Here is a 57671-nt window from a genome sequence, read left to right as displayed (position 1 = left end):
GCCTGGCGGTCAACTGGAACGCCATGGCGACCGAGCTGGACCAGACCGCCCAGCACCTCGACCTCCAGGTCGGCTCCGTGGTCGGCCCGCACTGGTCGGGCGTGGCGGCGGACGCGTTCCAGCAGCACTGGAAGCTGCAACACGACGCCATGGTCAAGAGCGTCGGCAGCTTCCAGCAGGTCGCGAAGGAGCTGGACGCCTACGCCGACCAGGCCGAGTCGATCATCGAGGCGATCGTCGACATCGCGCTCCAGATCGCCGAGTTCGAACTGGCGGGGGCGCTGCTCACCGTCTTCACGGCGGGCATCTCGGACGCGGTCTCCGCCGCGGCCTCCGGCGAGCGGGCGCTGAAGATCGTCCAACTCATCGACAAGTTCATCAAGATGGCCGAGAAGGCGGAGAAGGTCATCACCGAGCTCATCGAGGACATCCGCAAGCTCGGCATGCTGCCGCGCATCGCGATGGACGCCCTGAAGAACACGGTCTCCAACCTGGGCAGCACCGAGCTCGGCAACGCGATGTCCGGCAAGAGCCTGGGGCTGAGCGGTTCGGACCTGGAAGGTGCTGCCCTGAGCGGTGCCGGCGCGGCCGGACTGTCCGGCGGCGCCGCGGCCCTGGGCACCAAGATCATGAAGGGGGCCGACGAGGACGGGGCCGCGAGCAAGATCGGCACCTTCCTGAACGGTGACTCCGCCTTCTCGAACGTCGCCATGGGCGGCCTCACCAATGCGGGCGGCGGCGCCATCGCCGACGGCCTGCAGGGCAAGGGCGGGCGGGACATCGCCGCCGACGCGGTCACCAACCTCGCCAGCGGCGCTGCGGCTTCGGACGCGACCGCCAACCACAAGGTCGACCCGCTGCCGAGCGAAGGCCGGCACGCCGCGCCCGGCGATCCCTATACGCCGATCGGCTTCGACCTGGGTGCCAACGCCGAGACGTCCTGGGCGGGTGGGGGGTTGGAGAACGCCGTGAACCAGAACCCCACCCTCCCGCAGCAGGGGAAGAACGCCGACGGCGCCATGCAGGAAGTCGGCTGATGAGTCGACCCGTGATGCTGGAAACCGCCACGGTGCTGTCGGGGACGGCGCACCGCTCCGTCTCGGCGCTGGACGTCGTGCTCCTCGTCGTCGTGGTGATCGGCGTCGCCCTCGTGTGGAGCGGCGGCGAGGCACTGGTCGTCATGCTCCGGGTGCGTGCCGCGTTGGCAGAGCGCCCGGGCTGGACGTGGAAGCGTGACGCCTCCGCGATGCGTTCGGGCTGGCCGCGGTTGACGGAAGGGCACGTCGGCCGGGCCCGGTGGCGGTGGCTGATGTCGGGTCAGGTGCCCGGAGCAGTCAGCGCCGACGTGTTCCGCATCGACAGTTCGAAGCCCACCGGGAAGAACAGCAACACGAGCGTCCACACGACGACCGCGATCGTCGTCTTCCCGTTCCCCCTGCCTCGGGTCTCGTTGGCCTATGACGCCAAGGCCGTTCACCCGGAGCAGCTCGCCTGGGACAAGCTCCGCGCCGAGGTCGACGATCCGGAGGCCGCCGCCGCGCTCTTCACCATGGACGTGCTGGACGCCGCGCGCGCCGAGCGCTACCGGTGGGAGATGGCGGGCGACGCCGTGGTGTTCACGGCCCGCCGTTCGCTCGCGCCCGCGCGGATGCTGCAGTTGGTGGACCACGCCGTGGCGCTCGTCCAGCGCCTGCCCGCGCCCGTCCTGGACCGCGCCAGGGCCGGGGCCGTGGCGGCCGGCGAAGCCTTCCCGATGGACAGGGCTGCCCCGCGCGACCACCGCAGACCGCACCAGGCCTGAGCACCGGCGCGATGAGAGACTGTCCGCCATGACTGAGGACGTCCGGATGACCGCCTGGGTGCGCGGTGCGGTGCAGCAGGTCGGCTTCCGTTGGTGGACCCGGTCGAGGGCGCTGGAGATCGGGCTGCTGGGCTACGCGTCCAACCTCGGCGACGGCCGCGTCCAGGTCGTCGCCGAGGGCAGCCGTGAGCAGTGCGAAGCGCTGCTGCAGCTGCTGCGCCACGGTGACACTCCCGGCCGCGTGGACGGTGTGACGGAAATCTGGGGCAAGCCGGAGGGCGGCTACGAGGGGTTCGCGATCCGCTGACCCCGCGTCGGCGACGGCCGCGGTCGACGCCGGGCGACCCATTGAACCGTCAACTGTGAGCCTCGCTCTATCGGTCAGCGTCATGACGCTGACCTGCAGCTCCAGGGAAACGACTGGTTGCGTTTCCGGGAAGTCCGTGGTTGACTGCGCACCAGCAATATCGCCGAGGAACGCAGCGTGACGACTCCGCTGCACGGGCCGCCCGGCGGTTGTAGCACGCTGTGATCGTGTTGACCGCCTGCGCGTTTGGTGAGACGCTGGAAACCCGCGCACCCGTACGTCCAATCAAGGCTTATCGGCCCCGTACAGCCTTGCGAGGGCGTCACTCAGGTGCGGCCCACTTCACACGACCCCACATCTGCGGTCGGTCACTCAGCGTGGAGGACCATCCATCATGGCAAAGGCGCTTCTCGGTTACGTCGGCGGACCCGACCCCCGACTGCTCGCCGAGATGCGACGTCTCCAGCAGCGTGTCCAGGACCTGGAATCCGAGCTTGTACGGATGCAGGCCGAGAACGACTCGCTGCAGGCCGTCGCGGACCACGAGCAGTTGCTCCGCATTGACGCAGCCCAGGCGGTACCGGCTTTCTCCTGACCTTTCCGCAAAGGTCAGCAGCGCGACGGCATCGTCAGCTGGATTGTGCAAGGGACGCCTACCCGGCGTCCCTTCGTCGTTCCCGGACACCGCCACCGACCGTCCCCGCTGTGTCACACCCCGTTGTCAATCCCTCGTGGGAGAGATGCCCCTTACACACTCGGATGAAACCGAGCCGTCACCCGGCTCGTGGCCTGGTGACGACTAGGGTGTCCCCGAAAGGGACGTAGGAGGTCGGCGCCGGTGCATCTGAAGAGCCTCACGCTGCGCGGTTTCAAGTCGTTCGCCTCCGCGACCACCCTGCGCTTCGAGCCCGGCATCACCTGCGTGGTCGGCCCCAACGGCTCCGGCAAGTCGAACGTGGTGGACGCGCTGAGCTGGGTGATGGGCGAGCAGGGCGCCAAGTCGCTGCGCGGCGGCAAGATGGAGGACGTCATCTTCGCCGGCACGACCGGCCGTCCGCCGCTGGGACGCGCCGAGGTCGCGCTCACCATCGACAACACCGACGGCGCGCTGCCGATCGAGTACTCCGAGGTCACCATCTCGCGGACGATGTTCCGGAACGGCGGCAGCGAGTACGCGATCAACGGCGACACCTGCCGGCTGCTCGACATCCAGGAGCTGCTCTCCGACTCCGGCATCGGCCGGGAGATGCACGTCATCGTCGGCCAGGGTCAGCTCGACTCGGTCCTGCACGCCGACCCGATGGGCCGCCGCGCGTTCATCGAGGAGGCTGCCGGCGTCCTCAAGCACCGCAAGCGCAAGGAGAAGGCGCTGCGGAAACTCGACGCGATGCAGGCCAATCTGACGCGCGTTCAGGACCTGGTCGGCGAACTGCGGCGGCAGCTCAAACCGCTGGGCCGCCAGGCGCAGATCGCCCGCCGCGCGGCCGTGATCCAGGCCGACCTGCGGGACGCGCGGCTGCGGCTGCTCGCCGACGACATGGTGACGCTGCGCAAGGCCGTCGAGGAGGAGATCGCCGACGAGATGGCGCTGCGGCTGCGACGCAGCGGCGTGGAGCAGGAGCTGGCGCAGCTGCAGCAACGCGAGGCGGTGCTGGAGGCGCAGGTCGCGCAGCTCGGCCCGGCCGTGGAGCAGGCGCAGCAGTCCTGGTTCGCCCTCTCGTCGCTGGCCGAGCGGGTGCGCGGGACGATCGGTCTGGCCGAGGCCAAGGTCCGCCACGCCCGCTCCCCGCAGGCGGAGGAGCGGCGCGGTCGCGACCCCGAGGACATGGAGCGCGAGGCCGCCCGGATCCGCGCCGAGGAGGCGGAGCTGGCCGAGGCGCTGGAGCAGGCCCAGTACGCGCTGGCCGAGACCGTCGAGCGCCGGGCCGAGCTGGAGCGCGAACTGGCGGCCGAGGAGCAGGCGCTGCGTGCGGCGGCCCGCGCCCTGGCCGACCGCCGCGAGGGGTTGGCCCGGCTCCAGGGCAAGGTGGCAGCGGCGCGCTCGCGTGCCGCGGGCGCGGGGGAGGAGATCGGTCGCCTGGCCGAGGCCCGCGACGCCGCGCTCGAACGCGCGGAAGCGGCACAAATCGAGTACGAAGCGCTGCAGGAGCAGGCCGACTCCCTCGACACGGCCGACGACGCCCGCGACGCCGAACTCGCCGAGCTGCGTGACGCCTTGTCAGCCGCTGAGGAGACCCAGTCGCGGGCCCGCGACGCGCTCTCCGCGGCCGATCGGGAGCATGCCGCGCTCACGGCAAGGCGCGACGCGCTGGCGCTCGCGCTCCGGCGCAAGGACGGCAGCGGCGCGCTGCTCGCCGCCACCGACCGGCTGACCGGCCTGCTCGGTCCGGCCGCCGGGCACCTCACCATCGCCCCGGGCGCGGAGACCGCCGTGGCCGCCGCGCTCGACCGCGCCGCCGATGCGATCGCCGTCACCACGGTCGCCGCTGCCGCGGACGCGCTCCGCCTCTTGCGCAAGGACGACGCGGGCCGCGCGGCGCTGCTCATCGGTGGAGCACCCGTTGAGGCCCCTGCACACGAGAGCCCTGCACACGAGAGCCCCGCGTACCAGAGCCCGGCGTCCGGGACTGCCGACCTGCCCGCCGGAGCGACCCGGGCCGCCACGCTGGTCTCCGGCCCGGACGAACTGCTGTCCGCCGTGCGGACGTTGCTGCACGGCTACGTCGTCGTCGAGACGCTCGACGAGGCCGAGGCACTGGTCGCGACTCGCCCCTCGCTGACGGCGGTCACCGGCGAGGGCGACGTGCTGGGCGCCGCCTACGCCTACGGCGGGTCCGCCGGCGCGCCGAGCGGGCTGGAGACGCAGGCCGCCGTCGACGAGGCCGAGACCGGGCTCACCGTGCTCGTCACCCGTCGGGAGACGCTGCGTGAGGAGGTCGACGCCGCCACCGCGCGCCGCAAGGAGCTGGCCGTGCAGGTCGAGGAGATCTCCGTGGTGCGCCGCGCCGCCGAGAAGGAGAAGGCGGCCATAGCGCAGCAGGTCGGCCGGCTGGCCGGGCAGGCGCGCGGCGCGGCGGGGGAGGCGGAGCGGCTCGCCGCCGCAGCCGCGAAGGCCACCGAGGCGCAGGAGCAGGCCGCGATGGACCTGGCCGAGCTGGAGGAGCGGCTGCTGGTCGCCGAGGAGCTCCCGGCCGCCGAGGAGCCGGACACCGGCCGCCGGGAGCAGCTCGACGCTGAGGCCGCCCGCGCCCGTGCGGGCGAGATGGAGGCCCGGCTGGCCGTCCGCACGCACGAGGAGCGCGTCCGCGGGCTCGCCGGGCGCGCCGACTCGCTCGACCGGGGCGCACGCGCCGAGCGCGAGGCCAGGGCACGCGCCGCCGCCCGTGCTGCCCGCGCCCGGCACGAGGCGCAGGTCGCCACCGCGGTCGCCGAGGGTGCCCGTCAGCTGCTGGCCCACGTCGAGCACGCGCTCACCGCCGCAGCTGCCGACAAGGCCACCGCCGAGCAGCAGCGCGCCGCCCGCGACGCGGAGTTGGGCCGCGAACGCGTCCGCAGTCGCGAACTGAAGGCGGAGCTCGACAGGCTGACCGACACGGTCCACCGCGACGAGGTGCTCCGCGCCGAGAAGCGGCTCCGGATCGAGCAGTTGGAGGCCAAGGCGCTGGAGGAGCACGGCATCGAGTCCGCCGCGCTGCTCGCCGAGTACGGCCCGGACCAGCCGGTTCCGCCGTCCCTCCCCGCCGCGGATGAGGAGCCCGAGGGTGAGGAGCCCGAGGCGAGAACATCTGCGGCTGACGTCGCGGGCTCACAGCCGCGTCCCTTCCGCCGCGCCGAGCAGGAGAAGCGGCTCAAGGCGGCGGAGAAGGCCTATGCCCAGCTCGGCAAGGTCAACCCGCTGGCGCTGGAGGAGTTCGCCGCGCTGGAGGAGCGCCACCAGTTCCTCTCCGAGCAGTTGGAGGACCTCAGGACCACCCGCCGTGACCTGCTGACCGTGGTCAAGGAGGTCGACGAGCGGGTCGAGCAGGTCTTCACCGCCGCGTACCACGACACGGCACGCGAGTTCGAGGGCGTCTTCTCCCGGCTCTTCCCGGGCGGCGAGGGACGGCTGGTGCTGACCGACCCGGACAACATGCTGACCACGGGCATCGAGGTCGAGGCCCGGCCGCCGGGCAAGAAGGTCAAGCGGCTCTCGCTGCTCTCCGGCGGCGAGCGCTCGCTGACCGCCGTCGCCCTGCTGGTCTCGATCTTCAAGGCGCGCCCCAGCCCGTTCTACGTGATGGACGAGGTCGAGGCGGCACTGGACGAGACCAACCTGCGCCGACTGATCGCGATCATGGAGGAGCTGCGGGACAACTCGCAGCTGATCGTGATCACCCACCAGAAGCTGACCATGGAGTGCGCCGACGCGCTCTACGGCGTCTCCATGCGCGGCGACGGCATCTCCCAGGTGATCAGCCAGCGCCTGCGCGACGAGCCTCGCAAGGCCCCGCGCCGGATCCGCCGCCCGGACGCCGAGCCGGAGGCCGATCCCGAAGCCGAGCCGACCGTGACTGAGCCGACTGCGACCGAGCCGGTCGGGGCGGCCGTCGAATAGCGCAAGCAGCGCGACAAACGGGTGACTTGTTGGACAAACGTCACACAGCGGCAAGTCGCCGATGGCTGTGCCCGATACTGGGGTGGCCATGGAATACGTCATTCTTGCTGTAGTCATCGCTGTGGTCGCCATCGGGGCGACCACCGGTCTCGTCGTCAACGGCCGACGGCGCAAGCAGCTGCCGCCCGCACCTCCGGCGCAGCCGCAGATCACCAAGCCCGCTCCCGCCGCCACGGCCGAGCCGACGGCGGAGCCACAGGTCGGCGAGGATGCCGCGGTCACGGCACCCGAGCAGGGCCGCACCGTCGAGGAGGTCGAGCTCCCGACCGAGGCCGCGCAGGCCCAGGCCGCCGAGGCTCCGGCCCTGGAGGTCCCGGAGCCGACCGCCGGTCGGCTCACCCGGCTGCGGTCGCGCCTGTCGCGCTCGCAGAACTCCCTGGGCAAGGGCCTGCTCACCCTGCTCTCCCGGGACCGCCTCGACGAGGACACCTGGGAGGAGATCGAGGAGCTGCTGCTCACCGCCGACGTCGGCGTCCAGCCGACCCAGGAGCTGGTCGAGCGGCTGCGTACCCGCGTCAAGGTGCTCGGCACCCGCACCCCGGAGGAGCTCCGCAACCTGTTGCGCGAGGAGCTGATCACCCTCATCGAACCGAGCCTCGACCGCACCCTGCACGTCGCCCGCCACGACGAGGAGACCCCGGCCCGCCCGGCCGTCCTCCTGGTCGTCGGCGTCAACGGCGTCGGCAAGACCACCACCAGCGGCAAGCTGGCCCGTGTGCTGGTCGCCGACGGCCACACGGTGGTCCTCGGCGCGGCCGACACCTTCCGCGCCGCCGCCGCCGACCAACTGCAGACCTGGGGCGAGCGCGTCGGTGCCCGCACGGTGCGCGGCCCGGAGGCAGGCGACCCGGCCTCGGTGGCCTTCGACGCGGTCAAGGAGGGCATCGCCGAGGGCGCGGACACCGTCCTGGTCGACACCGCCGGCCGTCTGCACACCAAGACCGGCCTGATGGACGAGCTCGGCAAGGTCAAGCGCGTCGTCGAGAAGCACGGCCCGGTCGACGAGGTGCTCCTGGTCCTGGACGCCACCACCGGTCAGAACGGCCTGGTCCAGGCGAAGGTCTTCGCCGAGGTGGTCGACATCACCGGCATCGTGCTGACCAAGCTGGACGGGACCGCCAAGGGTGGCATCGTCATCTCCGTCCAGCGCCAGCTGGGTGTCCCGGTCAAGCTGATCGGTCTCGGCGAGGGCGCCGACGACCTTGCTCCCTTCGACCCCGCGGCCTTCGTCGACGCACTCCTCGGCTGAGTCCACGTCGCCTTCCCCGGCCCGTGTCGTCCTCCCGGACGGCGCGGGCCGCCGTCTTTCGCGCGACGACCTCTCCCCGCGCCTTCTCGTGCGGTTGTCACACTCCCGGGCCGGTCGGGGTCATCGCTGTGTGAGCCATGGTGGAGAGAGATTCACGACCCTGGAGAGCGACATGACCTCACCCATCCTGGTCACCGGCGGCACCGGAACCCTGGGCAGCCTGGTCGTCCCGAAGCTGCGCGCCGCCGGGCGCGACGTGCGGATCGTCTCGCGTCATGCCCACCCGGACGAGCCGGGGATCGCCTTCGCGGTCGGCGACCTGCTGACCGGCGACGGCCTCGACGCCGCGCTGGCGGGCGTGGAGACCGTGGTGCACATCGCGGGCGCGGCCAAGGGGGACGAGACCGTGGCCCGCAACCTGGTCGCGGCGGCGAGGAAGGCCGGCGTCCGGCACCTCGTCCACGTCTCCGCGATCGGTGTGGACACCGTCCCGCTCGCCTGGTTCCGGATGAAGCTGGCGGCGGAGCGGGCGATCGTCGACTCGGGCATCCCGTACACGGTGCTGCGCCCGGCCCAGTTCCACAGCCTGACGCTGCTGGTGATGGAGAAGATGACGAAGATGCCGGTGGTCCCGGCGCCCGGCGGGATGCGGTGGCAGCCGGTCGACCCGCGTGATGTCGCCGACCGTCTGGCCGAGTTGGCGCTCGGCGAGCCCGCCGGACTCGTCCCGGACCTGGCCGGTCCGACCGTCTACTCGATGGGGGAGCTGGCGCGCAGCTACCTCGCCGCGCGGGGGAAGCGCCGGCCGTTGCTCCCGCTCCACCTGCCGGGCAAGGTCGGCCGTGCCTACCGGGGCGGCGACAACCTCGCGCTGGGGGAGCGGACCACGGTCGGCCACCGCAGCTGGGAGGTCTACCTCGCCGAGCACACGGGCGCGCACACGGCGGGCTCGCGAACAGCCACCTGACGTATCGTCAGGTCAGCTCAGCGTCGCCCGACCAGCTCCGGCACGCCGCGGTGGCTGGCGTAGGCGAGCGTGCCGAGCAGCAGCTTGGCGTGCGGCGGGCGGGTGGCGTTCTCCGGGGTCGGCGGGCGCAGCCAGCGTGTGCCGGGGGAGGGCGGCGCGGGGACGGAGCCGCCGGGGCCGTGGCAGACGAGGTCGAGCTCGGCGTCGTCCCAGCCCGTGCGGTAGAGCAGCTCGGGCAGGTGCCGGGCGGTGTCGGGGCTGACCAGGAAGAGCGCGCGCGAGCCCGCGGCCAGCACCGGACCGGGGCGGACGCCGATCCGTTCGAGCCGGACCAGGGACTCGCGTCCGGCGGACTCCGGGACGTCGAGGACGTCGAAGCCGCGGCCGGTGAGCAGGCGGACCCACGGTCCGTCGAAGGCGACGGACCAGCCCCAGCGCGTGGCGTACTCCGCCGCGGCCTCGCCCTGGTGGGCACGGGCGCGTCGGCGCTGACTCCGGAGCCGGACGTCGCCGAAGCGTTCGTTGAAGAGGGTGTCGGTGCTCATCAAGTCCACTCACCTCCAACCGATCGGGGGATGCCTTGGTTACGGCAGCCGGCGGAACTGCGGCGGAACTGCGGCGGATTCCTGGCGGAGCCCTGCCGGTGGGGCGCGCTGTCCGTGGAGCGGGAACCGGGGCGCGTCGGCGCCTGATGCACGCCGGGACAATTCGGACTGGACCGCGGGGGTGGCGGCCGGCCGTGCTATCCAGGAACCCTGCTGTGCTGCAGGGGTCCTGAACACCAGTGAAGCGTGGGACCAGCGCCGGAAGTTCACTCGTAGGGGTGGCGAAAGGTGGCGTTTTCGTGCACTCGCTCCCCCGGACGGCGCAAATCGCGCTACGTTCCTGCTGCAGGGTCGAGGACTCTCGCAGACATGAGCACGTCAGCGGGTATGCCAGTGGCATTGATGCCAACCTTTCGCGCTGACACGGAATCTGACGGCCAGACAGAGCCCGGGATGGGGGCGTTCCGGTGGGCGACAAGCAACCCAACGAGAAGCTGACGGCGTGGTTCGTCAGGAGTGGCTGGTCCAAGGGCGAGTTGGCCAGACAGGTCAACCGCAGGGCCCGGCAGATGGGCGCCGCGCACATCAGCACGGACACCTCGCGGGTGCGCCGTTGGCTGGACGGTGAACAGCCGCGTGAGCCGATCCCGAAGATCCTCTCCGAGCTCTTCTCCGATCGCTTCGGCTCGCCGGTCCCGATCGAGGACCTCGGCCTCAAGGCGGTCGCCCCGCTCACCGCCGGGTCGGGCATCGATTTGCCCTGGAACGGCGAGCAGACCGTCCAGTTGATCTCCGAGTACTCCCGCAGCGACCTGATGCTCAACCGCCGGGGCTTCCTCGGCACCTCCCTCGCCCTGACCGCGGGCTCCGCCCTGATCGAGCCGATGCAGCGCTGGCTGAGCCCCGCAGCCAACGGCATGCCGACCACCGCGCTGACCGCCGCCCGCGAGGGCGCCCCGGTGACCGGCCGCCTTTCCGCCCCCGAGCTGGACCTGCTCGAGTCCACCGTGGTGATGTTCCGTCAGTGGGACGCCCAGAACGGCGGCGGCCTGCGCCGCAAGGCCGTCGTCGGCCAGCTGCACGAGGTCTGCGACCTGCTCCAGGAGAGCTACAGCCCGCAGACCACCAAGCGCCTCTTCCAGACCACCGCCCAACTCGCCCATCTCGCGGGCTGGATGTCCTACGACGTGGGCATGCACCCGAGCGCCCAGAAGTACTACGTGCTCGCGCTGCACGCCGCCAAGGAGGCCGGTGACCGGCCCTTCGGCGGGCTGGTGCTGACCGACATGTGCCGGCAGATGATCCACCTCAACCGGCCCAACGACGCCCTGGAACTGATCCACCTGGCCCAGTACGGCTCCCGTGACACGGCGACTTCGCGCCAACTCGCGCTGATGCACGCCATGGAGGCGCGCGCCTACGCCAATCTCGGCGAGCCCAACAAGTGCTACCGGGCCGCCCGTCACGCCGAGGACGCCTTCGACGACGCCGGTGCCAAGGACGTCGCGCCCGACTGGCTGAACTTCTTCTCCGAGGCCGAACTCCACGCCGAGAACGGCCACTCGTACCGCGACCTCTGCTACCACACCGGCCGCAGCCAGGTGTACGCACTGCAGGCCGAGCCCGAGATCTCGCAGGCTGTCGAGCTCTTCGCGGAGGACGCGGACCACAAGCGCTCGTACGCGCTCAACCTGATCGGCATGGCCAGCGTCCACCTGCTCCAGCGGCAGCCGGACGCCGCGGCGGACTCTGCCGAGCAGGCCATGGAGATAGCCGCGCAGATCCGCTCCGAGCGTGTCAACACGCGCCTGCGCAAGACGACCGAGGCGGCCGTCCGCGAGTTCAAGGGCGTCGAGCGGGTGCGGGAGCTGCGCGAGCAGATCGACCAGACTCTCCCTGACTCCCTGGCCCAGCGGAATTCCGCCTGATCAGCGCGAACTCCGGAAAGTCTCCGGCCGTGAGGCCCGTCCCCCTTCACCCGACTCGGCACCCCCACGCCAGGTCATTCGGACGGTTCTCGCGGCCGGTTTTCGGTGAGCTGGGGTTCACCGGTGCGTAACACCGGCGTCAGCTTCGTCACGCCCGTGAAACATCTGCACGCATCGACGGAAACGGGCCTGCGTCAATCTCCTCGACATCAGCCGACGGCCCCGGGGGCACGGGACGGATACCCGGGGACGGAACGGCCCGACATATCGAGGAGACGCCGATGCCCAGCGGCTTCAGCGGTGGCGACACCGCCTTCGTACTCATAAGCGCAGCACTGGTCATGTTGATGACGCCCGGTCTCGCTTTCTTCTACGGCGGCATGGTCAGGGTGAAGAGCACCCTGAACATGCTGGTCATGAGCTTTATCGCGCTCGGCATCGTCACAGTGTTGTGGGTGCTCTACGGCTACTCGATCGCATTCGGGCCGGATGCCTTCCACGGCCTGATCGGAAATCTCTCGATGCTCGGCATGCGCCACATCGGGATGAACTCTCTGTCCGGAACCATTCCGGTGTTCGCCTTCTCCGCATTCCAGCTGATGTTCGCGGTGATCACACCGGCGCTGGTCTCCGGCGCGATCGCGGACCGGGCCAAGTTCTCCGCCTGGGCGCTCTTCGTCGCGCTCTGGGTGACCATCGTCTACTTCCCGGTCGCGCACTGGGTCTTCATGTTCGACGGCGGCAAGGGCGGCTGGCTGGGTGACCGCAACGGCGTCCTGGACTTCGCGGGCGGCACGGCGGTTCACCTCAACGCGGGGGTCGCGGGCCTCGCGCTGGCGTTGGTGCTGGGCAAGCGGATCGGCTTCAAGAAGGACCCGATGCGTCCGCACAGCCTGCCGCTGGTGATGCTCGGCTCCGGGCTGCTCTGGTTCGGCTGGTTCGGCTTCAACGCCGGTTCGGCGCTGGCCGCCAACGGTCTGGCCGGGCTCGCCTTCATCAACACCCAGATCGCCACCGCCGCGGCCATGATCGGCTGGCTGACCTACGAGAAGATCAAGCACGGCGCGTTCACCTCGCTGGGTGCGGCGTCCGGTGCGGTCACCGGCCTGGTCGCGATCACCCCGGCCTGTGCCTACATCAGCCCGCTCGGCTCGATCGGCCTCGGTCTGGCCTGCGGTGCGCTCTGCGCCTGGACCATCAGCCTCAAGTACAAGTTCGGCTTCGACGACTCGCTCGACGTGGTCGGCGTCCACGCGGTCGGCGGCGCGGCCGGTGCGCTGCTGATCGGCCTGCTGGCCACCGGCGGTGGCGGTTCGCCGGCCAAGGGTCTCTTCTACGGCGGCGGATTCACGCAGCTGGGCAAGCAGGCGATGGGCGTGGGCGTGGTCGCGGTCTACTCCTTCACGCTGGCCTGGCTGATCGGCAAGGCGATCGACAAGACCATCGGCTTCCGGGTCTCCGAGGACGTCGAGCTGGCCGGTATCGACCAGGCCGAGCACGCCGAGTCCGCCTACGACTTCAGCGCGGTCGGCGCGGCCCTGTCCAAGGCGCTGGCGCCGAAGCCCTCGGTGTCCACTACTGTCGCCGCCGACGCCGGTGCTGCTGACGACGCTGTCGGCGCGCCCGACGGCGCCGCGAGCCCCGCCGAGAAGAAGGTCGATGCCTGAGATGAAGCTCATCACCGCAGTGGTCAAGCCCCACCGGCTGGACGACATCAAGGAGGCGCTGCAGGCCTTCGGCGTCCACGGCCTGACCGTCACGGAGGCCAGCGGCTACGGCCGCCAGCGCGGGCACACCGAGGTCTACCGGGGCGCGGAGTACACCGTCGACCTGGTCCCGAAGGTGCGGATAGAGGTGCTGACGGAGGACGACGACGCGGACGGCGTCATAGAGGTCATCGTCAAGGCCGCCCGCACCGGCAGGATCGGCGACGGCAAGGTCTGGAGCATCCCGGTCGAGACGGCGGTGCGGGTCCGCACCGGCGAACGCGGCCCGGACGCGCTGTAAGCAGCGGGTAGCAGGTAACGGAGAGCAGGGGCGGCAGCGGATCCGAGGGCCGAGGAGGGCCGCGGATCCGCTCCGCCGTATCCGCACACCGGAGGAGCGACGTGACGGACCAGCAGGGCGAGGAGACCGGATACGCCGCCCAGCGGCTTGCGCTGCTGCGCGAGGAGGAGCGCGAGGACGGGAACGGGAACGGCCTGACCGGAGCCCAACGCCGGGCCGCACTGTCGGAACTGACGGATCGTTGGCTCTCCGGACTGCTCGCGGAAGCGCTGGGGGAGCGGTCGTACGAAGGCGTCGCCCTGGTCGCCGTCGGCGGCTACGGACGCGGCGAACTTTCCCCGCGCAGCGACCTCGACGTGCTGCTGCTCCACGACGGCGGCACGCGTGGCACCGGCCCCGGTTCCGTCGCCGCCCTCGCCGAACAGCTCTGGTACCCGATCTGGGACCTGGGTCTGGCGCTCGACCACTCCGTCCGTGACCTCGGCCAGGCCCGCAAGGTCGCCGCCGAGGACCTCAAGGCGCAGCTGGGCCTGCTCGATGCCCGACACATCGCGGGCGACGCGGAGCTCACCGCGCAACTGCGCTCCACCGTCCTCGCCGACTGGCGTGCCACCGCGCCCAAGCGGCTGCCCGAGCTGCACCGGCTCTGCCGCGAACGTGCGGAACGGCAGGGCGAGTTGGCCTTTCTGCTGGAGCCCGACCTGAAGGAGGCACGCGGCGGGCTGCGGGACGTCACCGCGCTGGGCGCCGTCGCCGCCTCCTGGATCGCCGACGCGCCGCGCGCCGGGCTGAGCGAGGCGGCCGGGCGGCTGCGTGACGTCCGTGACGCGTTGCACCTGGTCACCGGCCGCGCCACGGACCGGCTCACGCTGCAGGAACAGGACGCCGTCGCCGCCCGACTGGGCCTGCTCGACGCGGACATCCTGCTCCGCGAGGTGTACGAGGCGGCCCGCGTCGTCGCCTACGCCTCCGACGTCAGCTGGCGCGAGGTGGAGCGGGTGCTGCGGTCCCGCAGCGGACGCGGCCGTCGCGTCTTCGGTTTCGGCGGAGGCGGGGTCGGTGGCTTCGGCGCGGGCGGCGCAGCAGCGGGACGGGGCCCGGTGCCGCGTCGTCCGCTGGCCGAGGGCGTGGTGGAGATGGACGGCGAGGCGGTGCTCGCCGCGCCCGCGCGTCCGGGACAGGATCCGGTGCTGCCGCTGCGGGCCGCTGCCGCCGCGGCGCAGGCGGACCTGCCGCTGGCGCCGTCGACGGTGCGCCGCCTGGCCGCCGAGACCAAGCCGCTGCCGGTCCCGTGGCCACGCGAGGCGCGCGAGCAGCTGATCACGCTGCTCGGCGCGGGGGAGAGCGCGATCCCGGTCTGGGAGGCGCTGGAGGCGGAGGGCCTCGTCGCCAGGCTGCTGCCGGACTGGGAGCGGGTCCGCTGCCGCCCGCAGCGCAACGCCGTCCACCGCTGGACCGTGGACCGCCACCTGGTCGAGACGGCGGTCCGGGCCGCCGCGATGACCCGCCGCGTCGCCCGTCCCGACCTGCTGCTGGTCGCTGCCTTCCTGCACGACATCGGCAAGGGCTGGCCGGGCGACCACTCCGAGGCCGGCGAGGTGATCACCCGCGATGTCGCGGCCCGTCTCGGCTTCGACAAGGCGGACGTGGAGACGCTGGCGCTCCTGGTCCGCCACCATCTCCTGCTCGTCGAGACCGCGACCCGGCGCGACCCGGACGACCCGGCCACGATCGAGGCGATCACCTCCGTCGTCCGCAGCGCGGGCACGTTGGAGCTGCTGCACGCGCTCACCGAGGCCGACGCCCTGGCCACCGGTCCGGCGGCGTGGAGCACCTGGCGTGCCACGCTCGTCGCCGACCTGGTGCAGCGTGCCGCAGCGGTCCTGGCCGGGGAGCCGCCCGCGCCGGAGACCGGCCTGGAACCGACCACCGAGGAGGAGCGCCTCGCCGTCGAGGCCGCCCGCACCGGAGGCCCGGTCGTCTCCGTCCGCGCCGAGGCCGAGGGCCGCGTCGACCGAGGCGTCGACAGCGCGGCAGACCGGGGCATCGTCTCGGGCGCCGACGGGCCGGAACCGATGGGCGTCGAGCTCACCCTGGCGCTGCCGGACCGCCCGTCCGTGCTGCCGACCGTGGCCGGGGTGCTGGCCCTGCACCGCCTCACCGTCCGCGCGGCGGCGATCCGTGAGCTCGACCCGGTCGGCGCGGGCGTGGTGCTGGTGCTGACCTGGAAGGTCTCGGCCGAGTTCGGCGAGGTACCCGAGGCGGCCCGGCTGCGCGCCGACATCCGCCGCGCCCTCGACGGCGGCCTGGACGTCACCCGTCGCCTCGCCGAGCGGGACGCTGCCGCGCCCCGGCGTCGCGGCAGCGTCGCCCCGCCGCCCCGGGTCACCGTGGCGCGGGGCAGCAGCGCGTCGGCGACCGTGCTGGAGGTCCGTGCCCACGACGCCCCCGGCCTGCTGCACCGGATCGGCGTCGCACTGGAGGGCACCGGCGTCCGCGTCCACCGGGCCCGGATCTCCACCCTGGGTGCGGACGCAGTCGACGCCTTCTACCTCACCGACCAGGCCGGTCAACCGCTCTCGGACGCGGCGGCGACGGAGCTGGCGCGGTCGGTGGAGCGCGCGTTGGTGGCCTGACCGTTGCTGGTCGCCTGAGCATGCGGTGCGGGCTCGTCGGAGCGGCCGGGCAGGGGTTCCCGGAAGCCGATCCGGCGGGCCGGCACCCCGGCCCAGATCTCGTTCGGGCCGGTGGACCGCGTCAGCACAGCGTTGGCGCCGACGATCGTCCCCCGGCCCACGGTCAGCACGCCCTCCTTGCAGACCACCCGTGCGCCCGTGCAGAGCACGGCCCCGTCCTCGACGACGACCCGCTCCATCCGGCTCAGCTCCTGCGGCACCCACGGGTCCGCGCGGCCGATGGTGACGTTGTTGTAGAGCACGACGTCCGCGCCCAGCGTGGTGTAGGGGTGCAGGACCAGCCCGAAGCCCCGGTGGAAGACGAGCAGCCCCGGCCCGATCTCGACGGCGGCGGGCACCTCCACCCCGTAGAGGGCGAGCACCTCCTGCACCAGACGTCTCAGCAGCGGATTCCGGCGGGCGTAGATCAGCTTGGCAACCAGCGACATAGGCCCATGCTGGTGACGGTGGGGCGGTCGGGGGCGCAGGCACGCGTGGGGTGTCCACAGGGTGCCTCCGTACGGGTGGCTTCCGGGTGCGTTCCAAGGACACGCGGCCGTCCGGATACCCTGGGGGTCGACAGCCTTACCCGCCCCCGAGTCACAAGGACCCGCGACCGACGTGTTCGACACACTTTCCGACCGCCTCGCAGCGACGTTCAAGAACCTTCGGGGCAAGGGCCGCCTGTCCGAGGCGGACATCGACGCCACCGCCCGCGAGATCCGGATCGCGCTGCTGGAGGCGGATGTCGCCCTCCCGGCGGTCCGTGCCTTCATCGCCCGGATCAAGGAGCGCGCGACCGGCGCGGAGGTCTCCGCCGCGCTGAACCCGGCCCAGCAGGTCATCAAGATCGTCAACGAGGAGCTGATCGGCATCCTCGGTGGCGAGACCCGCCGCCTCCGCTACGCCAAGACCGGCCCGACGGTCATCATGCTCGCCGGTCTCCAGGGCGCCGGTAAGACGACCCTGGCCGGAAAGCTGGCCAAGTGGCTCAAGGACCAGAAGCACACCCCCCTGCTGGTCGCCTGTGACCTCCAGCGCCCGAACGCGGTGACCCAGCTTGGCGTGATGGCCGAGCGCGCGGGCGTCGCGATCTACGCCCCCGAGCCGGGCAACGGCGTCGGCGACCCGGTCAAGGTCGCCAAGGACTCGATCGACTACGCGAAGACCAAGCAGTACGACGTGGTCATCGTCGACACCGCCGGTCGCCTCGGCATCGACGCCGAGATGATGCAGCAGGCGGCGGACATCCGCGCCGCGGTCAACCCGGATGAGGTCCTCTTCGTCGTCGACGCCATGGTCGGCCAGGACGCGGTCACCACCGCGCAGGCCTTCCTCGACGGCGTCGACTTCACCGGCGTGGTGCTGTCCAAGCTGGACGGCGACGCGCGCGGTGGCGCGGCCCTCTCGGTGGCCCACATCACCGGCCGCCAGATCATGTTCGCCTCCAACGGCGAGAAGCTGGACGACTTCGACGCGTTCCACCCGGACCGGATGGCCTCGCGCATCCTCGGCATGGGTGACGTCCTCTCGCTGATCGAGCAGGCCGAGAAGACCTTCTCCCAGGAGGAGGCCGCCAAGGTCCACGCCAAGCTCGCCAGCAAGGGCGGCAAGGAGTTCGGCCTCGGCGACTTCCTGGCCCAGCTGGAGCAGGTCTCCAAGATGGGCTCGATCACCAAGCTGCTCGGCATGCTCCCGGGCATGGCGCAGATGCGCGACCAGATCAACAACATCGACGACAAGGACGTCGCCCGCGTCGGCGCGATCATCAAGTCGATGACCCCGGCGGAGCGCGAAGACCCGAAGCTGGTCAACGGCTCGCGCCGGGCCCGTATCGCCAAGGGCTCCGGTGTCCACGTCTCCGAGGTCAGCAGCCTGATCGAGCGCTTCTTCGAGGCGCGCAAGATGATGTCGGCGATGGCGGGCGGCAGGGGCATCCCGGGCATGCCGGGGATGCCGGGTATGGGCGGCGGCGGTGCCCGCAAGGCCAAGCAGCAGAAGGCGGCCAAGGGCCGGCGCCAGAGCGGCAACCCGCTGAAGCGCCAGCAGGAGGCCCAGCAGGCCGCCCAGAAGAAGGACGACACCGCCGCCCAGCCCGGCGGCGCCTTCGGCCTCGGCCCGGGCCAGGGCCCGTCGGACTTCGAACTCCCCAAGGAGTTCAAGGACCTGCTGTAACCGACCTGATCAGGGACGTCGCACGCCCCAAGTTACGGTTTCTACCTCGCAGGGTGGCTTGTCGCGCAGTTCCCCGCGCCCCTAAAAGCTCCAACTGATCCGCTTGCACGCGCTAGCGTTCATGCATGCGTGTAGAGATCCGTCACCCCCGCCTCTCCGACGCCGTCGTGTACGCCGACGCGGTGAACCGGTCCGCCGAGCATGTCGGGCGGTGGAATCCGGTGGAGCCGGACGCGTTGCCGGACATGGTGCGGCGGCAGGGCGATGCGCTGCGTACGTTTCTGATCTTCGACGTCGAGGACCGCGGGCTCGTCGGGACCTGCAACGTCTCCAACATCGTGCGTGGCCGGTTCCGCAACGCGTCCCTCGGCTACAACTCGTACCTGCCCTACAACGGCACCGGTCGGATGACCGAGGGCATGCGGCTGGTGGTCGACACCTGCTTCACGCCCCAGACCGAGGGCGGTCTCGGCCTGCACCGGCTGGAGATCAACGTGCAGCCGGAGAACGGCCCGTCCATCGGGATGGCCAAGCGGCTCGGGTTCCGGCTGGAGGGCTACTCGCCGCGCATGCTCTTCCTCCAGGACGCCTGGCGGGACCACGAGCGCTACGCGTTGACCGTGGAGGAGTGGCCCGGCGAGGGCGCTGGATCAAGGTCCTGATTGTCCGTGTTGTCCTAAGGGTGACCAGCCCTGTGCCGCCCCGCGAGGATCCCGACAAGCTCTGGCGCTCGGAGGGGGCACCGCCCCCTCCGCCCGCACCGCACAAGCCCTCGCGCCGCAACTGGTTCAGCATGCTGCTCACCGCGCTGATCGTCTTCCTCCTGATCGACGCGCTGCTGAACCTCTTCGGCAACGGCGGCAGCATCAGCGTCCCGTACACCGAGTTCACCAAGCAGCTGAACGCCGGTCAGGTCTCCGAGATCTACGCCAAGGGCGACAGCATCCAGGGCAAGCTCAAGAGCGCCCAACCGCAGCCCGGGGACGGCAGGAAGACGTACCAGCAGTTCAGCACCCAGCGGCCCACGTTCGCCAGCGACCAGCTCTGGTCCGAGCTGACCGCGCAGAACGTCAAGGTCGACGCCGAGCCGGTGGTCAAGGAGCGCAGCTTCCTCGCCAACCTGCTGCTCTCCCTCGCGCCGATGCTGCTGCTGGTCCTGCTCTGGGTCTTCATCGCCCGCCGGATGAGCGCCGGCGGCGCGATGGGTGGGCTGGCCAGGAAGGCCCCGCCCAAGCCGATCGAGACGCCGCCGGACGGCAGGCGGACCACCTTCGACGACGTGGCCGGGATCGACGAGGTCAAGGGCGAGCTGACCGAGGTCGTCGACTTCCTGCGCCGCCCGGACGCGTATCGCAAGCTCGGTGCGAAGATGCCGCGCGGCGTGCTGCTCGCGGGTCCGCCCGGTACCGGCAAGACGCTTTGCTGGCGCGCGCGGTCGCCGAGGAGTACCTGCGCGGCCGGATCATCGGCGCGCTCGGCGGGATGGCGGCCGAGCAGGTCGTCTACGGCGTGATCACGACGGGCGCGGAGAGCGACCTGGAGCAGGTCACCAACCTGGCGCGCGGCACATGGCCGGGCGCTGGGGCATGAGCGACCGGGTGGGCCGCCTGACCGCGATCCCGGGCGACTCGCAGGGCGCCTACGGCCTGGCCGCCGCTCCGAGCACGCTGGACGCGGTCGACCAGGAGGCCCGCCGGATCGTCTCCGAGTGCTACGACGAGGCCTGCCGCAAGCTGGTCGAACACCGCGACAAGCTCGACGCGTTGGCGGAGGCGTTGTATGGAGCACGAGACGCTGGACGAGGAGGACGCCTACCGCATCGCCGGCATCGGCCGGTTGGTGGACGCGGAGCAGATCGGCTGAGAGGGACGGCGGGCGCGAGCAGCCACCCTCTGCGGATGGTCCTGCTCGTTCGGTGTGCCACGTGGCGCGTGGCTCGTCGCGCAGCTCCCCGGCCCCTGGGTGGGGCAACGAGCCGTGGGAGCGAATCCGGCCCTCCTACCCGACCCGCTCCGCGATCACGTAGCGGAAGACGTTCTCCATCCGCACCGTGTCGTCCTCCCGTATCCACGGGAAGAGCGCCTCGCGGAGCTCCTTCTCCACCAGCCGCTCGCCGGAGAACTCCACCGCCGGCTCGAAGACGCCCGTCGACATCAGCCCGCGCACCGCCGACTCCAGGTCGGGGTAGGCGTACGGGCAGCACACGCGCCCGCCCCCGGCGGGACGCAGGCCCGCCCGCGCGACTAGGTGTTCCACCGCGCCGGGCGCACTCAGCGCGAAGGGGGCGTAGCCGCCGCGCCGCAGCGGATCCGCGAGCCGGCGCGCGATGTAGAGGACGGGCGCGCTCTGGCAGCGCTCCTCCGGACCCCAGGTCGCCAGCGCGACATGGCCGCCGCGCAGGGTCAGCCGGGCGGCGTCGTGGACCAGCGCCTGCGGATCGGCGGTGCAGGTGAGGTGCTCGAACGCGGTGACCAGCGAGTGCCGGGAGGGGCCGTCGTTGCCGTCCCGGCCCACGTTCCCGTCCGCGTCCGCGCCCGGACCGACCTCGCGCCAGACCTCCGCGAGGACCCGTAGCTCACGGCCTTGCGCGAGGGCCCGCAGCTCCGCCTCGGGTTCCAGGCCCGCGACCTCCGCGCCGCGCGCGGCGGCCAGCAGCAGGGCCAGACCGGAGCGGCAGCCGAGACCGAGCACGGACGTCGCCGCGCAGACCTCCAGTCGGTCGTAGACCGCCTGGTAGAGGGGGACCAGCATGCGTTCCTGGATCTCCGCCCAGTCGCGCGCCCTCCGGCGGGCCCGCGCGCCCGACGAGCCCGTCAACGGAGTCACCTGCGGAGTCACCTGAGCCAAGGCCATACTGACGGCTCCTCACCTTCGGTCGCGCCCGGGGGAGGGCTCCGGCGTCGCCGCCCGGGGCCTGCCTCCAATCAAGCGCGGGAGCCGCCCGGCGTCCATAGGCCGGGCGGGCTCTTCCGAAGAAGCCGAGCTCGGCGCGGACTCGGCGACTCGTCGCGGAGTGGAACGGATTGGAGCCGACCCCGGAACGACCCGTACCATTCGCCCCATGGCAAAGGCTCCCGTTCTCACCCCCCAGGCGGACGACTTCCCGCGCTGGTACCAGGATCTGATCAACAAGGCCGAGCTGGCCGACAACGGTCCGGTGCGCGGCACCATGGTCATCCGACCGTACGGCTACGGCCTGTGGGAGCGGATGCAGCAGGAGATGGACGCGCGGATCAAGAAGGCCGGCGCGCAGAACGCCTACTTCCCGCTCTTCATCCCGCAGTCCTACCTGACCCGCGAGGCCGAGCACGTCGAGGGCTTCGCCCCCGAGCTCGCCGTGGTGACCCACGGTGGCGGCAAGGACCTGGAGGAGCCGATCGTCGTCCGGCCGACCTCCGAGACGATCATCAACGAGTACTTCTCGAAGTGGGTCCAGAGCCACCGCGACCTGCCGCTGCTCATCAACCAGTGGGCCAACGTGGTCCGCTGGGAGCTGCGCCCCCGTGTCTTCCTGCGCACCACCGAGTTCCTCTGGCAGGAGGGCCACACGGCCCACGCCACCTACGAGGACGCGCACGCGTACGCCTCGATGATCCACACGGACGTCTACGGCGACTTCATGACCAACGTCCTCGGCATCGACGTGGTCCTCGGCCGCAAGACGGCCAAGGAGCGCTTCGCCGGAGCGATCAACACCCTCACCCTCGAAGCCATGATGGGCGACGGCAAGGCCCTGCAGATGGGCACCAGCCACGAGCTCGGCCAGAACTTCGCCAAGGCCTTCAACACGACCTACCTCAAGGGTGAGGGCGAGCGCGAGCACGTCTGGCAGACCTCCTGGGGCGTCTCCACCCGCATGGTCGGCGGCCTGATCATGTCGCACGGCGACGACAACGGTCTGCGCGTCCCGCCGCGCCTCGCCGCGGTCCAGGCCGTGGTCCTGGCGATCAAGGGCGACGACGCCGTGCTGGCCAAGGTCCGCGAGATCGGCGCCGAGCTGGAGGCCGCCGGCGTCCGCGTGGTCGTCGACGACAGGACCGACACCCCGTTCGGTCGCCGCGCGGTGGACTGGGAGCTCAAGGGCGTCCCGGTCCGCATCGAGGTCGGCCCGCGCGACCTGGAGAGCGGCACCGCCATGCTGGTCCGCCGCATCGCCGGCGGCAAGGAGGCCGTGGCCGCCGACGCACTGGCGACGCTGGTGCCGACGATCCTGGAGGAGGACCAGGCGCTGCTGCTGCGCCAGTCCCGCGAGCGCCGCGAGTCCCGCACGGTCGACGTCACCACGCTGGACGAGGCCGTCGAGGCGGCCGCGACCGGCTGGGGCCGGATCTCCTGGGCCGAGCTCGGCCCGGAGGGCGAGGCCAAGCTGGCCGAGCAGGGCGTCTCGGTCCGTTGCATCGTCGCCGAGGACGGCTCCGTCCCGACCACGGACGACCAGGCGGGCAACATCGCGATCGTGGCCCGCGCCTACTGAGCCACACCTCACCCGTCCGGATCATCTCGAACGTTGAGATGACGGTCGGTCGAATGACGTAGTCGAGCCGGTTCGGCCTCCCTGCTGGGGGAGCGCCGGACCGGTTCGTCCATTTCCGTCAACTCTCCTCCCCCGAAGGGGAAATGACGGGAGGGTGACACCTTTGTGGTGGTTGACGGCGGGATGTGGCGCAGGTCACGATAAAATAAAGCCTTCAACAATCATGAATTCTGCGGAACATCGCGGAACCCTCCCTCGTTTGCGTTGCGTGAGCACGACACAACCATTGGTTCTCGCCGCCGAGCTGGCTGTCGCCTGGAGCGACATCCAGCGCTTCCACTCCGACCTGCCGAACCTCGCAGCCCCGGAGTCGCTGATCGGGGAGTCGTCCTCGGCATGCGGCACCGAGCTGGGCTTCGAGCGGCTGTTGCACGAGGCCGCCCACGGCCTCGCCGCCGCGCGCGGAATCCGGGACACCTCCCGGGCCGGGCGCTACCACAACCGGCGCTTCCTGGCCCTCGCCGACGAACTCGGTCTGGACCACAACGCCGACCCGCATCCGAGCTCCGGCTTCTCGCTGGTGACCATGCGTCCGGACACCCGTGATCGTTACGCGGAAACGATTGATCGCCTGCAGCAGGCGCTCGGCGACCACGCCGCGGCGACCAGCGGGACGCTCGACCGTTCGCGCACCTTCCGTGGTCCGGCCACGCGTCACGGCTCGTCCGGTGGCGGCGTCCGGGTCAAGGCGGTCTGCGGGTGCGGGCGCAACGTCCGCGTCGTCCCGTCCGTGCTGTCGCAGGCCCCGATCGTCTGCGGCAACTGCGGCGAGGTCTTCCAGATCGCCGAGCCGCGCACGCGCCGCTGAGGCTCGCCGCGTCGTCGTCCAACCGCGCCAATCCGCCCGTCGTGGGTCCTGCCCGACCCGCGACCGACGGCCCACGCAGTCGCCTCCCCGTGCCGACTGTGCCGTTGTGATGCGCACGCGCCCGACCCTTCGTGGACGGCCCACGGGGTCGGGGGCGCCCCGGCGATATGGCAGAATGGACAGCTGAGTACTCGGCAGCCGAGCAGGACCCCTCTCTCCTCCGGCTGACGTGTCCGTAGAGCAGCCTGGCAGCCGCAACCCCACGTGGAACGCGTGGCTGCTCACCCACGTCAACACCAGGAGAACCACTCCCGTGGCAGTCAAGATCAAGCTGAAGCGTCTCGGCAAGATTCGCTCCCCGCACTACCGCATCGTCGTCGCCGACGCCCGCACCAAGCGTGACGGCCGTGCGATCGAGGAGATCGGCATCTACCAGCCGACCTACGACCCCTCGATCATCGAGGTCGACAGCGACCGTGCCCAGTACTGGCTCGGTGTCGGCGCCCAGCCGACCGAGGCCGTGCTCGCCATCCTGAAGCTGACCGGCGACTGGCAGAAGTTCAAGGGCCTCGAGGCCCCGGCGCCGCTGAAGGTCGCGGAGCCGAAGATCACGGACTTCTCCCACCTGTTCGCCAAGGCCGTTGCAGGCTTCGAGAGCGAGACCACTGGTGTGGCCATCACTCCGAAGTCCAAGAAGACGGAGAAGAAGGACGAGGACGCCGCCGCGGCCGAGTCCGACGCTTCCGCCGAGGCGTGATCATGCTGGAAGAGGCCCTTGAGCACCTGGTGAAGGGCATCGTCGAGAACCCGGACGACGTCCAGGTCCGCTCGCGCGAGCTGCGCCGGGGTCGGATCCTCGAGGTGCGTGTGCACCCGGAGGACCTCGGCAAGGTCATCGGCCGTGGCGGCCGGACCGCGCGTGCGCTGCGCACCGTGGTGACCGCGCTCGGCGGCCGCAGTGTCCGAGTCGACCTTGTCGACGTGGACAGCGTGCGCTGACGCGCTCGAGCTGAATCGCTTGGGGTTCGCCGAAAGGCGCCTCTCGGGGCCGGCTGGGATCCTTGATCCCAGTCGGCCCTTCTGCTTTGGGTCTGCCGAATGCCCCTTCGGACCCACTTCATCTCACCTCTCCTGAAGGAGACCAGGAACAGTGCAGCTCATCGTCGGCCGGATCGGCCGCGCCCACGGCATCAAGGGTGATGTCTCGGTGGAGGTGCGCACCGACGAGCCCGAGCTCCGGCTCGGCCCCGGCGCGGTGCTGATGACGGACCCGAGCTCCGCCGGTCCGCTGACCGTCGCGTCCGGCAAGGTGCACAGCGGCCGACTGCTGCTGCGCTTCGCCGGGGTCGACGACCGCAACGCGGCCGAGGCGCTGCGCGGCACCCTGCTGATCGCCGAGATCGACCCGGAGGACAGCCCGGAGGACCCGGACGAGTACTACGACCACCAGCTGGTCGGCCTGGACGTCTACCTCGCCGACGGCACGCCGGTCGGGGAGCTGACCGAGGTCCTCCACCTGCCCTACCAGGACCTGCTGAACATCGCCAGGCCGGACGGCACCGAAGTGCTGGTCCCGTTCGTCAGCGAGATCGTCCCGGAGATCGACCTCGAGCAGCAGCGGGTCGTGATCACCCCGCCGAAGGGCCTGCTGGACCCTGCCGACGCGGTCGTCGCCACCACCCGCCCGGAGGCGGAGGACGCCGTCGACACCGATGCGGAAGCGGAAGCTGACGTGAAGACCGGCGAGAAGGCCGATGAGCGGTCCGGCGAGCAGTCCGACGAGCAGTCCCGCGAGGCCGACGCCTGATGCGGATCGACGTCGTCACGATCTTCCCTGAGTACCTCGCCCCGCTCGACCTCTCCCTGGTCGGCAAGGCCCGCGCCCGCGGCCAGTTGGACGTCCGCCTGCACGAGCTGCGCGAGTTCACCCACGACGTGCACCGCACCGTGGACGACACCCCGTACGGCGGCGGCCCCGGCATGGTGATGAAGCCGCAGCCCTGGGCCGAGGCCCTGGACGCGGTTGTCGCCTCCGGCCCGGGCGAGGGCGCCGTGCCGACCCTCGTGGTGCCGACCCCGAGCGGGCGTCCGTTCACCCAGGAGCTGGCTGGGCAGCTCGCGGCCGAGCCGTGGTTGGCCTTCGCGCCGGCCCGCTACGAGGGCATCGACCGGCGCGTGATCGAGGACGCGGCGGAGCGGATGCCGGTGGTCGAGGTGTCCATCGGCGACTACGTGCTGGCCGGTGGGGAGGTCGCCGTGCTGGTGATCGTCGAGGCCGTGGCCCGGCTGCTGCCCGGTGTGCTGGGCAACGCCGAGTCGCACCAGGACGACTCCTTCGCCCCCGGCAGGATGGCCGACCTGCTGGAGGGGCCCGTCTACACCAAGCCCGCCGAGTGGCGCGGCCACGAGGTGCCCGAGGTGCTGCTCAGCGGCAACCACGCCAAGATCGCGCGCTGGCGGCGCGACCGGGCCTTCGCCCGTACCCTCGCCAACCGGCCCGACCTGGTGGCCCGTTGGGAGCGCGGGATGATGGACAAGCACGACCTCAAGGCGCTGGCCGGGCTCGGGGTCTGGTGGGACGAGGCCGAAGGCCGATTTCTCCAGGCCACCGAGGGCATGGCAGAATAGTCCCTTGCTGCCTGTCCTCGGCCGAACGCGGTTCTCCTCCTCGGAGGGGCCGTGCAGGACCGCCGCCTCTGCCACAGGGGAGACGACGGAAACCGGGCGACACACAGCGGATCATCAAACACGATTCCGCGGGTGGCCTGTGGCGCCTGTGATGGAGAGATCATGACCAACCTGGTCAGCGAGGTCGACGCTGCGTCGGTCCGCTCCGACATCCCGACCTTCCGCCCCGGCGACACCGTGAACGTCCACGTTCGCGTCATCGAGGGCAACCGCTCCCGTATCCAGCAGTTCAAGGGCGTCGTCATCCGCCGCCAGGGCGCGGGCGTGCGCGAGACCTTCACGGTCCGCAAGGTCAGCTTCAACGTCGGCGTGGAGCGCACCTTCCCGGTGCACACCCCGATCGTCGAGAAGATCGAGGTCGTGACCCGCGGTGCCGTGCGTCGCGCCAAGCTGTACTACCTGCGTGACCTGCGCGGCAAGGCTGCGAAGATCAAGGAGAAGCGCGAGAGCTGAGCATCAGGCTCAGCTGCGCAGCAGCTCCTGTCCATGGCCGCCCAGCCTGATGGCTTAGGCTGACGCGGCAATGGAAACGCAGCAGCTTCCCGAGGACCGCGACAGCGTCCCGCCTTCCGTCGATGACGAGGGGGCGACGACGTCCTCGCGGTCCTCAGGCGTTTCCACGGACGGCACTGCCGAGGACGGCGCAGACGCCGAAGGCGTGCCCTTCTCGCCGCTGCGACTGCGTACCTGGCCGCACTGGGCCAGGGAGTTGGCCCTGCTGGTCGTCGTCTGCGGGGTGGTCCTGGTCCTGGTGAACCGTTTTGTCACGCAGCCCTTCACCATCCCCTCCGGCTCGATGGAGAACAACCTCGCCGTCGGGGACCGGGTGTTGGTCAACAAGCTCTCCTACGCCCTCGGCGGCAGCCCGCAGCGCGGCGACGTGATCGTCTTCGACGGGCGCGGCTCGTTCATCGACACCTATTCCCAGGACACCGGCGACGGTTCGGGCAACGACTTCGTCAAGCGCGTGATCGGCATCGGCGGCGACACGGTGAAGTGCTGCGACGCCAAGGGCCGGGTCACCGTCGACGGGATTCCGCTCGACGAGAGTTCCTACCTCTACCCGGGGGCCAAGCCCTCCGCGTTCCCCTTCGTGGTCAAGGTGCCGCCGGGCACCTTGTTCGTGCTGGGCGACAACCGCGCCGTCTCCGCCGACTCCCGCGACCACATGGGCGACCCGGGCGGCGGCTTCGTCCCGGTCGACAAGGTGATCGGACGGGTCGAGTGGGTGATCCTTCCGGTCGGCCACTGGCGTTCGCTGGCCCGGCCGTCGGTCTTCGTCACCCTCGACCGTGAGATCAGCGAGAGCCGTGAGAGCCGTGCGGCCCGCACGAGTAGCCAGAACAAGGACAGTGCCGGCCACCGCGCCGGTACGGCGGGAGGCTGAGCCGGTGGGCAGCAGGGGCAGGTCGTCGCGCACCGACGTGACGGCGGACGCCGACCGGTTCGGAGGCGGCCCGGAGGGGGCTCGCGCCGACCGGGGCCGCGCCGAGCGGCGCCGCAGCGCCAAGCGCGCCAAGCGGCGCCGCCGTCGTTCCCTGGCTCGCGAGATCCCGCTGGTGATCGTGGTCGCCCTGGGGATCACGCTGCTGCTGCAGACCTTCCTGGTGCAGGTCTTCTCCATCCCGTCCGGGTCGATGCAGAACACCATCGCGATCGGTGACCGGGTCGCCGTCGACAAGCTCTCGCCGTGGTTCGGCTGGGTGCCGCAGCGCGGTGACGTCATCGTCTTCAACGACCCGAGCGACTGGCTGAAGAACGACCCGGTGCCGCAGTCCGGTGCGGTGGTCGGCGCGCTCAAGAGCACGTTCACCTTCCTCGGGCTGCTGCCCTCGGACCGCGACCTGATCAAGCGTGTGATCGGGGTGCCCGGCGACACCGTCGTCTGCTGCGACGGAACCGGCCGGATCACCGTCAACGGCAAGCCGATCGACGAGCCGTACCTCTACCCCGGCAACCCGCCGTCCCGGATCCCCTTCAAAGTGACCGTGCCGCCAGGGGAGTTGTGGGTGATGGGTGACCACCGCGACATCTCGGCGGACTCCCGCTATCACATGACCGAGCCCGGCGGCGGATTCGTGCCGGAGAAGGACGTGGTGGGAAGGGCGGTGGCGGTCGTCTGGCCGGTCTCGCACTGGCAGACGCTGTCGGGCGGCCAGCAAAGTGTTCGTCAAGTTTCTTCCCAGGGACCACCCGAGCCGGTTCCCGGGGAACTTCCGCTCGTTATGGGTGTGGTCGCGGCCACACCCGGAGCGAGACGCGCGTTGAGAGTTCGTCGAGAGTTGCCTTGAGACGCTCACGTCCTCCTTGCTGCTGACGGGCCGCATACGGGCCTGGTGGTAGAGATGTGCGTGGACGGGGTTCCGTCCGTTCAGCAGAGGAGGCGACGTGGGGGACTTGGTGATCGGTGCCCACTCTGGTGTCGGCGAGCCCGAGGACTCCGACGGCCGTACCGTAGGGTCCGTGGACGACAAGGGACGCGGGGAAGCCGCCCAAGGGAACAGCGAGGAAGCGGAGATGGGCGACCAGGTGGGCGGTGCCACCACGGGCAACACGGAGGGCGTGAGCGGAGGCTCCTATCCCGGGCCCGGACGACCCTTTTCCGACTCCCAGGGGCGGGGCGTTCCCGGAGCCGGCCCGGGTGCCTCCGACATCCTCGACAGTGAGATGCCCGACGGGGGCGTCGACGGTGGATTCGGCGGCGCGGGCGGCAGTGGTGGTCCGACGGGCCCCGGCGGTGGTGGCGCGGGCGACGACAACGGTCGTTCGCCGCGGTCGGACGACGACGCGAAGGGCGGCCCGCGCAAGGCTGCCAAGGAGGTGAAGAAGCCTCGCTCCTTCTGGAAGGAGCTGCCGATCCTGATCGTGGTCGCGCTGGTGCTGGCGCTGCTGATCAAGACCTTCCTGGTGCAGGCGTTCTCCATCCCCTCCGGCTCGATGGAGGACACGCTGCAGATCGGCGACCGCGTCCTCGTCGACAAGCTGACCCCCAACTTCGGCGACAAGCCGTCGCGTGGCCAGGTCGTCGTATTCCACGACCCGAGCGACTGGCTGGCCGGCGAGCCGGGCGAGCAGCCCAGCAGCAACCCGATCGTCCGCGGCCTCCAGGACGCGCTGTCGTTCATCGGCCTGATGCCCTCGGTCAACGAGAAGGACCTGATCAAGCGTGTCATCGCGGTCGGCGGCGACACCATCAGCTGCCACGGCAGCGGCCCGGTCTACGTCAACGGCAAGGCGCTGAGCGAGCCCTACCTCTTCCCCGGCAGCACGCCCTGCGGTGACAAGGGCTTCGGCCCGCTCACGGTCCCGGCCAACTCGATCTGGGTGATGGGTGACCACCGCCAGGACTCGCTCGACTCCCGGTACCACATGGACGAGCCCGGGGGCGGCGCGGTGCCGGACAGCAAGGTCGTCGGTCGCGCGATCGTCGTGGCCTGGCCGATCTCGCACTGGAAGACGCTGCCGATCCCGGACACCTTCTCCCAGCCCGGCATCGGCACCCAGACCGCGGCGCTGGCCGCGGGCTCGTCGCCGGCCCTGCTCGGCCTGGTCGGCGCGGTGCCGATCACGCTGCTCAACCGACGCCGGAAGCTGCGCCAGAAGTAGCCGGAAGTAGCCGGAAGCCGGTACTACCGGGTACTCCCTGGTAGTACCCGGTACTTCCCGGAAACGCCCAAAAGCGCCCGGAACCACTCCGGAGCGGCCGGTACACCGCGAAATCTCCACGTTCTTCTCTTGCGAGGGCCGTGGCATCGCCGAGTAACCTGCTCGGACATGCCACGGCCCTCGCCGTGTGCGCGCACAACGGCACGGGGAGCAAACGGGCAATGGCAGGACGTAGGCTCACGGCGGGCAGCGTGGTGCAGGCACTCGGCATCGGCATCGGGCTGGTCGCCATGATCGGCGGCTTCGCGCTGATCGCGCTGCAGTACCGGCCGTACTCCGTACCGACCGACTCCATGGAGCCGACGATCTCGCCGGGCGAGACGGTCCTGGCCCACACGGTCTCCGGCGGGACGCCGGGGGCGATCGGGCGCGGTGACGTCGTGGTCTTCAACGACCCGTCCTGGGGCACGTCCGACCTGGTCAAGCGCGTGATCGGGATCGGTGGCGACACCGTGAAGTGCTGCGACGCCAAGGGCCGGGTCACCGTCAACGGCGTCCCGCTGGACGAGCCCTACCTGGACCAGGCCGCCGGGCAGGCGGTCGGCCAGGTCCCGCAGCAGTTCAGCGCCGTCGTCCCGGCCGGTCGGCTCTGGCTGATGGGCGACAACCGCGCGATCTCCGCCGACTCCCGAGTCCACCTCGACCAGCTCGGCGGAACCGTCCCGACCTCGGACGTGGTCGCCCGGGTCGAGGGCGTGGCCTGGCCCTTCGGCTCGATCCACGCGATCGACCGCACCACCGCCTTCGACGCCGTCCCCGGTCAGGACGCGAGCCGGCACGGGCCGCTGGTCGCGGCGACCTGGGCGACGCTCGGCGGTGCGGCGCTGGTGTTGCTCACCGCCGCAGCGGGTAGCTTCGCAGGCATGGCGAACCGCTTCCGCTCCCGCAGGCCCGGCGGCCCCGGCGTGTCCGGACCGACCGGCGGTCCGCGCGAGTCGACGTCGGCGGCCTCCGCGGGAACGCCCTGATCCGGTTCACCACCCATCTCACCCATCTCACCACCCGATACACCTGACCGACCCCGTACTCCTGACCGACCGCTGAGGAGCGACTCCCGGATGCCACCCAAGCGTCGCCGCGCGGCGCGCGTGCTGCTGCTCGATCCGCAGGACCGGATCCTGCTGCTGCACGGCTTCGACCCGCAGGAGCGGGGACGGGAGTGGTGGTTCACCCCGGGCGGCGGGGTCGAGGAGGGCGAGGAGCTGGCCGACGCCGCGCACCGGGAGATCGCCGAGGAGACCGGCATCCGCGATGCGCAGCTCGGCGCGTTGCTGGCCACCCGCGCCACCGAGTTCCAGTTCGACGGACGGATGTACGCCCAGGACGAGTGGTACTACCTGGCCAGGACCGACACCGTCGACACGGACACCTCCGGCCAGACGGAGCTGGAACGCCGCACCACCGACGCACTGCGCTGGTGGACCGTGGCGGAGCTGCTGGCGACCAAGGAGACCGTCTATCCGAACGCGCTGGCGAAGCTGCTCCAGCGCGTGCTGAGGGAGGGCCCGCCTCCCCGCCCGGTCAGGCTCTCCGGGCCACGCCTGTGGTCCACAATGGTTGGACGTACGCACAGCTGAGGGGAACGTGGGGATGAGTGCCGAGGATCTCGAAAAGTACGAGACCGAGATGGAGCTCAAGCTCTACCGCGAGTATCGAGATGTCGTCGGGCTGTTCAAGTTCGTCATCGAGACCGAGCGGCGCTTCTACCTGACGAACGACTACGAGCTGAAGGTGCACTCGCTGCAGGGCGAGGTCTTCTTCGAGGTCACCATGGCCGACGCCTGGGTGTGGGACATGTACCGTCCGGCCCGCTTCGTCCGCCAGGTCAGGGTGCTCACCTTCAAGGACGTCAACGTCGAGGAGCTGGCCAAGAGCGAGCTGGAGCTGCCGCAGGACGACGCGGGCTTCGGCCGGTAGGTCGGTAGGCGCGGCGCGGGCGCGTGTCCCCCGCCGCGCATCGGTTTCACCTGGCAGGGTGGCGGCGTTTTCCACAGCCCGGGGTTGTCCACAGGTCGGCGACGACCCGCTGGCCCGGCACCTCCGCAACCGGGAGATTTCTCGGCGGAGGTGACCGACATGACCGCACGCACCCAGGCCCTCGGCCGCTACGGCGAGCAGGCCGCCGCCCGCCATCTCGAAGCCGCGGGCCTGCACGTCCTGGCCCGGAACTGGCGCTGCCGCGCCGGCGAGCTCGACATCGTCGCCCTGGACCCTCAGCCGGGCGGCCCGGCGCTCGCCGTCTGCGAGGTGAAGACCCGAAGCGAGCACGGCGCACAGAGCCCGGCCGAGGCCGTCGGCGAGGTCAAGGCGGAGCGGCTGCTCGCGCTGGCGGAGCGCTGGCTCGCCGAGTGCTGGTCCGGCCCGCCGCCACCGGGCGGCGTCCGGGTCGACGTGATCTGCGTCGTCCACGGCCGACGTGGTCCGGCCCGGATCACGCACCTGCGCGGGGCGGTGGGCTGAGATGGCCTTCGCCCGCACCGGAGCGGTGTCCCTGCTGGGCGTGGACGGCGTGGTGGTCGAGGTCCAGGCGGACCTGGAGCCGGGGCTGGCCGCGTTCACGATCGTGGGGCTGCCCGACAAGGCCGTCAACGAGTCGCGCGACCGGGTGCGCGCGGCCGTGGTCAACAGCGGCGAGAAGTGGCCGCTCAAGAAGCTCACCGTGGGTCTCTCGCCCGCCTCCGTCCCCAAGAGCGGTTCCGGTTTCGACCTCGCCATCGCCTGCGCGGTGCTCGCGGCCGCGGAGCGGCTCCGGCCCGAGACGATCGAGCGGCTGCTGCTCGTCGGTGAACTCGGTCTCGACGGCCGGGCCCGCCCGGTGCGCGGCGTGCTGCCCGCCGTGCTGGCGGCGGTCGACGCGGGGTACGACCGCGTCGCGGTCGCCGAGGCGACTGCGGCCGAGGCGGCGCTGGTGCCCGGCGTGGAGGTGCTGCCGGTGCGCTCCCTGCGTCAGCTGATCGCCCTTCTCTGCGGCGAGCCGGAGCCGGAGGAGCCGCCCGAGCAGCTCGGCTCGACGGGGCCCGATCCCGCGCTGGCGGGTCTCTCACTTCCGGGTCTGGGTGTCCGTCAGTTCGACGTGGGCGGCTGGAAGAAGGACCTCGCCGACGTTGCGGGTCAGTTCGAGGCGCGGCGCGCCCTGGAGTTGGCCGCGGCCGGGGCGCACCACCTCTTCCTGAAGGGCCCGCCGGGCGCGGGCAAGACGATGCTGGCCGAGCGGCTCCCCGGCATCCTCCCGCCGCTGGGCCGACGCGAGGCGCTGGAGGTCACCGCGATCCACTCGATCGCCGGCCTGCTCCCGGTGGGCCGCCCGCTCGTCCAGCAGGCCCCGTACTGCGCTCCGCACCACTCGACGACGATGCCCGCGATCGTCGGCGGCGGCAGTGGACTGCCCCGGCCCGGGGCGGCGTCCCTGGCTCACCGAGGCGTGCTGTTCCTGGACGAGGCACCGGAGTTCTCGGTCCGGGTCCTCGACGCGCTGCGCCAGCCGCTGGAGTCGGGCGAGGTCGTCGTCGCCCGGTCCGCAGGTTCGCTCCGACTCCCGGCACGGTTCCTGCTGCTGCTCGCGGCCAACCCGTGTCCGTGCGGCCGGTGGTCCCGTCGCGGCGATGCCTGCGAGTGCACGCCCACCATGGTCACGCGCTACCAAGCCCGGCTCAGCGGCCCGTTGTTGGACCGCGTCGACCTTCGGGTCGAGGTCGACGCGGTCAGCCGGGTCCAGCTGCTGCAGCAGGAGTCCTCGGCGGAGTCGACGGCGGTGGTGGCCGCCCGCGTCCTCGCCGCGCGCGAGCGGGCTGCGGCCCGCTACGCCGAGACCCCGTGGCGGGTCAACGGCGAGGTCCCCGGCCACGAGCTCCGCACCCGCTATCCGCTCGGCCCTGGCGCCCTCCAGGACGCGGAGCGCGAGATGGAGCGCGGCTTCCTTACCGCACGCGGCCTGGACCGCGTGGTCCGTGTCGCCTGGACGGCGGCCGACCTCGCGGGCGCGGACCGCCCCGACCGCACCCACGTCCGCACCGCCCTCGCCCTCCGTGGCGCGCACATCCGCGACGCGCCCCTGGCCGAGCCGCGTTTCTGACCTTTCGTCACCCCCAGAGACCGGCACCGTGCCGGGGTTCGTCCAGAAGCGAGCCTTCGGCACGGTGCCCACCCCCTCCGCCCCACACCCCCGCCCAGGGAGCCTCCATGACCCTCGTTCATCAGCCGGCGCTGCTCGACGAACCCCTCGACGAACCCCTGGCCGTGGCCACCCCCGAGGTCACCTCCAAGGCCACGCCTGAGGCTGCCGTCACCGAGACATCCGACCTCCCCGACACCCCGGGGCGCGTCGCCAGGGCCGCGCTCGGGCGGATCGTCGAGCCGGGGGACGAGCGGGCCGGGCGGTTGATCGAGGAGCTCGGGCCGCAGGGCGCGCTCGCCCGCCTGGTCCGCGGGTTGCCCGTGGGCGTCGCTCCGCCCGACGGCGCACGGGAGTTGGCCCACGGCCGGCTGATCGGAGCGCGGCTGATCTGCCCCGGCGAGGCTGCCTGGCCGTCGCAGCTGGACGACCTCGGGCCGGTGCGACCGGTCGCCCTGTGGGCGCGCGGCAGCGCCGCGTTGCGGGTCCTGGCGGTGCGCTCGGTCGCCGTGGTCGGGGCCCGTGCCTGCACGGGCTACGGGCAGCGGATGGCCGCCGACCTCGCCGCCGCTCTGGCGGAGCGCGGCTGGACGGTCGTTTCGGGAGCCGCCTACGGCGTGGACGCCGCCGCCCACAGGGGCGCGCTCGCCGTGTCGGGACCGACCATCGGGGTGCTGGCCTGCGGCGTCGACCAGGCCTACCCGCGCTCCAACGACCAGTTGCTGCGCCGTATCAGTGAAAGCGGCCTGCTGCTCAGCGAGTTGCCACTCGGCGCGCACCCGAACCGGCCGAGGTTCCTCCAACGCAACCGCCTGATCGCCGCATTGACGCGCGGGACGGTCGTGGTCGAAGCCGCCCGACGCAGCGGGTCGCTCAACACGGCCCGCTGGGCGGGCGAGTTGGCCCGGCATGTGATGGCTGTCCCGGGTACGGCCACCAGTTCGCTCTCCGCAGGGACGCACGCGCTGATCCGCGAGGGCGCGGTCCTGGTCAGCGACCATGCCGAGATCGTCGAACAGATCGGCGAGATCGGCACCGACCTCGCCGCCACTCCGGAGGGGCGTGAACGCCTGCGGGACGCGCTGGCTCCCGAGACACTGCGCGTGCTCGAATCACTGCCCGCCTCGTCGCGCGGAACAACCGTGGAGTCGCTGGTCCAACGCTCGCTGCTGGCCCCCGACGTGGTGCTGCAGCGGCTCTACGAGTTGGTCTCGCTCGGCATGGTCGAACGTCTGGGGGCGCACTGGAGACTGAATCCGGCGTGCAAGGGGTCCTGATAGCGCTCGGAAACCATCCGGTGACGCTACGCTCACAACCGTTCCGTTGAATGGCCCAATGGATCGCCCAATGGATCGGTAGAACGGCTCACGACGAAGCATGCCCAGCTACGCCAGCTCCCCCACAGGGGAGCCCCGCAGCATCCCCGGCCCGCGCAACGCGCGGGTGCGCACGGTGGACGAGCTCTGGCATGCCTACAAGCAGTCGAGCGACCCGCGCCTGCGGGAGCAGCTGATCCTGCACTACTCGCCGCTGGTCAAGTACGTCGCCGGACGCGTCGGCGTCGGCCTGCCGGCCAATGTCGAGCAGGCGGACTTCGTCTCCTCCGGCGTCTTCGGGCTGATCGACGCGATCGAGAAGTTCGACCCGGACCGGGCCATCAAGTTCGAGACCTATGCGATCAGCCGGATCCGCGGCGCGATCATCGACGAACTGCGGGCGCTGGACTGGATCCCGCGCTCGATCCGGCAGAAGGCCCGTGCGGTCGAGCGGGCCTACGCCACCCTCGAGGTCAGCCTGCGGCGCACGCCGGGGGACTCCGAGGTGGCGGCGGCCATGGGCATCCAGGTCGAGGAGCTCCACGGCATCTTCAGCCAGCTGTCGCTGGCCAACGTGGTCGCCCTGGACGAGCTCCTGCACGGCTCGGGCGAGGGCGGCGACGCCCGCGGCAGCCTTGTCGACACGCTGGTCGACACCGCGGCCGACGACCCCGAGGAGGTCGCCGAGAGCCGCGAGGTGCGGCGGCTGCTGGCCGGCGCGATCAACACGCTGCCGGAGCGGGAGAAAACCGTGGTCAGCCTGTACTACTACGAGGGGCTGACCCTCGCGGAGATCGGCCAGGTCCTCGGGGTCACCGAGAGTCGGGTCTCCCAGATCCACACCAAGGCCGTGCTCCAGCTCCGCGCCAAGCTCTCCGACGCCCGCTGAACCGGATGCTCGCGGGCCCAGCGCCCGGAGGTGCGGCAGAACCGGTTCACAGAGTCCTTGGCTACCCTTGCCCCGTGCCGAAGATTCGAGCTGCCACCCTCGTGGAACACCGTCGGCTGCAGCGTGACGCCCTGCTCGCCGCCGCCCGCGAACTGCTGGCGGAGGGCGGCATGGAGGCGCTGACCTTCCCCAACCTCGCTGCCAGGACCGGCCTGGCGCGGTCCTCGGTCTACGAGTACTTCAAGTCCCGCGCGGGCGTCGTCGAGGAGCTCTGCGCGGTCGACTTCCCGGCATGGGCCGTCGAAGTGGCCGAGGCCGTGGCGGGTCAGCCGACCCCGGCGGCGCGCGTGGAAGCGTACGTCCGCGCCCAGCTCACCCTGGCCGGAGACCCGCGGCACCGCGCGATCGCTGCGATCTCCGCCATGGAGTTGGACGACGCCGCCCGCGAACGGATCCGTGCCGCGCACGGACAGCTGGTCGGCCCGATCGTCGTCGCGCTGACCGAGCTCGGCCATCCGAGCCCCGCACTCGCCGCGTCGCTGCTCCAGGGGACCGTCGAGGCCGCCGCCAAGCGTCTGGAGCTCGGCGACGCCGTCGAGAAGCCGGACGTGGTGATCGACGCAGCCGTGGCCCTGGTGCTGGACGGGGTCAGCGGCAGCAGTCGGGCCTGACCGACGGACACCAGCGCGAGCGGGTCGAGATAGTGGTGGCCGCGCAGCAATCCCCAGTGCAGGCAGCTGCCCGAGCAGTGACCGCCGTGGTCCGCGACCGTGCCCAGCTCCTGACCGGCGCCCACGGACTGCCCAACGGTGACCGTTGCCGTCACCGGTTCGAAGGTGGTCCGCAGCGGCGGTGAGCCGGTGCCCGAGAGCTCGACCGCGACGACCGGCTTGCCGGCGATCACGCCGACGAACGAGACCACCCCCGGCCGCACCGAGCGCACCGGCGTGCCCGGCGCCGCGGCCAGGTCGACCCCACGATGCCCCGCCGCCCACCGCACCGGCGGCGGATCGAAGCGGCGCAGCACGTCCGACAACGTGCCGCCCGTCGGCAACGGCCGCACCAACTGCCCGCCCGCAGCCCAGCCCCGCCGGCCGCTGCCCTGGTCATGAGCGTTCCCCGGCGTCCCGAGCGCAGCCATCGCGACCCAGAGCACCAGCCCGAGGACCAGCAGCAACCGCCGCCCCCGCGAACACGACTGCGACTGCGGAACGACGGAGGTGCAGGGACCACCGGTGCGAGTGCTGTGCGCCATGCCCGAACTCTGCTCTCCGGGCCCGACAACGCCCACCCGCGGCAGGCGTCCTGTGGACAACCGCCCGCTGTGGAAAACTCCGCCACCCGGACGAGTGAGCCCAGGCCTGGCCGCGAGTCGCTCCGCGTCCGGACCTTCCCGTACACTTCATTCGCGACCCGGCGTGCCGGGTCGACTTCGCACGCCCAGCGCCGGTCCTCCGGCGCAGTGCCGCTCGGTCCTCGGACAACCTCCTTGCGGGAAGCCGCGCAGGAGCCCCAGGAACCGGCACGAACCAGGGCGTCAGGCGCCTCGGCCACCGGCCTTGGCGGACAACCGAGCAATTTCAAGGAGTACGGCCATGGCCGTCGTCACGATGCGGGAGCTGCTGGAGAGCGGCGTCCACTTCGGTCACCAGACCCGTCGTTGGAACCCGAAGATGAAGCGCTTCATCTTCACGGAGCGCAACGGCATCTACATCATCGACCTGCTGCAGTCGCTGAACTACATCGACCGCGCCTACGAGTTCGTCAAGGAGACGGTCGCCCACGGCGGTTCCGTCCTCTTCGTCGGCACCAAGAAGCAGGCCCAGGAGGCCATCGCCGAGCAGGCCGCGCGCGTGGGCATGCCCTACGTCAACCAGCGCTGGCTCGGTGGCATGCTGACCAACTTCTCCACCGTCTACAAGCGTCTGCAGCGCCTCAAGGAGCTCGGCGAGATGGACTTCACGGATGTGCCCGGCTCCGGGCTCACCAAGAAGGAGCTCCTCGTCCTCCAGCGCGAGTACGAGAAGCTGGAGAAGACCCTCGGCGGTATCCGCGACATGCAGCGCGTGCCGTCCGCCGTGTGGATCGTCGACACCAAGAAGGAGCACATCGCCGTCGGCGAGGCTCGCAAGCTGCACATCCCGGTCGTCGCGATCCTCGACACCAACTGCGACCCCGACGAGGTCGACTACAAGATCCCGGGCAACGACGACGCCATCCGTTCGGTCACCCTGCTGACCCGCGTGGTTGCCGACGCCGTCGCCGAGGGCCTGATGGCCCGCTCCGGCGCTGCCAAGGGCGACGTCAAGCCGGCCGACGCCGGTGCGGCCGAGCCGCTGGCCGAGTGGGAGCTCGAGCAGCTCGCCGGTGCCGAGAAGAAGGCCGCCGAGGCCGAGACCCCCGCCGCCGAGGCTGCTGCGACCGAGGCGCCCGCCGCCGAGGCCGAGGCCCCCGCCGCTGAGGCCGCCGTCACCGAGGCGCCCGCCGCCGAGGCTGAGACTGCTGCGACCGAGGCGCCCGCCGCCGAGGCCGAGCAGGCCTGAAACGCCTGATCGGGAGGGGTACGGCGGCGAGCGCCGACGTACCCCTCCCGTGTGTCGAACGATCGCGACGCTGCCCACAAGGCAGCTGATCGCGAGCTTCGCTCACTTCCCAGACAACGCGACACGCGAGAAGAGATTCAGGAACCATGGCGAACTTCACCGCCGCGGACGTCAAGAAGCTCCGTGAGCTCACCGGCGCCGGGATGATGGACTGCAAGAAGGCGCTCGAGGAGGCCGAGGGCGACGTCGACAAGGCCGTCGAGCTGCTCCGCATCAAGGGCCAGAAGGGCGTTGCCAAGCGTGAGGGCCGCGACGCCTCCAACGGCGCCGTCGTCTCCCTGATCGAGGGCACCTCCGGCGTCCTGGTCGAGCTGAACTGCGAGACCGACTTCGTCGCCAAGGGTGGCAAGTTCGTGGCCGTCGCCAACGAGCTGGCCGCCTTCGTCGCCAAGACCTCCCCGGCCGACATCGACGCCGCCCTGGCTGCCGAGATCGAGCCCGGCAAGACCGTCCAGCAGTTCGTGGACGAGGCCAACGCCAGCCTGGGCGAGAAGATCGTCTTCCGCCGCTTCGCCCAGTTCACCGGTGGCGCCTACGTCAACGTCTACATGCACCGCACCGACCCGGACCTGCCGCCGGCCATCGGTGTCCTGGTCGAGCTGGACGGCGAGAACGAGGAGGTGGCCAAGGGCGTCGCGCAGCACATCGCCGCCTTCGGCCCGACCTACCTGTCCCGTGAGGACATCCCGGCCGAGGTGCTCGACAACGAGCGCCGCATCGCCGAGGCCACCGCTCGCGAGGAGGGCAAGCCCGAGGCCGCCCTGCCGAAGATCGTCGAGGGTCGCGTGACCGGCTTCGTCAAGGAGAACGCGGTCCTGGACCAGGCCTACGCCAAGGACAACAAGAAGACCGTCCAGAAGATCCTGGACGAGGCCGGCGTCAAGCTGGTCCGCTTCGCCCGCTTCCGCGTCGGCGCCTGATCCCTGCGATCGAGCGACGGGGCAGGCCCCGGCCAGCCCCTACGATGTGAGTCGTGAGAACGACGAGGAGGCCACTGCCGTGCAGGTAACCGAACCGGTGCCCGCGGCAGTGGCCTCTTCTTGTGTACCTGTGCTTCAAGGAGGGTCCGATGCAGAAGTCCGCTGACGAGGGGGGTACGCGACGCCGCGTGCTGCTCAAGCTTTCCGGCGAGGCGTTCGCCGGCGGAGGCGGCCTGGGCGTCGACCCCGACGTGGTCCACGCCATCGCGCGCGAGATCGCGACCGTGGTCCGAGGCGGCACCGAGGTGGCCGTCGTCATCGGCGGCGGCAACTTCTTCCGCGGCGCCGAGCTGCAGCTGCGTGGTATGGACCGGGCCCGGTCCGACTACATGGGCATGCTCGGCACCGTGATGAACAGCCTGGCGCTCCAGGACTTCCTCAACAAGGAAGGCGTGGAGACCCGGGTCCAGACGGCGATCACCATGGGCCAGGTCGCCGAGCCCTACCTGCCGCTGCGCGCCGTGCGGCACCTGGAGAAGGGCCGCGTCGTGATCTTCGGCGCCGGTATGGGCATGCCCTACTTCTCCACCGACACCACCGCCGTCCAGCGGGCGCTGGAGATCCACGCCTCGGTCCTGCTGATGGGCAAGAACGGCGTCGACGGTGTCTACGACTCCGACCCGCGGACCAACCCGGACGCCGTCAAGTTCGACTCCCTGGAATACTCCGAGGTGATCGCCAGGGACCTCAAGGTCGCCGACCTGACCGCGATCACCCTGTGCAAGGACAACAATCTGCCGATCCGGGTCTTCGAACTGCTGAAGGAGGGCAATATCGCCCGCGCCGTCCGCAGTGAGAAGATCGGCACACTGATCAGCAGCGACGCTCCGTCGGCCTGAGACGCCCGCAGGGGCGGACTGCCGCAGGGGATGGACACGTCCCGGCCGGAGCAGTAGCACTACCAGCAACGCGCAGCACCATCCGAACAGCACGACCAGCAGGTTCGAGACCGGGCCGCCCGGACAGGAGCAGATTGTGATCGAAGAGACCCTCCTCGAGGCCGAGGAGAAGATGGAGAAGACCGTCACGGTTGCCAAGGACGACTTCGCCGCGATCCGCACCGGCCGTGCGCACCCCGCGATGTTCGCCAAGATCGTGGCGGAGTACTACGGCACGATGACCCCGATCAACCAGCTGGCGTCCTTCTCGGTGCCGGAGCCGCGGATGGCGGTCGTCTCGCCGTTCGACAAGAGCTCGCTGCGCGTCATCGAGGAGGCGATCCGCAACTCGGACCTCGGCGTCAACCCGAGCAACGACGGGTCGATCATCCGCGTGAACTTCCCGCAGCTCACCGAGGAGCGGCGCAAGGAGTACATCAAGGTGGCCCGTAACAAGGCCGAGGACGCCAAGATCTCCATCCGCGCCGTCCGCCGTAAGGCCAAGGACACGCTCGACAAGCTGGTCAAGGACGGCGAGGCGGGCGAGGACGAGGTCCGCCGCGCCGAGAAGGAGCTCGACGACGTCACCGGGCGGTACGTCGCCCAGGTGGACGAGCTGCTCAAGCACAAGGAAGCCGAGCTGCTCGAAGTCTGATGAACGACGACTCCTTCTGGGGGCCCACTCTTGGAGACACGAGTGCCGGGGCCCACGCACAGGGCCACGGAACGCCGTCGGAGGGATCGACGCCGCTCGGCGACGACCAGGCGACCACGTGGCTGCCGCCGGTGACCGACCCGCCGCTGACCGACCTGCACCCGCAGGTCGGTCCGGCCGGTCACCCGGCCCACCAGCAGCAGCCCTTCGTTTCGCACAGCGATGACGGCATGGCGCACACTCAGTACATGCCCCCCGTGCCCGAGCAGCCGCTCGCCGCGTCCACCGGGCAGCCCTCGGGGCCGACCGGGCAGCCGACGCCGCCCGGCCACGGCCAGTACGGGCAGTACGACGCGTACGGCCAGTACGGGCAGTACGACCAGGGCAGCCAGGCCAACCAGGGCAACCCGGGCGGGCAGTACAACCAGTCCGGCCAGTACGCGCAGCAGGGACCTCAAGGACCGCAGGGGTCTCCGGGGCCGCACGGTAACCCGGGCCAGCCCGGCCAGCCCGGCCAGCCCGGCCAGCCCGGCCAGCCCGGCCAGCAGCCCGGTCGGCCCGGTGGCCCGGCGGAGCCCGCGCAGCCGAAGCCTGCCGGCAAGGCCGGTCGCGACCTGCGTGCCGCGATCGGGGTCGGTCTCGGCCTTGGCGTGGTCATCGTGGCCTCGCTGTTCGTGGTCAAGTGGCTCTTCGTCGGTGTGGTGGTCGCCGCGGCCAGTGTCGGCATGTGGGAGCTGACCACCCGGCTCACGGAGGCCAAGGGCATCCGCGTGCCCTTGATCCCGTTGCTGGTCGGCGGCGCCGCGATGGAGGTCGCCGCGTACCTCGGCGGGCCCGAGGCGGCGGTGGTGGCGCTCGCGCTGACCAGCCTCGCGGTGCTGGTCTGGCGGATGACCGAGCCGCCGGAGAACTACCTGCGGGACGTGACGGCGGGCATCTTCACCGCCTTCTACGTGCCGTTCCTGGCCACCTTCGTGATGCTGATGCTCGCGGCGGACGACGGGCCGCAGCGCGTGGCGCTCTTCCTGGTGCTGACCATCTGCAGCGACACCGGCGCCTACGCGGCCGGCTCCCGCTTCGGCCGCCACAAGCTCGCCCCGAGGATCAGCCCCGGCAAGACCCGTGAGGGCCTGGTCGGCGGCGTCCTGCTCTGCATGGCCGCCGGTGCGGTGGGCATGCAGTTCTTCATCACCCACGGCACCTGGTGGCAGGGCCTCGTCCTCGGCGCGTGCGTCGCGGTCAGCGCCACCCTGGGCGACCTGGGCGAGTCGATGATCAAGCGCGATCTCGGCATCAAGGACATGGGCACGCTGCTGCCCGGCCACGGCGGCATCATGGACCGGCTCGACTCGCTGCTGCCGACGGCACCGGTCGTCTGGCTGGTCCTGGTCGGCTTCGTCGGCGCGGGCTGAGCCCCACCCGTTCCCCTGCGCAGGCCCCGCCCCTCCCGGGCAGGGCCTGCGGCATTTCCGACTGGGACATTTCCGGAGACCGTCTCCGACCTGAGACACTGGGGAAATCATGCCTAAGCCACTCCCCGGTGAACTCACCTTCGTCGCGCCCCGCGGTGCCAAGCCCCCGCGTCACCTTGCCGACCTCTCCGCCGCCGAGCGGAAGGAGGCGATCGTCGCGTTGGGCGAGAAGCCCTTCCGCGCCGACCAGTTGTCGCGCCAGTACTTCGGCCGTCTTTCCGGGCGCCCGGAGGAGTGGACCGACATCCCCGCCGCGTCCCGCGAGAAGCTGGCTGAGGCGCTGCTGCCGGAGCTGATGACCGAGGTGCGGCACGTCTCCTGCGACGACGACACCACCCGCAAGACGCTCTGGAAGCTCTTCGACGGCGTGCTGGTCGAGTCGGTGCTGATGCGCTACCCGGACCGGGTGACCATGTGCATCAGCTCGCAGGCCGGCTGTGGCATGAACTGCCCCTTCTGCGCGACAGGTCAGGCGGGTCTCACCCGCAACCTGTCGACCGCCGAGATCGTCGAGCAGATCGCCGCGGGCATGCGCGCGATCAAGGCGGGCGACTTCGGCGGCGTGAAGGACGGCGAGGACGGCGAGGCGCGCGCGGTCCGGCTCTCCAACGTGGTCTTCATGGGCATGGGCGAGCCGCTGGCCAACTACAAGCGGGTCATCGCCGCGATCCACCGCCTCTGCGACCCGGCTCCTTCCGGCTTCGGTCTGTCGCAGCGCGGCATCACCGTCTCCACGGTCGGCCTGGTCCCCGCGATCAACCGGATGGCGGAGGAGAACCTGAGCGTGCGCCTCGCCGTCTCCCTGCACGCGCCGGACGACGAGCTCCGTGACGAGCTGGTGCCGGTCAACACGCGCTGGAAGGTCGGCGACGTCCTGGACGCGGCATGGGACTACGCGGCGAAGTCCGGGCGTCGGGTCTCCATCGAGTACGCGCTGATCAAGGACATCAACGACCAGGCCTGGCGTGCGGACCTGCTGGGCCGGCTGTTGAAGAACCACAACGTCCACGTCAACCTGATCCCGCTGAACCCGACCCCGGGCAGCAAGTGGACCGCCTCCCGGCCCGAGGACGAGCGCGAGTTCGTGCGTCGCCTCCAGTCCCACGGTGTCCCCGTCACCGTCCGCGACACCCGCGGCCAGGAGATTGACGGCGCCTGCGGCCAGCTGGCCGCCGCAGGCTGACCTCGGACCGCACGCGAGAAGGCAGCCCGGAGCATCCACGCTCCCGGGGGCCTCTCGCGTGCGGATGATGCGGCGTCAGTTGCCCGGCGGCAGGGTTCAGGCACCCAGCGCAGCTGCCGCGAGCACACCCGCGCCCGCGCCCGCTGCCAGGACCACCACGCCGGCCGCGGCGGTCCGCAGCGCGACCGACGCCTGCAGCGTCGAGGTCGGCGCGCCCATGCGGCGGAGTGGCAGGTAGGCGGCGCGGTGGGCACCCGCGAGCTCGGCGAGACGGGTCAGCAGCGCGCCGAGGACGCAGAGGGCGACCAGGCCGGCCTCGATCGCCGGCAGCGGCCCGACCGCCTTGTGGCCGCCGGACGTGTAGTGCACCGCCGCGGCCGTGCCGACCGAGCCCGCGACCGCGAGCACGGCGAGCGGGGTGCCCAGACGCCACGCCTGCGCCTGCAGTCCGCGGCCCGCCAGCAGCCGCGAGGCCCGCGGCCGGTGCCAGGCCAGAGCCTGGCCCGCGCCGTAGAGGAGGACCGGGACGGCGATCGCGATGCCGACCACCGCGATCACCCAGCCGACCGCTGCTGCCTGGGCGGCGTTCACCCGCACGGCGGTCACCACGATGAGCGTCCCCAGTGCCGGAAGACCGGCTGCCAGGGCGATGTGCCGTGGTGTCGGCCGCCGCTGCGGCTGGTCGGAGCCGTCGACCGGAACCACGTCCGACGTCCGCACCGCAGCGGCCGCGGCCACCCCGCCGAGCAGCGGGATGAGCGCCAGCAGCGTCAGCGTTCCCGCGATCGGCAGGCTGCCGTCCACGCCCAGTGCGGCGTTGAGCCTGCCCTCGGGCATCAGCTGCACCACGTTGCCGCGCAGCAGCAGGAAGCCGCCCAGCGCGAGCAGTGCACCGAAGGCGCAGGCCAACGCCATCTCCCCGGCCAGCAGCAAGCGCAGCCGCACCGGGCCGACGCCCGCCGCGACCAGCCCGGCGACGCGCTCGGGCTGCTGCAAAGGGAGGGCCCGCGCCCAGGCGGCGGCCAGATACGCGACGCCCGCCAGCGGCGGCAGGCACCACAGCAGCCGGTCCAGCGCCGGACCGGCGGGGGTCGGTGCGCTCTCCGAGAGCGCGCGTCCGAGTGCACGCAGCAGCAGCGCGGCGACGACGGCCGAGGCCACGCTGGTGAGGAACCAGCGCAGCAGGTCGAGCGCGCGATAGCCGCGCGCTACACGGAGGTAGAACACGTGCGGGCGTCCTCTTCCAGCTCGCTCAGCGCGACGGCGTCCCGGGCGTCGACAGGTTGGGCGAGCCGTCCGTCGGCCATCACCGCCACCCGGTTGGCGTACCTGGCCACGCTCGCGTCGTGTGTGGCCAGAATAAGGGTGATCTTGTGCGACCGCGACGCGGCAAGCAGTATCCGCAGCACCTGGTCCTGTGACTCGCGGTGCAGCGGTGCGGTCGGCTCGTCGGCGAAGACCACGGCGGGCGCGGGAGCGAGGGCGCGGGCCACCGCGATCCGCTGGCGCTGGTCCTGCAGCAGTTCGGCGGGGCGGCGCTTGGCGCAGTCGGCGACGTCGAGGCGCTCCAGCCACTCGCTCGCGGCGGTGGCCGCGACCTTGCGGGGCTGCCCGGCCAGCAGCATGGGCAGGGCGACGTTCTCCCGCGCGTTCAGCTCGGGGACCAGCTGCGGCTCGGGACCGACCCAGCCGAAGCGCTCCCGGCGCAGCCGCTCGCGTCCGGCGCGGCCCAGGGTGTGCACGGGGGAGCTGTTGAACCAGATCTCACCCTCGTCGACCGGCTGCATCCCGCTCAGGCAGTCGAGCAGCGTGGACTTGCCGCTGCCGCGCGGGCCGGCCACGGCCAGCACCTCGGCCTCGCGCACGCCGAGGGAGACGCTGCGCAGGGCGGGCGTGCCGTGGTGCGACTTGACCAGCGCCCGTGCCCACAGCACGTCGTTGTCCGGTGGGGCGACGCTCACGTCTTCCTCCGCTGCGAGTTGGTGGCTCACAGACTAGAACGAGACAGGCCGACGCCGGTTGCGTGGCGTTTCTGACGTCGTGTCGCGATGATCACTCGATCGAGCGCCCGCACGTCGGGCAAACGCCGCAGGGCGGCTCCGACCGGAGTGGTCGGAGCCGCCCTGGGCGGAGGGTGTCACAGGAAGTCCCACACTGCTGGGCCGAAAGGCTTACGGCGCAAGGGCCTGCAGCGCGAAGGCCGACAGCGGGAAGGCCTACAGCTTGGTCCACGCCTCGGTGAGCACGCCGCGGAGGATCTGCTCGATCTCGTCGAAGGTCGACTGGTCCGCGGTCAGCGGCGGCGAGAGCTGGATGACCGGGTCGCCACGGTCGTCGGCGCGGCAGTACAGGCCGGCGTCGAAGAGCGCCTTCGACAGGAAGCCGTAGAGCACGCGCTCGCACTGCTCGTCGGTGAACGAGGCCTTGGTGGCCTTGTCGGTCACCAGCTCGATGCCGTAGAAGAAGCCGTTGCCGCGGACGTCGCCGACGATCGGCAGGTCGTGCAGCTTCTGCAGCGTCGTGAGGAACGCGTTCTCGTTCTCCAGGACGTGCTTGTTCAGGCCCTCGCGCTCGAACAGGTCGAGGTTGGCCAGCGCCACCGCGGAGGAGACCGGGTGGCCACCGAAGGTGTAGCCGTGCAGGAAGGTGTTGTCCTGCTTGTAGAACGGCTCCGCCAGACGGTCGGAGATGATCGCCGCACCGATGGGGGAGTAGCCCGAGGTCATGCCCTTGGCGCAGGTGATGATGTCGGGGATGTAGTCGAACTTGTCACAGGCGAACATGGTGCCGAGACGGCCGAAGGCGCAGATCGTCTCGTCCGAGACCAGCAGCACGTTGTACTGGTCGCAGATCTCGCGCACGCGCTGGAAGTATCCGGGCGGCGGCGGGAAGCAGCCACCGGCGTTCTGGACCGGCTCGAGGAAGACGGCGGCGACGGTCTCCGGGCCCTCGAACAGGATCTCCTGCTCGATCTGGTCGGCACACCAGCGGCCGTAGGCCACCGGGTCGTCGCCGAAGAGCGGGGCGCGGTAGATGTTGGTGTTGGGGACCTTGTGGGTGCCCGGGACCAGCGGTTCGAAGGGGGCCTTCAGGGCCGGCAGACCGGTGATCGACAGGGCGCCCTGCGGGGTGCCGTGGTAGGCCACCGCGCGGGAGATCACCTTGTACTTGGTGGGCTCACCGGTGAGCTTGAAGTACTGCTTGGCCAGCTTCCACGCGGTCTCGACGGCCTCGCCACCACCGGTGGTGAAGAAGACCTTGTTCAGGTCACCGGGGGCGTAGTTCGCCAGACGCTCGGCCAGCTCGATGGCGGCCGGGTGGGCGTAGCTCCAGATCGGGAAGAAGGCCAGCTGCTCGGCCTGCTTCCGGGCGACCTCGGCCAGCTCCTTGCGGCCGTGACCGGCCTGGACCACGAACAGGCCGGCGAGGCCGTCGAGGTACTTGCGACCGTTGGAGTCGAAGATGTACTCGCCCTCGCCGCGCACGATGGTCGGCACAGGGTTGTTCTCGTACGACGACATGCGGGTGAAGTGCATCCACAGGTGGTCGTAGGCGGACTTGGACAGGTCCTTGGCGACCGGGTCGGCGCTCATCGGGTACCCCAGGTGTAGGTCTGTTTCCGGAGTTTCAGGTAAACGAAGCTCTCGGTTCTCCGCACGCCGGGAAGCGAGCGGATGCGCTTGTTGATGAGGTCGAGGAGGTGTTCGTCGTCCTCGCAGATCAGTTCGGCCATCAGGTCGAACGAGCCTGCGGTGACCACGACGTAGTCCACCTCGTCCATGGCGGCCAACGCGTCGGCGACGGGCTCGATGTCACCCTCCACGGTGATGCCGAGCATCGCCTGGCGGGAGAAACCGACAGTCAGCGGATCCGTCACCGCGACGATCTGCATGACACCCTGGTCGAGCAGCTTCTGGACGCGCTGCCGCACGGCCGCCTCCGACAGGCCGACGGCCTTGCCGATGGTCGCGTACGCGCGGCGGCCGTCCTCCTGCAGCTGTTCGATGATCGCCTTGGAGACGGAGTCGAGTGGAACGCTGCCGTTCCGGTCACGGTTGGCCACAACGCTCACCTTGCCTGATCGATCGCGCGTTCGCAAGTGATTCCGTCGCGAAAGCTTGAAATCGATACCGAATCCATCGTTGTCATCGCCCAGGCCTGTCGATAACCGCAGCACAGAGCTACTCTTGGCCGCACGGCGATGCCAAGGACGATGTCGCCCCCGTCAGAAGTCGAGGAGAGTCCGAAGTGAGCGAGCTTCTGAAGCTGCGCAACTACATCAACGGCGCGTTCACGGATGCGGCCGACGGCCGTACCACCGAGGTCATCGACCCGACGACGGGTGAGGTCTACGCCACCGCCCCGCTGTCGGCCCAGGCCGACGTCGACGCGGCGATGGCCGCCGCGGCCACGGCGTTCGAGGCCTGGCGCGACACGACCCCTTCGCAGCGCCAGCTCGCCCTGCTGAAGATCGCCGACGCGATCGAGGCGCGGGCCGAGGAGCTCATCGCCGTCGAGTCCAAGAACACCGGTAAGCCGCTCGCGCTGACCGCCTCGGAGGAGATTCCCCCGATGGTGGACCAGATCCGCTTCTTCGCGGGTGCCGCGCGGATGTTGGAGGGCAAGTCGGCCGGCGAGTACATGGAGGGGATGACCTCGATCATCCGCCGTGAGCCGGTCGGCGTCTGCGCCCAGGTCGCGCCGTGGAACTACCCGATGATGATGGCCGTGTGGAAGTTCGCCCCGGCGATCGCCGCGGGCAACACCGTCGTGCTGAAGCCGTCCGACACCACCCCGGCCTCCACCGTGCTGCTCGCCGAGATCATCGGCGAGATCCTCCCCGCGGGTGTCTTCAACGTCATCTGCGGTGACCGCGAGACCGGCCGCGCGATGGTCGAGCACGAGACCCCGGCGATGGCCTCCATCACCGGTTCGGTCCGCGCCGGCATCCAGGTCGCCGCCTCCGCGGCCAAGGACGTCAAGCGGGTCCACCTGGAGCTGGGCGGCAAGGCCCCGGTCGTGGTCTTCGAGGACGCCGACATCCCGGCCGCCGTCGAGGGCATCTCCGTCGCGGGCTACTTCAACGCCGGCCAGGACTGCACCGCCGCGACCCGCGTGCTGGTGCACGAGTCGATCCACGACGAGTTCGTGGCCCAGCTGGCCAAGGCCGCCGCTGAGACGAAGACCGGGCAGCCGGACGACGAGGACGTGCTCTACGGCCCGCTGAACAACGCCAACCAGCTGGCCCAGGTGACCGGCTTCATCGACCGCCTCCCGGCCCACGCCAGGGTCGAGGCCGGTGGCCACCGCGTCGGCGACAAGGGCTACTTCTACGCCCCGACCGTCGTCTCCGGCCTCAAGCAGGACGACGAGATCATCCAGAACGAGGTCTTCGGCCCGGTCATCACCGTGCAGAAGTTCTCCGACGAGGCCGAGGCCGTCCGCAACGCCAACGGCGTCGAGTTCGCGCTCGCGTCCTCGGTGTGGACCAAGGACCACGCCCGCGCGATGCGCATGTCCAAGCGCCTGGACTTCGGCGCGGTGTGGATCAACACCCACATCCCGCTGGTCGCCGAGATGCCCCACGGCGGCTTCAAGAAGTCCGGCTACGGCAAGGACCTCTCCGCCTACGGCTTCGAGGACTACACCCGCATCAAGCACGTGATGACGTCCATCGAGGGCTGATCATCTGACGCTCCGTGAGGGGGTGCGGGGCTTGGGCCCCGCGCCCCCTCACGCGTCATCGTCGGACCGCGTCGAGTGCCAGCAGCGCGACGTGGAGGGAGAGGCAGGACTCGACCTGGTCGAGGTCGACGCCGAGGACCTTCTCGACCTTGTGCAGCCGGTCGTAGAACGAGGGCCGGGAGAGGTGGGCGGCGTCCGCGGCGGCGGACTTGTTGCGGCCCTGTTCGAGGTAGATGCGGAGCATCGCGATCAACTGGCTGTTGTGCTCCGCGTCGTAGGCCAGCAGCGGGCCCAACTCGCGTTCCACGTAGGTCTGCAGGCGGGCGTCGTCGCGGAGCAGGTGGAGCAGGCCGCGGAGGCGGACGTCCGGGAGGCGGTAGTAGGAGGCGGAGCGGGCGCCCGAGGTGCCGGGGGAGTCGTGCAGGGCGGCGTCGGCGACCTGGGTCGCCTCGACCAGGGTGCGGCGGGCGTCGCGGACCGAGCCCACCGAGGAGCCGACGGCGATCACCGGCTCGGCGCCGTCCTCCTGCTCCTTGACCAGGCGGCGCAGCGAGCCCGCGAAGCCTTCCAGCGCGGTGTGCTCGTCGTCCTTGGAGCCGAGCGAGACCAGCAGGCCGACCGCCTCGTCGTCCAGCGCGCCGACCAACGCCACAAGGCGGCGCTCGCGGACGGCCGCAGCGGCCGTCTCGGTGAAGTCGCGCAGCCGTGCCTGCGCCTCCAGCGCGGCGGCCAGCGGCCCGCGTCGTTGCCGCAGCACCACGCCCACCAGCCGTCGGCCTTCCAGCTGGACGCCCAGCGCGGAGGCGCGCAGCGCCACGTCGGAGACGGTGAGCGCGTGCGTCAGGATGCCGGAGAGGAGCGTGCGGTGGGTCTGCCGCTCCAGGGTCTCCCGGTCGCGGACCATCAGCCGGTTCAGGGCCAGCGTCGCCGCCGCGCGCTCCAGCAGCATGGTGTGCCGGTGCGAAGCCGCCTCCGGAACCGCGTCCTCCGCCGCCGAGCCGGGGGAGCCGATCAGCACCAACCGGCCCCAGTCGTGGCCGCGCGCGCCGACCGAGGTGACCAGCCAGCCCGTTCGCGGGTCGTGGCCGGTGCGCCCGTTCGTGCGGACCCCGCGTGAGCGCGACTCCCAGCCGGCGAGCACCACTTGGGCGCTCTGCCCGGCGGTGTCGTAGGTGAGGACCTGGTGCGAGAGGTTCTCCAGCACCACCGGCTCACCCGCCATCCGGGCCACCTCGCGGACCACCTCGACGGGCTCCGCGCCTTCCACCGCAAGCTCGTTGAAGGTCTGGTGGATCTCCTCGGACGCCCGCAGCTCCTCCAACTGCGCGTTGACGACCAGCGCGTGGACCGCCTCGGTGACCGCGACGAAGCGCAGTTCGCGCCGGAGCACGATCAGCGGCAGGCCGCGCTGCTCGGCGGCGTGGACCAGGGCGCGCGGCAGGTTGTCGAAGTAGCGGCGCCCGAACTCGACGACCAGACCCGCCGCGCCGATGTCGGCGAGCTCGCGGACGTAGCGGGCCAGACCCTCGCGGTCCTCGGGCAGCGCGATGCCGGTGGTCAGGATCAGCTCGCCGCCCTGCAGCACCCCGGCCACGTCGGCGAGCTCGCTGACGTGCACCCAGCGCACCGGGCGTTCCAGATGCTCCCGCCCGGCCACGACCTCGGGCAGACCGCGGCTGACCACGTCCAGTTCCAGGACCCGGGCGACGGTGGGGAACATGCGCATCCTTCGAGGTGGAGAGCCTGGGCGACCCTGGAAGGGTCGGCGGGCAGGCGGCGGGAAAAGGGTGGCGGGGACGCCTTCATAGTGTCAGGCGAGGACAGGATTCCGGCAACGAGGTGTCATTGCCAGGCTTTCGCCCACGGGCTTGTCATCATGTCATTCCGGAGGCGATCCGCCTTGCACACTGTCGCTTGCCCGGCCCCTTGCGAACGGGGCATCGTCGCAGGATGGGCACGCCGCCCCTGCATGCTCCCGAGGAGAGATACCCATGGACCGGACCATCGTCGGCGATCGCTTCGACGCCGGAGCCCAGTACATCGACGGAGCCCTGCGCCGGGGCACCTCGGAGACGACCTTCGAGGTCACCAGCCCCGCCGACGGCGGCCTGGTGCAGCGGGTCGACCTCGCCTCGGACGCCGACGTCGACGAGGCTGTCGCCGCCGCCAAGCGCGCCTTCCCCGAGTGGTCCGGTGCTACGCCGGGCTCCCGCAGCGAGGCGCTGACCAGGCTCGCCGCGATCCTGACGGAGCGCGCCGACGACTTCGCCGGGGTCGAGTCCGCGCAGTCCGGCAAGCCGATCAAGCTCACCACCGAGTTCGACGTGCCGGGCACGATCGACAACACGGCCTTCTTCGCCGGCGCCGCCCGCAACCTGGAGGGCAAGGCCTCCGGCGAGTGGTCCGGCCTGCACACCTCCTCGATCCGCCGCGAGGCGATCGGCGTCGTCGGCTCCATCGCGCCGTGGAACTACCCGCTGCAGATGGCCGCCTGGAAGGTCCTCCCGGCCATCGCCGCGGGCAACACCATCGTGCTCAAGCCGGCCGAGCTGACGCCGCTCACCTCACTGATGTTCGCCCAGGCCTGCAGCGACGCGGGCATCCCCGACGGCGTGGTCAACGTGATCACCGGCAAGGGCCGCAGCGCGGGCGAGCGCCTGATCGGCCACGCCGACGTCTCGATGGTCTCCTTCACCGGCTCGACCGGCGTCGGCAAGCGGGTCGGCGAGATCGCGATGCAGACCGTCAAGCGCACCCACCTGGAGCTCGGCGGCAAGGCCCCCTTCGTGGTCTTCGACGACGCCGACCTGGAAGCCGCCGTCCACGGCGCGGTCGCCGCCTCGCTGATCAACACCGGCCAGGACTGCACCGCCGCCACCCGCGCCTACGTGCAGCGCGCGCTCTTCGACGACTTCGTCGCGGGCGTGGCCGAGCTCTTCGAGGCGGTCCGCCTCGGCGACCCGTTCAACCCGCAGACCGACCTCGGCCCGCTCGTCTCGCTGCGCCAGCGCGACTCGGTCGCCGGGTTCGTCGACCGCGCCCGTGGCTACGGCGCGAACATCGTCGCCGGTGGCTTCACCCCCGAGAAGGGCCACGACGGCACCGACCTCACCCTCGGCGCGTACTACCGCCCGACGCTGATCACCGGCGTCGGCCAGGACGCCGAGGTGGTCCAGCAGGAGATCTTCGGCCCGGTCCTGGTCGTGCTGCCCTTCGACAGCGACGAGGAGGGTCTGCGGCTCGCCAACGACACCCCCTACGGGCTGGCCGCCTCTGCGTGGACCCGCGACACCTACCGGGCCCTGCGCGCCACCCGCGAGATCCAGGCCGGGTGCGTGTGGGTCAACGACCACATCCCCATCATCAGCGAGATGCCCCACGGCGGTTACAAGGCCTCCGGCTACGGCAAGGACATGTCGCAGTACTCGCTCGACGAGTACACGCAGGTCAAGCACGTGATGCAGGACATCACCGCGCTCGCGCGCAAGGACTGGCACCGCACCATCTTCGGTGACCGGTAGTCAGTTCGGAACTCTCCAACCCGCTACGTCCCGGTGGCAGCAAAGCCGCCGGGGCAAAGAAAGCAGTGAGAACATGGATCCGGCCCATTCGCTCGCCGACGTCCAGTACACCCCCTTCTGGCTCGCGGACCCCGCGAAGCCCGAGCACCTGCCGGCCCTGGTCGGCGACACCCACTGCGACCTGCTGGTTGTCGGCGGTGGCTACACCGGCCTCTGGACCGCGCTGATCGCCAAGGAGCGCGACCCCTCCCTGGACGTGGTCCTGGTGGAGGGCAAGGAGATCGGCTGGGCCGCCTCCGGCCGCAACGGCGGCTTCTGCGCGGCCAGCCTCACCCACGGCTTCTTCAACGGCCTGGAGCGCTGGCCGAACGAACTCCGCACGCTGGAGCGCCTGGGCGGCGAGAACCTCGACGCCATCGAGGCGGCCGTCAAGCGCTACGGCATCGACTGCGACTTCGAGCGCACCGGCGAACTGGACGTGGCCACCGAGCCGCACCAGGTCGAGGAGCTGCGCGAGGGCGTGGAGCAGATGCGCGAGTACGGCGTCGAGGCCGAGTTCCTCGACGCGGACGCGGTCCGCGCGGAGGTGAACTCGCCGACCTTCCTGGCCGGCGTCTGGCACCGCGACGACGTGGCCATGGTCCACCCGGCCAAGCTGGCCTGGGGGTTGAAGAAGGCCTGCACCGATCTCGGCGTGCGGATCTTCGAGCACACCCCGGCCACCGACCTCGCCCCGCAGGGCGCGGGCATGGCCGCCCGCACCCCTTACGGCCGCGTCTTCGCCCGGCACGTGGCACTGGGCACCAACATCTTCCCGAACCTGGTCAAGCGACTGCGCACGTTCCTCGCGCCGGTCTACGACTACGCGTTGATGACCGAGCCGCTCTCGGCCGAGCAGCTCGACGCGATCGGCTGGAAGAACCGTCAGGGCCTGGGCGACTCCAACAACCAGTTCCACTACTTCCGGATCTCCGCCGACAACCGCATCCTCTGGGGCGGCTACGACGCGGTCTACCACTACGGCAGCAAGGTGCGGGACGAGTACGACCACCGCCCCGAGACCTACCGCAAGCTGGCCGGTCACTTCTTCACCGCCTTCCCGCAGTTGGAGGGCCTGAGGTTCAGCCACGCCTGGGGCGGCGCGATCGACACCTGCAGCCGGTTCTCGGCCTTCTTCGGGACCGCGCACAAGGGCCGAGTCTCCTACGCGCTCGGCTACACCGGCCTGGGCGTCGGCGCGACCCGGTTCGGCGCGGAGGTGATGCTCGACCTGCTCGCCGGTGAGCGGACCGAGCGCACCGAGCTGGAGATGGTCAAGAGCAAGCCGCTTCCGTTCCCGCCCGAACCGGTGAAGTGGCTCGGCATCGAGATGACCCGCTGGTCGCTCGACCGCGCCGACCACAACGAGGGCAAGCGGAACCTGTGGCTGAAGACGATGGACGCGGTCGGTCTGGGGTTCGACAGCTGACGAACTTCGAGGACTTCGACAGCTGAGTCCGTTTCTGACCTTCGATAGGCATGTCCATGGCGGCGCACACCTTATAGCGGGTGTGCGCCGCTTTCGCGCTCTTACGCGCCTTCTCGTCCCTGTGAGCCGGTCGCCCTCAACGATTGTGCGAAACCGCTGTAAGAGCCGGACCACGACCCGCTCTCTCAAGGTGGCACCGGGACAGCCACGTCCGGGTGCCAGCCGGCGGACGTGGAGGGCGAGGGTGATGGGAAGTCTCGAAGCCAGAGGCGCGGTCGAATGGTTGGCCGCCGCCGCACCGGATCCGGAGGCAACCCGCTGGGAGTGGGAACGCAGCGCCCTCGGCATCGCGCTGCTCCCGGCCGGGCGGTTCTGGGACGTACTGATCGTGCCCGGCGAACTCGGGCGGCTGACCGTCGACGTGCTGCTCCGCCTGGACAGCGATCCCGGACCGGTGCTCGTCGACTTCGGCGACTACCGGTTCGGATTCTTCGTCCCGCCGGGCACCGCCGCCCGCTGGGTCGGCACGGGCGTGCGCAGCGCAGGGCCCGGCACCTGGCTCGCCGTCCCGCACCCCTCCCGAGCTGGCCGAGGCCTGCGCTGGCTGGTGCCCCCGGACGGCAGCGGCCTGCTCAACGATCCGGTGCTGCTGGAGCTCGCCATGCACGAGGCGGCGGCGCTGCTGGTCGTCGGTGAGGCCGATCGGGGGAACGGCGGCGACGGGGTGTAAGGCAGTCCGGGGATTGTCCGACAACGTGCCGATTGAGGGCCCGAGAAGGGGAAAACAGAATGGAGAGAGAGCGGGACCGACACCGCACGGAGCAAGTCTTCTGTGTGCCTTCTGTGTGCCCCGCCTGAACTCGGAGGCAGACGTTGAGCAAGCACATCACCCACTGGATCGGCGGCGAGGCCGTGGCCACGGCCGGCGCTGCCCCGCGCCGCGGTGACATCTACGACCCCGCGACCGGCAGGGTCACCGGCCAGGTCGACTTCGCCACCATCGCCGAGGTGGACGCGGCGGTCAGTGCTGCCGTCTCGGCGTTCTCCGAATGGCGTCAGGCCTCGCTCGCCAAGCGCACCACCGTGCTGTTCAAGTTCCGCGAGCTGCTCAACGAGCGCAAGGACGAGCTCGCCTCGATCATCGTCTCCGAGCACGGCAAGGTGCACTCGGACGCGCTCGGCGAGATCGCGCGCGGCCAGGAGGTCGTGGAGCTGGCCTGCGGCATCTCCCACCTGCTCAAGGGCGGCTTCAGCGAGCAGGTCTCCACCGGCATCGACGTCTACTCGATCCGCCAGCCGCTCGGCCCGGTCGCGATCATCTCGCCGTTCAACTTCCCTGCCATGGTGCCGATGTGGTTCTTCCCCATCGCCATCGCCGCGGGCAACACCGTCATCCTCAAGCCCTCGGAGAAGGACCCGTCCGCCGCGCAGTTCCTCGCGGAGCTGTGGAAGGAGGCCGGTCTGCCCGACGGTGTCTTCAACGTCGTCCACGGCGACAAGGTCGCGGTCGACCGCCTGCTGGAGCACCCCGACATCAAGTCGGTCTCGTTCGTCGGCTCCACGCCGATCGCCCGCTACGTCTATGAGAACGGCACGCGCTACGGCAAGCGCGTCCAGGCGCTGGGCGGCGCCAAGAACCACATGCTGGTCCTGCCGGACTCGGATCTGGACCTGGCCGCCGACGCCGCGATCAACGCCGGCTTCGGCGCGGCGGGTGAGCGCTGCATGGCGATCTCCGTCCTGGTCGCGGTCGAGCCGATCGCGGACGAGCTGATCGAGAAGATCAAGTCCCGGATGGCCACCCTCAAGGTCGGCCCCGGCTGCAACGGCGACTCCGACATGGGCCCGCTGGTCACCGGCGTCCACCGGGACAAGGTCACCTCCTACCTGGAGTCCGGCGTGGCCGACGGCGCCGAGCTGGTCGTCGACGGCCGCAAGCACCCGATCAACGGCGAGGACATCAACGGCGAGGACATCAACGGCGAGGACACCGTCGACGGCTTCTGGCTGGGCCCGACGCTGTTCGACCACGTCAAGCCCGGCATGTCCGTCTACAACGACGAGATCTTCGGCCCGGTGCTTTCGGTCGTGCGGGTGGACTCCTACGATGACGGCCTGCAGCTGATCAACAACAGCCCGTACGGCAACGGCACGGCCATCTTCACCAATGACGGCGGCGCGGCCCGGCGCTTCCAGAACGAGGTCGAGGTCGGCATGATCGGCATCAATGTGCCGATCCCGGTGCCGGTGGCCTACTACTCCTTCGGCGGCTGGAAGGCCTCGCTCTTCGGCGACCTGCACGCCTACGGCCCGGACGGCATCAACTTCTTCACCCGCAGCAAGGCCGTGACCCAGCGCTGGCTCGACCCGAGCCACGGCGGCATCAACCTGGGCTTCCCGACCAACGCCTGATCGGGCGACCCCCCTTCGGGGGATCTCCGGCCTACAGGGTCCGGAACGTGGACTTGCATCTGCGTTCCGGGTCCTGTAGTGTTCTCCGAGTTGTCTCGTCCACAGCGTGCATCGCGTGGACCTGGAGGCAGCCAACCCCCTGAAGCCGATGATCGTACGAATTCATTTTCGTGCTGCCATTTTTCAGGACCGGCTGGTGGATTTGGTTAACGCCGGAGAAACCAGCTAGAGTTTCACTCGTCGGAACGGGCCGGAGCGAAAAGCGAAGGCCGAAACGTTCTGATAGAGTAGAAAACGAAGGAAGCGCCCGGAGGGCCCGGTGAAACGGGGCTGAAGGAAGCGTCCGTTCCTTGAGAACTCAACAGCGTGCCAAAAGTCAACGCCAGTTACTTTTGAGAACAAATTTTCAGCGAGGACGCTGTGCACGAGTCCGCCTATTCCGGTGGGTGTCGTGCCGCTCTGCGCGGATGTCCCGATTACGGGAAAGCATTCAC

General features: G+C 70.8%; 50 protein-coding genes and 2 pseudogenes (1 of these 52 running past the window's edge). 43 read left to right on the top strand and 9 right to left on the bottom strand.

All coding sequences use genetic code 11. The features are described from left to right. From ABH928_RS00260 to ABH928_RS00230, 7 genes are all read left to right on the top strand, one after another. Positions 1-1037, top strand: the 3' portion of a protein-coding gene (locus ABH928_RS00260) for a WXG100 family type VII secretion target (protein ID WP_370060736.1). 100 nt of this gene lie to the left of the window's left edge; 1037 of the gene's 1137 nt are visible here — the last part of the coding sequence; the start codon falls outside the window, past its left edge; the stop codon is at positions 1035-1037. Then, a complete protein-coding gene (locus ABH928_RS00255; RefSeq protein WP_370060735.1) occupies positions 1037-1801 on the top strand; it encodes a hypothetical protein in 765 nt (254 codons plus the stop codon). The genes ABH928_RS00260 and ABH928_RS00255 overlap by 1 nt, the downstream gene beginning before the upstream one ends. A 28-nt stretch (positions 1802-1829) precedes the next feature. Then, entirely contained in the window at positions 1830-2108 is a 279-nt protein-coding gene (locus tag ABH928_RS00250) for an acylphosphatase (RefSeq protein WP_370060734.1), read from the top strand. 394 nt (positions 2109-2502) lie between these two features. After that, complete coding sequence (locus tag ABH928_RS00245) at positions 2503-2703, top strand: hypothetical protein (RefSeq protein WP_370060733.1); 201 nt, start codon at positions 2503-2505, stop codon at positions 2701-2703. 243 nt (positions 2704-2946) lie between these two features. Further along, positions 2947-6702: a chromosome segregation protein SMC gene (gene smc, locus ABH928_RS00240; RefSeq protein ID WP_370060732.1), complete on the top strand. Its 3756-nt coding sequence runs from the start codon at positions 2947-2949 to the stop codon at positions 6700-6702. Positions 6703-6790: 88 nt separating this feature from the next. After that, positions 6791-8011 carry a signal recognition particle-docking protein FtsY gene (gene ftsY / locus ABH928_RS00235; protein WP_370060731.1) on the top strand — a complete coding sequence of 407 codons (1221 nt, stop codon included), beginning with the start codon at positions 6791-6793 and terminating at the stop codon, positions 8009-8011. 172 nt (positions 8012-8183) lie between these two features. Continuing rightward, on the top strand, positions 8184-8978 hold the full coding sequence (locus ABH928_RS00230) for an SDR family oxidoreductase (RefSeq protein ID WP_370060730.1): 795 nt from the start codon (positions 8184-8186) through the stop codon (positions 8976-8978). Between the two features lie 17 nt (positions 8979-8995). On the opposite strand, the gene ABH928_RS00225 is transcribed toward ABH928_RS00230, so the two are convergent. Beyond that, positions 8996-9523, bottom strand: coding sequence for a hypothetical protein (locus ABH928_RS00225; protein WP_370060729.1), 528 nt, complete (start codon positions 9521-9523; stop codon positions 8996-8998). Between the two features lie 467 nt (positions 9524-9990). On the opposite strand from ABH928_RS00225, the gene ABH928_RS00220 reads away from it, so the two are divergent. From ABH928_RS00220 to ABH928_RS00205, 4 genes are all read left to right on the top strand, one after another. Further along, on the top strand, positions 9991-11451 hold the full coding sequence (locus tag ABH928_RS00220; protein WP_370060728.1) for a hypothetical protein: 1461 nt from the start codon (positions 9991-9993) through the stop codon (positions 11449-11451). Between the two features lie 281 nt (positions 11452-11732). Next, complete coding sequence (locus tag ABH928_RS00215; protein ID WP_370060727.1) at positions 11733-13118, top strand: ammonium transporter; 1386 nt, start codon at positions 11733-11735, stop codon at positions 13116-13118. Between the two features lies 1 nt (position 13119). After that, positions 13120-13458, top strand: coding sequence for a P-II family nitrogen regulator (locus ABH928_RS00210; RefSeq protein ID WP_370061833.1), 339 nt, complete (start codon positions 13120-13122; stop codon positions 13456-13458). Between the two features lie 101 nt (positions 13459-13559). Continuing rightward, positions 13560-16094: a [protein-PII] uridylyltransferase gene (locus ABH928_RS00205; RefSeq protein ID WP_370060726.1), complete on the top strand. Its 2535-nt coding sequence runs from the start codon at positions 13560-13562 to the stop codon at positions 16092-16094. On the opposite strand, the gene ABH928_RS00200 is transcribed toward ABH928_RS00205, so the two are convergent. Further along, a complete protein-coding gene (locus tag ABH928_RS00200; RefSeq protein WP_370060725.1) occupies positions 16028-16582 on the bottom strand; it encodes a hypothetical protein in 555 nt (184 codons plus the stop codon). The genes ABH928_RS00205 and ABH928_RS00200 overlap by 67 nt on opposite strands. A gap of 172 nt (positions 16583-16754) precedes the next feature. Between ABH928_RS00200 and ffh the strand changes: the two genes are divergently transcribed. The 3 genes and pseudogenes from ffh to ABH928_RS00185 all read left to right on the top strand — a co-directional run bounded on the left by ffh (position 16755) and on the right by ABH928_RS00185 (position 20171). Continuing rightward, positions 16755-18308 carry a signal recognition particle protein gene (ffh, locus tag ABH928_RS00195; protein ID WP_370060724.1) on the top strand — a complete coding sequence of 518 codons (1554 nt, stop codon included), beginning with the start codon at positions 16755-16757 and terminating at the stop codon, positions 18306-18308. 125 nt (positions 18309-18433) lie between these two features. Continuing rightward, positions 18434-18970 carry a GNAT family N-acetyltransferase gene (locus tag ABH928_RS00190; RefSeq protein ID WP_370060723.1) on the top strand — a complete coding sequence of 179 codons (537 nt, stop codon included), beginning with the start codon at positions 18434-18436 and terminating at the stop codon, positions 18968-18970. 20 nt (positions 18971-18990) lie between these two features. Further along, positions 18991-20171: pseudogene (locus ABH928_RS00185) on the top strand (ATP-dependent metallopeptidase FtsH/Yme1/Tma family protein). Positions 20172-20306: 135 nt separating this feature from the next. On the opposite strand, the gene ABH928_RS00180 reads toward ABH928_RS00185, so the two are convergent. Beyond that, positions 20307-21161, bottom strand: a complete 855-nt coding sequence (locus tag ABH928_RS00180) for an SAM-dependent methyltransferase (protein ID WP_370060722.1) — start codon at positions 21159-21161, stop codon at positions 20307-20309. Positions 21162-21369: 208 nt separating this feature from the next. Here ABH928_RS00180 and proS point away from each other — a divergent pair, with 208 nt between their 5' ends. From proS to ABH928_RS00090, 18 genes are all read left to right on the top strand, one after another. Next, positions 21370-22782 (top strand): proline--tRNA ligase, encoded by a 1413-nt coding sequence (gene proS, locus ABH928_RS00175; RefSeq protein ID WP_370060721.1) that lies wholly within the window; start codon positions 21370-21372, stop codon positions 22780-22782. A gap of 268 nt (positions 22783-23050) precedes the next feature. After that, positions 23051-23650 carry a hypothetical protein gene (locus ABH928_RS00170; protein WP_196192508.1) on the top strand — a complete coding sequence of 200 codons (600 nt, stop codon included), beginning with the start codon at positions 23051-23053 and terminating at the stop codon, positions 23648-23650. 313 nt (positions 23651-23963) lie between these two features. Next, positions 23964-24407 carry a 30S ribosomal protein S16 gene (gene rpsP, locus ABH928_RS00165; protein ID WP_370060720.1) on the top strand — a complete coding sequence of 148 codons (444 nt, stop codon included), beginning with the start codon at positions 23964-23966 and terminating at the stop codon, positions 24405-24407. Between the two features lie 2 nt (positions 24408-24409). After that, positions 24410-24649 carry an RNA-binding protein gene (locus tag ABH928_RS00160; protein WP_196192506.1) on the top strand — a complete coding sequence of 80 codons (240 nt, stop codon included), beginning with the start codon at positions 24410-24412 and terminating at the stop codon, positions 24647-24649. Positions 24650-24800: 151 nt separating this feature from the next. Then, positions 24801-25457: a ribosome maturation factor RimM gene (gene rimM, locus ABH928_RS00155; protein WP_370060719.1), complete on the top strand. Its 657-nt coding sequence runs from the start codon at positions 24801-24803 to the stop codon at positions 25455-25457. Next, positions 25457-26278 carry a tRNA (guanosine(37)-N1)-methyltransferase TrmD gene (trmD, locus tag ABH928_RS00150; RefSeq protein WP_370060718.1) on the top strand — a complete coding sequence of 274 codons (822 nt, stop codon included), beginning with the start codon at positions 25457-25459 and terminating at the stop codon, positions 26276-26278. The genes rimM and trmD overlap by 1 nt, the downstream gene beginning before the upstream one ends. Before the next feature lie 162 nt (positions 26279-26440). Next, a complete protein-coding gene (gene rplS, locus ABH928_RS00145) occupies positions 26441-26791 on the top strand; it encodes a 50S ribosomal protein L19 (protein ID WP_370060717.1) in 351 nt (116 codons plus the stop codon). 70 nt (positions 26792-26861) lie between these two features. Beyond that, positions 26862-27725: a signal peptidase I gene (lepB, locus tag ABH928_RS00140; protein ID WP_370060716.1), complete on the top strand. Its 864-nt coding sequence runs from the start codon at positions 26862-26864 to the stop codon at positions 27723-27725. 4 nt (positions 27726-27729) lie between these two features. After that, positions 27730-28629, top strand: coding sequence for a signal peptidase I (gene lepB / locus ABH928_RS00135; protein WP_370060715.1), 900 nt, complete (start codon positions 27730-27732; stop codon positions 28627-28629). A 376-nt stretch (positions 28630-29005) separates the two neighbouring features. Then, on the top strand, positions 29006-29944 hold the full coding sequence (gene lepB, locus ABH928_RS00130; RefSeq protein WP_370061831.1) for a signal peptidase I: 939 nt from the start codon (positions 29006-29008) through the stop codon (positions 29942-29944). Between the two features lie 221 nt (positions 29945-30165). After that, a complete protein-coding gene (gene lepB / locus ABH928_RS00125) occupies positions 30166-30972 on the top strand; it encodes a signal peptidase I (RefSeq protein WP_370060714.1) in 807 nt (268 codons plus the stop codon). Between the two features lie 90 nt (positions 30973-31062). Further along, positions 31063-31581 (top strand): NUDIX hydrolase, encoded by a 519-nt coding sequence (locus ABH928_RS00120; protein WP_370060713.1) that lies wholly within the window; start codon positions 31063-31065, stop codon positions 31579-31581. A 13-nt stretch (positions 31582-31594) separates the two neighbouring features. Continuing rightward, positions 31595-31921, top strand: coding sequence for a DUF2469 domain-containing protein (locus ABH928_RS00115; protein WP_196192498.1), 327 nt, complete (start codon positions 31595-31597; stop codon positions 31919-31921). 159 nt (positions 31922-32080) lie between these two features. Then, a complete protein-coding gene (locus ABH928_RS00110) occupies positions 32081-32464 on the top strand; it encodes a YraN family protein (RefSeq protein WP_370060712.1) in 384 nt (127 codons plus the stop codon). Between the two features lies 1 nt (position 32465). Beyond that, positions 32466-34076 carry a YifB family Mg chelatase-like AAA ATPase gene (locus ABH928_RS00105; protein WP_370060711.1) on the top strand — a complete coding sequence of 537 codons (1611 nt, stop codon included), beginning with the start codon at positions 32466-32468 and terminating at the stop codon, positions 34074-34076. Between the two features lie 107 nt (positions 34077-34183). Next, a complete protein-coding gene (gene dprA, locus ABH928_RS00100) occupies positions 34184-35392 on the top strand; it encodes a DNA-processing protein DprA (protein ID WP_370060710.1) in 1209 nt (402 codons plus the stop codon). A gap of 100 nt (positions 35393-35492) precedes the next feature. Next, positions 35493-36320 carry an RNA polymerase sigma factor WhiG gene (gene whiG / locus ABH928_RS00095; RefSeq protein ID WP_370060709.1) on the top strand — a complete coding sequence of 276 codons (828 nt, stop codon included), beginning with the start codon at positions 35493-35495 and terminating at the stop codon, positions 36318-36320. A gap of 74 nt (positions 36321-36394) precedes the next feature. After that, on the top strand, positions 36395-36991 hold the full coding sequence (locus ABH928_RS00090) for a TetR/AcrR family transcriptional regulator (protein WP_370060708.1): 597 nt from the start codon (positions 36395-36397) through the stop codon (positions 36989-36991). Between the two features lie 80 nt (positions 36992-37071). On the opposite strand, the pseudogene ABH928_RS00085 reads toward ABH928_RS00090, so the two are convergent. Then, positions 37072-37461: pseudogene (locus ABH928_RS00085) on the bottom strand (peptidoglycan DD-metalloendopeptidase family protein); the annotation flags it as partial. Positions 37462-37915: 454 nt separating this feature from the next. On the opposite strand from ABH928_RS00085, the gene rpsB reads away from it, so the two are divergent. The 6 genes from rpsB (at position 37916) to rlmN (ending at position 44091) form a co-directional block, all read left to right on the top strand. Beyond that, positions 37916-38863, top strand: a complete 948-nt coding sequence (rpsB, locus tag ABH928_RS00080) for a 30S ribosomal protein S2 (protein ID WP_370060707.1) — start codon at positions 37916-37918, stop codon at positions 38861-38863. Between the two features lie 146 nt (positions 38864-39009). After that, positions 39010-39843, top strand: coding sequence for a translation elongation factor Ts (gene tsf / locus ABH928_RS00075; RefSeq protein WP_370060706.1), 834 nt, complete (start codon positions 39010-39012; stop codon positions 39841-39843). A 149-nt stretch (positions 39844-39992) separates the two neighbouring features. Continuing rightward, positions 39993-40742 (top strand): UMP kinase, encoded by a 750-nt coding sequence (pyrH, locus tag ABH928_RS00070; RefSeq protein ID WP_370060705.1) that lies wholly within the window; start codon positions 39993-39995, stop codon positions 40740-40742. A 136-nt stretch (positions 40743-40878) separates the two neighbouring features. Continuing rightward, entirely contained in the window at positions 40879-41436 is a 558-nt protein-coding gene (gene frr / locus ABH928_RS00065; protein WP_196192489.1) for a ribosome recycling factor, read from the top strand. 248 nt (positions 41437-41684) lie between these two features. Further along, the gene (locus ABH928_RS00060; RefSeq protein ID WP_370061829.1) at positions 41685-42848 is read left to right on the top strand and encodes a phosphatidate cytidylyltransferase; all 1164 of its coding nucleotides are present in this window, start codon (positions 41685-41687) and stop codon (positions 42846-42848) included. Positions 42849-42957: 109 nt separating this feature from the next. After that, the gene (gene rlmN / locus ABH928_RS00055) at positions 42958-44091 is read left to right on the top strand and encodes a 23S rRNA (adenine(2503)-C(2))-methyltransferase RlmN (protein WP_370060704.1); all 1134 of its coding nucleotides are present in this window, start codon (positions 42958-42960) and stop codon (positions 44089-44091) included. A gap of 96 nt (positions 44092-44187) precedes the next feature. On the opposite strand, the gene ABH928_RS00050 is transcribed toward rlmN, so the two are convergent. From ABH928_RS00050 to ABH928_RS00035, 4 genes are all read right to left on the bottom strand, one after another. Continuing rightward, positions 44188-45318, bottom strand: coding sequence for a hypothetical protein (locus ABH928_RS00050; RefSeq protein ID WP_370060703.1), 1131 nt, complete (start codon positions 45316-45318; stop codon positions 44188-44190). After that, the gene (locus ABH928_RS00045) at positions 45300-46052 is read right to left on the bottom strand and encodes an ABC transporter ATP-binding protein (RefSeq protein ID WP_370060702.1); all 753 of its coding nucleotides are present in this window, start codon (positions 46050-46052) and stop codon (positions 45300-45302) included. Before ABH928_RS00045 ends, ABH928_RS00050 begins: the two co-directional genes overlap by 19 nt. 255 nt (positions 46053-46307) lie before the next feature. Further along, the gene (locus tag ABH928_RS00040) at positions 46308-47684 is read right to left on the bottom strand and encodes an aspartate aminotransferase family protein (protein WP_370060701.1); all 1377 of its coding nucleotides are present in this window, start codon (positions 47682-47684) and stop codon (positions 46308-46310) included. Continuing rightward, positions 47681-48154 (bottom strand): Lrp/AsnC family transcriptional regulator, encoded by a 474-nt coding sequence (locus tag ABH928_RS00035; protein ID WP_370060700.1) that lies wholly within the window; start codon positions 48152-48154, stop codon positions 47681-47683. The genes ABH928_RS00040 and ABH928_RS00035 overlap by 4 nt, the downstream gene beginning before the upstream one ends. A 185-nt stretch (positions 48155-48339) precedes the next feature. On the opposite strand from ABH928_RS00035, the gene ABH928_RS00030 reads away from it, so the two are divergent. Further along, complete coding sequence (locus ABH928_RS00030; protein WP_370060699.1) at positions 48340-49776, top strand: gamma-aminobutyraldehyde dehydrogenase; 1437 nt, start codon at positions 48340-48342, stop codon at positions 49774-49776. 55 nt (positions 49777-49831) lie between these two features. Here the strand turns inward: ABH928_RS00030 and ABH928_RS00025 are convergent, their stop codons facing one another. Continuing rightward, positions 49832-51496 carry a PucR family transcriptional regulator gene (locus tag ABH928_RS00025; RefSeq protein WP_370060698.1) on the bottom strand — a complete coding sequence of 555 codons (1665 nt, stop codon included), beginning with the start codon at positions 51494-51496 and terminating at the stop codon, positions 49832-49834. 271 nt (positions 51497-51767) lie between these two features. Here ABH928_RS00025 and ABH928_RS00020 point away from each other — a divergent pair, with 271 nt between their 5' ends. The 4 genes from ABH928_RS00020 to ABH928_RS00005 all read left to right on the top strand — a co-directional run bounded on the left by ABH928_RS00020 (position 51768) and on the right by ABH928_RS00005 (position 57177). Beyond that, on the top strand, positions 51768-53297 hold the full coding sequence (locus ABH928_RS00020) for a gamma-aminobutyraldehyde dehydrogenase (RefSeq protein WP_370060697.1): 1530 nt from the start codon (positions 51768-51770) through the stop codon (positions 53295-53297). Between the two features lie 73 nt (positions 53298-53370). Next, the gene (locus tag ABH928_RS00015) at positions 53371-54765 is read left to right on the top strand and encodes an NAD(P)/FAD-dependent oxidoreductase (RefSeq protein WP_370060696.1); all 1395 of its coding nucleotides are present in this window, start codon (positions 53371-53373) and stop codon (positions 54763-54765) included. A 247-nt stretch (positions 54766-55012) separates the two neighbouring features. Next, positions 55013-55495 carry a hypothetical protein gene (locus ABH928_RS00010; protein ID WP_370060695.1) on the top strand — a complete coding sequence of 161 codons (483 nt, stop codon included), beginning with the start codon at positions 55013-55015 and terminating at the stop codon, positions 55493-55495. 143 nt (positions 55496-55638) lie between these two features. Next, positions 55639-57177, top strand: a complete 1539-nt coding sequence (locus tag ABH928_RS00005) for a CoA-acylating methylmalonate-semialdehyde dehydrogenase (RefSeq protein WP_370060694.1) — start codon at positions 55639-55641, stop codon at positions 57175-57177. Positions 57178-57671 lie beyond the last annotated feature (494 nt).

This window comes from Streptacidiphilus sp. MAP5-3 (genome assembly GCF_041262505.1).
Classification (GTDB): domain Bacteria; phylum Actinomycetota; class Actinomycetes; order Streptomycetales; family Streptomycetaceae; genus Streptacidiphilus.
This window is presented reverse-complemented; position numbering and strand designations above follow the sequence as displayed.

What these genes read in the sequence shown, in the direction of transcription:
- ABH928_RS00215 (WP_370060727.1), top strand. Translation starts at nt 11,733, where the DNA reads ATGCCCAGCGGCTTCAGCGGTGGCGACACCGCCTTCGTACTCATAAGC.
- proS (WP_370060721.1), top strand. Translation starts at nt 21,370, where the DNA reads ATGGCAAAGGCTCCCGTTCTCACCCCCCAGGCGGACGACTTCCCGCGC.
- ABH928_RS00040 (WP_370060701.1), bottom strand. Translation starts at nt 47,684, where the DNA reads ATGAGCGCCGACCCGGTCGCCAAGGACCTGTCCAAGTCCGCCTACGAC.
- lepB (WP_370060716.1), top strand. Translation starts at nt 26,862, where the DNA reads ATGGAAACGCAGCAGCTTCCCGAGGACCGCGACAGCGTCCCGCCTTCC.
- ABH928_RS00180 (WP_370060722.1), bottom strand. Translation starts at nt 21,161, where the DNA reads ATGGCCTTGGCTCAGGTGACTCCGCAGGTGACTCCGTTGACGGGCTCG.
- pyrH (WP_370060705.1), top strand. Translation starts at nt 39,993, where the DNA reads ATGCAGAAGTCCGCTGACGAGGGGGGTACGCGACGCCGCGTGCTGCTC.
- ABH928_RS00160 (WP_196192506.1), top strand. Translation starts at nt 24,410, where the DNA reads ATGCTGGAAGAGGCCCTTGAGCACCTGGTGAAGGGCATCGTCGAGAAC.
- tsf (WP_370060706.1), top strand. Translation starts at nt 39,010, where the DNA reads ATGGCGAACTTCACCGCCGCGGACGTCAAGAAGCTCCGTGAGCTCACC.
- ABH928_RS00120 (WP_370060713.1), top strand. Translation starts at nt 31,063, where the DNA reads ATGCCACCCAAGCGTCGCCGCGCGGCGCGCGTGCTGCTGCTCGATCCG.
- ABH928_RS00210 (WP_370061833.1), top strand. Translation starts at nt 13,120, where the DNA reads ATGAAGCTCATCACCGCAGTGGTCAAGCCCCACCGGCTGGACGACATC.
- ftsY (WP_370060731.1), top strand. Translation starts at nt 6,791, where the DNA reads ATGGAATACGTCATTCTTGCTGTAGTCATCGCTGTGGTCGCCATCGGG.
- ABH928_RS00060 (WP_370061829.1), top strand. Translation starts at nt 41,685, where the DNA reads ATGCCCCCCGTGCCCGAGCAGCCGCTCGCCGCGTCCACCGGGCAGCCC.
- ABH928_RS00020 (WP_370060697.1), top strand. Translation starts at nt 51,768, where the DNA reads ATGGACCGGACCATCGTCGGCGATCGCTTCGACGCCGGAGCCCAGTAC.
- ABH928_RS00115 (WP_196192498.1), top strand. Translation starts at nt 31,595, where the DNA reads ATGAGTGCCGAGGATCTCGAAAAGTACGAGACCGAGATGGAGCTCAAG.
- trmD (WP_370060718.1), top strand. Translation starts at nt 25,457, where the DNA reads ATGCGGATCGACGTCGTCACGATCTTCCCTGAGTACCTCGCCCCGCTC.
- ABH928_RS00225 (WP_370060729.1), bottom strand. Translation starts at nt 9,523, where the DNA reads ATGAGCACCGACACCCTCTTCAACGAACGCTTCGGCGACGTCCGGCTC.
- lepB (WP_370060714.1), top strand. Translation starts at nt 30,166, where the DNA reads ATGGCAGGACGTAGGCTCACGGCGGGCAGCGTGGTGCAGGCACTCGGC.
- whiG (WP_370060709.1), top strand. Translation starts at nt 35,493, where the DNA reads ATGCCCAGCTACGCCAGCTCCCCCACAGGGGAGCCCCGCAGCATCCCC.
- ABH928_RS00230 (WP_370060730.1), top strand. Translation starts at nt 8,184, where the DNA reads ATGACCTCACCCATCCTGGTCACCGGCGGCACCGGAACCCTGGGCAGC.
- lepB (WP_370061831.1), top strand. Translation starts at nt 29,006, where the DNA reads ATGCCCGACGGGGGCGTCGACGGTGGATTCGGCGGCGCGGGCGGCAGT.
- rlmN (WP_370060704.1), top strand. Translation starts at nt 42,958, where the DNA reads ATGCCTAAGCCACTCCCCGGTGAACTCACCTTCGTCGCGCCCCGCGGT.
- ABH928_RS00025 (WP_370060698.1), bottom strand. Translation starts at nt 51,496, where the DNA reads ATGTTCCCCACCGTCGCCCGGGTCCTGGAACTGGACGTGGTCAGCCGC.
- ABH928_RS00105 (WP_370060711.1), top strand. Translation starts at nt 32,466, where the DNA reads ATGGCCTTCGCCCGCACCGGAGCGGTGTCCCTGCTGGGCGTGGACGGC.
- ABH928_RS00010 (WP_370060695.1), top strand. Translation starts at nt 55,013, where the DNA reads ATGGGAAGTCTCGAAGCCAGAGGCGCGGTCGAATGGTTGGCCGCCGCC.
- ABH928_RS00245 (WP_370060733.1), top strand. Translation starts at nt 2,503, where the DNA reads ATGGCAAAGGCGCTTCTCGGTTACGTCGGCGGACCCGACCCCCGACTG.
- ABH928_RS00200 (WP_370060725.1), bottom strand. Translation starts at nt 16,582, where the DNA reads ATGTCGCTGGTTGCCAAGCTGATCTACGCCCGCCGGAATCCGCTGCTG.
- ABH928_RS00190 (WP_370060723.1), top strand. Translation starts at nt 18,434, where the DNA reads ATGCGTGTAGAGATCCGTCACCCCCGCCTCTCCGACGCCGTCGTGTAC.
- ABH928_RS00250 (WP_370060734.1), top strand. Translation starts at nt 1,830, where the DNA reads ATGACTGAGGACGTCCGGATGACCGCCTGGGTGCGCGGTGCGGTGCAG.
- rplS (WP_370060717.1), top strand. Translation starts at nt 26,441, where the DNA reads ATGACCAACCTGGTCAGCGAGGTCGACGCTGCGTCGGTCCGCTCCGAC.
- ABH928_RS00110 (WP_370060712.1), top strand. Translation starts at nt 32,081, where the DNA reads ATGACCGCACGCACCCAGGCCCTCGGCCGCTACGGCGAGCAGGCCGCC.
- rpsB (WP_370060707.1), top strand. Translation starts at nt 37,916, where the DNA reads ATGGCCGTCGTCACGATGCGGGAGCTGCTGGAGAGCGGCGTCCACTTC.
- dprA (WP_370060710.1), top strand. Translation starts at nt 34,184, where the DNA reads ATGACCCTCGTTCATCAGCCGGCGCTGCTCGACGAACCCCTCGACGAA.
- ABH928_RS00255 (WP_370060735.1), top strand. Translation starts at nt 1,037, where the DNA reads ATGAGTCGACCCGTGATGCTGGAAACCGCCACGGTGCTGTCGGGGACG.
- ABH928_RS00015 (WP_370060696.1), top strand. Translation starts at nt 53,371, where the DNA reads ATGGATCCGGCCCATTCGCTCGCCGACGTCCAGTACACCCCCTTCTGG.